We start from the raw sequence: 44,395 nt of genomic DNA, 5'->3' as shown, positions 1-44,395 counted from the left end.
GGTGTAGTGCCGGGGGGGGCGGCGGGGGCCCAGGCCGGGGTTGGCATCCCCCCCCCGGGGGGGGTGTTCATCCCTGGTGTGCGGCGGGCCGGGCGCCCCCCCCCCCCCCCGGGGGGGGGGCCCCGCGCCCCTTTTCCCGGGCGCGGACTGTGGGGCAGCTCTCTCCCCGCCCCCGCCCGAGTGTTCGTAGTGTGGAAAGGACGCCGACAGGTCCCCTTCACGGCGCGGGCTCCCCCGGTTCGGCACGATGAACGCAGGGGCGCCCCGCGGGCGGGCTGGGGTACCCATCACACACGAGGGGAGAGTGCGGCGCTCCGCCCGGCCGGGTGCCGGGACGCGCCGCCGAACGCATGAGTGAACCGAGCACGCTGAGCCGTGAGACCTCCGAGACCGGGACCGGGAGACGGCTCCAGGCCGTGCTGCTGGACATGGACGGCACCCTCATCGAGAGCGAGCACCTGTGGGGGGAGGCCGAGGCCGAGCTGGTCGCCGAGCTGGGCGGGGTGTGGACCGAGAGGGACCACGAGGCCAACGTCGGCAACGCCGCCGAGCCGGTGGGCCGCTACATCGTCGCCCTGACCGGAGCCGACCACCTCACCCCGCGCCAGGTGGCCGACCTGCTCTACGCGAAGTTCCGGACCAAGCTGGAGGGCGGGGCGCAGCTGCGCCCGGGGGCCAAGGAGCTGGTGGACATGCTGTCGCTGGCCGGTGTGCCCGTGGTCCTGGTGACCTCCACCGAACGGCAGCTCATCCAGGCGGCGATCGGCGGCATCGGCATCGACAGCTTCGACGACTCCGTGGCCGGTGACGAGGTCGAGGCCAACAAGCCGCACCCCGACCCCTACCTCAGGGCCGCCCGGCGCCTGGGCGTGGACCCCGAGCGCTGCGTCGCCTTCGAGGACTCGGCGGTGGGCGTGGCCTCGGCGGCCGACGCCGGGTGCGTCACGGTCGCCGTGCCCAACCACGTGGAGATCCCGCCGCGCGAGGGCGTGGTCTTCCGGGACAGCCTGGTGGGCGTGGACCTGGACTGGCTGGAGTCGCTGGTGGCCGACCGCTGACCGCCCGTCCTCCCCGGCCCGGGCCGGGGAGGACGGTCAGCGACGGGCCCGGAGCCCGCGCGCCGGGCCGCGACCCTGGCCGGTCCCGGGGGAGCGGAGGGCCGCGCCGCCGCCGGAGTGCCCCGTGCCCCCGCCCGGCCCGCCGGCACGCGGGTAACGTGGGAGAAGGGCCCCGGCACGGGCGCCGGATCGGGGGCAAGCCCTAAGGGATCGACCGGATGTGCGCTCCGGCGTCGGATGGGAGACTGGGCCCATGCCTGAGAACCTGACGTGGATGACCGGTGTGATCCTGGGAGGCGGCCTCACCCTCGTGGGGCTGGTGATCTCCTTCGTCGTGTGGCGCGCGAAGGGCGCCGCCCACGGCCTGCGCGGGGTGGCGTGGTCGCTGCTCCCGCTGGCCGCCGGTCTGATCGGGCTGATGAACGCCGTCTGGCAGTTCGTCATGAGCATCGTCGGCATCCTGGTGGGGCTGCTGTTCAACCCCGCCGTGTGGGCGGGCGTGGTCCTGGCGGGCCTGGCGGTGGTCCTCTACGTCGTCTCCGGCGTCATGGCGGCCCGGGGCGTGGGCACCCGGTCCGGGAGCGGGGCGTCCGAGGAGCCGAAGGCCGCGCGGGGCGGCGGACGGGCGGGCGCCGCGGGGGCGGCCGGGCCGGCGGCCGGCCAGGTGGGCGCGGCTCCGAAGAACCCGAAGAAGACGGCCGCCGACGACGACCTCGCCGACCTCGGCGACATCGAGGCCCTCCTGCGCAAGCGCGGCATCGAGTAGGGCCCCCTCCGCACCGGCCCCGCGTCCCCTTCCCCAGGGCGCGGGGCCGACTGCTGCGCCCGTTCCCGCCCCGATACCACGGACCGGTCGCCGGGCGGACCCGGGGTCGGACCCCGCCCCTGTGGCGGGCGGCCCGGTTCCGGTGACGGAGCGTGCGGATCCCCAGGTTCTCGGGGTGATGACGGCGCAGTAACGGCGAGGTTTCTGATCGCTCTGCGCGTTCGATCCGTCACTTTCCGAGGCATAGCACTTGCCATAGGACCCCGTTCCCGGGGCGGATGCGGACGGAAGCGGACGTATCGTTGGGGATCGCGTCAGTGCCACATCGCCCCAGCTCGCGGCCGGTCGTCGGATGAATGCGAACTCTGTCATCATTTGTTGTTATATACGTTTTTTGACAGTGTTTGTCACGATTTAGATACATGGCCAGGGATTGGACGATATGCGCTCAAAGGGCGAGTAGGTTTGTCGCTGTGTAACAGCCCGGGCGTGACGGTCCCCGGATGTGCCCAACTCCTCATGTGAAGCGGCGCACCCCGGCGGCCAGAGTCAGCGAAGGCGGGGCACCCACCCGCCGCGCGGACCAGCGCCCACGCCAGCCAGCGTCGAGAACCGGCCGGCCCCACCGTGAGACACCCGACGGGTCAACCCCCGGAGGTCTCACGTGTGGGATCTGCGCGTTCCCCTCGGCCAGAAGCGTATGAGTGGAGAGTGGTGGCCTGATGAGCGCGCCCTCGCATGTCCCTGAGTCGGCGGAGCAGTCCGACGCTGTGGACGTCGCAGTGACGGCCCCCGTGGGCCGCAGTGACGCGGGCAACCGGTCCCTCCGGCAGATCGCCTGGCAGCGGCTGCGCAAGGACAAGGTCGCGATGGTCTCCGGGATCGTCGTCGTACTGCTCATCCTGGCCGCGATCCTCGCGCCCCTCCTGGTCAAGTGGTTCGGGTACCCCCCCACCCAGTTCAACCAGGACCTGATCGAGCCCAACACGGGCCTGCCGATGAGGGACCCCGACAACCCGGACCCCTTCGACACCGACCCGTGGGGCGCCATCAGCGGCGACCACCTGCTGGGCGTCGAGCCCAAGACCGGCCGCGACCTGTTCAGCCGCATCCTCTACGGCGCCCAGATCTCCCTGCTGGTGGCCTTCCTCTCCACGCTGCTGTGCGTGGCCCTCGGAACCGTCCTCGGCATCATCGCGGGCTACAAGGGCGGCTGGGTCGACACCCTCATCAGCCGGGCGATGGACGTCTTCCTCGCCTTCCCGCTGATGCTCTTCGCCATCGCGCTCGTCGGCGTCATCCCCGACGGGGTCCTCGGACTCCAGGGCAACGGGCTCCGCGTCGGCGTCATCGTGTTCATCATCGGGTTCTTCAACTGGCCCTACATCGCGCGCATCGTCCGCGGACAGACGCTCTCGCTGCGCGAGCGCGAGTTCGTCGAGGCGGCCAGGAGCCTGGGAGCCAGCAACCGGCACATCCTCTTCCGGGAGATCCTGCCCAACCTGGTCACGCCGATCGTGGTCTACTCCACGCTGCTGATCCCGACCAACATCCTCTTCGAGGCGGCCCTGAGCTTCCTGGGGGTGGGCATCAACCCGCCCACCCCGAGCTGGGGAAAGATGCTCTCCGACGCGGTCCCCCTGGCCCAGTCCGCCCCGTACTACATCCTCTTCCCGGGCCTGGCCATCTTCATCACGGTCCTGGCGTTCAACCTCTTCGGCGACGGCCTCCGGGACGCCTTCGACCCCAAGACCTCCGACTGACCAAGGCCGGTGTGGCTGCCCCGCCCAGCCCACGCCATCCAAGGCACGGGTCCGACCACTGGTCGATCCCATCCCCACATCAGGTTCGCAAGAGAGGCAGTTCCTTGAGGAAACGCACCCTCGGATTCGTCGCGCTGGGCGCGGCCGCGTCCATCTTCCTTTCAGCTTGCGGCGGTGGTGGCTCCGAGGGCGGAGACACCCAGGCCAACGGCACCTACGACCAGGGCTCCACGGAGATCGTGAACCCGTCCGACCAGACCGGCGGCACCCTGCGCTACGCCATCTCCTCGGACTTCGACTCCACCGACCCGGGCGACACCTACTACGGGTTCAGCTGGAACTTCACCCGCTACTACGCCCGTACGCTTCTGGCGTTCACCCCGGCCCCGGCCAACGAGTCCACCGAGCTCACCACGGACATGGCCACCGGCATGCCCGAGTCCAACGACGACTTCACCGAGTGGACCGTCAAGATCCAGGAGGGCCTCAAGTACGAGGACGGCTCCGAGATCACCGCCCAGGACATCAAGTACGCGATCGCCCGCTCGAACTACAACGGCGGCGAGCTGCCCAACGGGCCGCGCTACTTCGAGGCGCACCTGGACCAGGAGCCGTTCAACGTCTTCGAGAGCGACGACCCGATGGCGGAGTTCACCTCCGTCGAGACGCCGGACGACTACACCCTGGTCTTCCACCTCAAGGACTCCTTCTCCGAGTTCCCGTACATCCTGACCCAGCCGCAGACCGCCCCGGTCCCGCTGGACAGCGACCGCGGCGCGCTCTACAAGGAGAACGTCGTCTCCTCCGGGCCGTACAAGTTCGACGGGGCCTACCAGCCCGGCGTCGCGCTCAACCTGACCCGCAACGAGCACTGGGACGGCGAGACCGACCCGATCCGCCCGGCCCTGCCGGACGAGATCACCGTCGAGATCGGCGTGGACCAGGACGAGATCGACCAGCGCCTGGTCAACGGCGAGATCGACGTCGACCTCTCCGGCACCGGCGTCGGCCCGGCCATGAAGAGCACGCTGCTCACCGACGAGGCGGCCCAGCCCAACCTGGACAACCCGCTCTCCGGCGCCCTGCGCTACGTCAACATCCACACCCCGGTCATCGAGGACGTCGCCTGCCGCCAGGCGATCATGTACGCGGCCGACCACGACAGCCTGCACCGCGCCTGGGGCGGTGAGAGCGGCGGCGACCTCGCCACCAACCTGCTCCCGCCGACCATCCCCGGCGCCGACCCGGAGTCGAACCTCTACCCGTCCACGGACAACAAGGGCGACCTGGAGGCCGCGCAGGCCAAGCTCGAGGAGTGCGGCGAGGACGAGGGCTTCTCGACCACCATCGCCGTCCGCGACGGCCGTCCCAACGACGTCGCCACCGCCGAGGCCCTGCAGGAGTCCCTGACGCGCGTCGGCATCCAGACCGACATCCAGACCTTCCCGGCCGAGGACTTCTTCGCCCAGTACGCCGGCTCGCAGGACTACGTCCGTGAGAACAACATCGGTCTGAGCGTCTCCGGCTGGATCCCCGACTGGGCCACCGGCTACGGCTTCGCCTCCAAGATCACCGACGGCGACGCCATCCAGGCGACCGGCAACTACAACACGTCCGAGCTCGACGACCCCGAGGTCAACGGCCTCTGGGACGACGCCCTCAAGACCGAGGACCCGGACGAGCGCGCCAACATCTACGCCCAGATCGACACCCTGGTCATGGAGCAGGCGGCCATCCTGCCCGTCGTCTTCGACCGCGCGATGTTCTACCGCTCGGACGAGCTGACCAACGTCTACTACACGTCGTCGTACGCCATGTACGACTTCATGGCCATCGGCGTGGACCGGGGCTAGAGCCCCAACCGGCCTGAACTAGTACGAGAAGGCAGGTGAACGCGGCGGGGGTCCCACGGCCCCGTGGGTACCCCCGCCGCCGACCGCGATGCTGAACTATATTCTTCGCCGCCTCGGAGCGGGGCTGCTGCTGCTCGCCGTCGTCACGGCGGTGACCTTCTGTATCTTCTACGTCCTGCCCCGGTGGGCGGGCGTGACCCCGCGCGGCATGGCCGCCATGTACGTGGGCAAGGCGCCCACGCCCGAGGCGCTCGACGCCACGGTGGCCCGGCTCGGCCTCGACCAGCCCATCGCCGTGCAGTTCTTCGACTTCGTGAAGTCGCTGCTCTTCGGTTCCGAGTACACCTTCGGTCGGGAGACCGTGGAGTGCGCGGCCCCCTGCCTCGGCTACTCCTTCACCACCAACAGCCCCGTGCTGCCCCAGCTGCTCGACCGCCTGCCGGTCACGATGTCGCTGGCCTTCGGCGCGGCCGTCATCTGGGTCATCGGCGGCGTGGCCGTCGGCGTCCTGTCCGCGGTCAAGAAGGGCAGCCTCTTCGACCGCCTGGCCATGGGGACCGCCCTCGTCGGCGTCTCCATGCCCGTGTACTTCACCGGCCTGCTGGCCCTGGCCTTCCTCGTCCACGAGTGGAACCTGTTCCCCGTCTCGCGGTACGTGCCGCTGGGGGAGGACCCCGTCGGCTGGTTCCAGGTCATGATCCTGCCCTGGGTGACGCTGGCGTTCCTGCACGCGGCCCAGTACGCGCGGCAGACCCGCGCGGGGATGCTGGAGACCCTGGGCGAGGACTACATCCGCACCGCCCGCGCCAAGGGGCTCAGCGAGCGCCGCGTGATCTTCAAGCACGCGCTGCGCCCGACCCTGACGCCCATCGTGACGATCTTCGGCCTGGACCTGGGCCTCGTCCTCGGCGGCGCGATCCTCACGGAGAAGGTGTTCTCCCTCAACGGCGTGGGCGCCTACGCCATCGACGCCATCATCGGCAAGGACCTGCCCGTGGTGCTCGGCGTGACCCTGCTGGGAGCCGTCTTCATCGTCATCTGCAACCTGATCGTCGACCTGCTGTACCCGATCGTCGACCCGCGGGTGCGGATCGCGAAGTAACGCGCGACAGCGTTCGACCAGACCAGCTCTAATGAAGGAATGTGACATGGCCTCGACCGAGCCCGTCGTCCGGGTGGACGACCTGCGGGTGGTGTTCCCGACCATGGACGGCGACGTCCAGGCGGTGAACGGGTTGTCCTTCGAGGTGCCCGCCGGCGGCGCCCTCGGCATCGTGGGCGAGTCCGGCTCGGGCAAGAGCGTGACGTCGCTGGCGCTGATGGGTCTGCACCGGGGGAGCCGGGCGCGGATCAGCGGGGCCATCGAGGTGGCGGGCAAGGACGTGGTGTCGGCGTCGGACAAGCAGTTGCGGCGGATGCGCGGCAACGACATCGCGATGGTGTTCCAGGACCCGATGCAGTCGCTGCACCCGCAGTACACGATCGGCAACCAGCTCGTCGAGGCCTACCGGATCCACAACCCCAAGGCCTCCAAGGCCGACGCGCTCAAGCGGGCGGTCGAGTCCCTGGACCGGGTGGGCATCCCCGACCCGGCCAAGCGGATCAACTCCTACCCGCACGAGTTCTCGGGCGGCATGCGCCAGCGCGTGGTCATCGCGATGGGGCTGATGTGCGATCCCAAGGTGCTGCTGGCGGACGAGCCGACCACGGCGCTGGACGTGACGGTGCAGGCGCGCATCCTGGACCTGCTGGACGAGCTGCGCCGCGATCTGAACATGGGTCTGATCCTGGTCTCCCACGACCTGGCCGTGGTGGCCGGGTCGGTGGACGAGGTCGTGGTCATGCGCCACGGCGTGGCCGTGGAGCGCGGCGACGTGCGCCGGGTCCTGTCCGCCCCCGAACACCCCTACACCCAGGGGCTCCTGGCCGCGGTGCCGCGCGTGGAGGTCTCCCGCGCCCAGCGGCGCGCCCAGGACCGCGCGGACCGGATCGAGAAGGAGCAGCGCGAGGGCGCGGTCACCGAGCCCGGCGAGTTCAAGGCCTTCGTCCCGCCCGTGAGCGGCGCCGGCGACAACGCCGGAGAGCCGCTGCTGCGGGTCGAGGACGTGGCGCAGCGGTTCAAGGTGCGCGGCGGCACGTGGGGCAAGGCCACGGACTTCTGGGCGGTCAAGGGGGTGTCCTTCGATCTGCGCCAGGGGGAGACGCTGGGGATCGTGGGGGAGTCGGGGTCGGGCAAGAGCACGCTGTCGCGGATGGTGATGCGTCTGCTGGAGCCCACCCGGGGCCGGGTGGAGTTCGAGGGGCGCGACATCACGCACATGTCGGAGCGGGCGCTGCGTCCGCTGCGCCGTGATGTGCAGATGGTGTTCCAGAACCCGTACTCCTCGCTCAACCCGCGTCTGACGGTGGGGGACGCGATCGGCACGGCGCTGCGGGTGCAGGGGGAGAAGGACGGCAAGAAGATCCGGCGGCAGGTGCAGGAGCTGTTGGAGCGGGTGGGGCTGGAGCCCAACCACTACAACCGGTTCCCGCACGCGTTCTCGGGCGGTCAGCGCCAGCGGATCGCGATCGCGCGGGCGCTGATCCTCAAGCCGAAGCTGATCATCTGCGACGAGCCGGTGTCGGCGCTGGACGTGTCGACGCAGGACCAGGTGCTGCGGCTGCTGTCGGAGCTGCAGGACGACTTCGGGTTGACGTACATCTTCGTGGCGCACGACCTGGCGGTGGTGCGCCAGGTCAGCGACCGCGTCGCCGTCATGCGCGCCGGCGAGGTCGTCGAGTCCGGTGACAGCGACTCGGTGTACGAGAACCCGCAGAGCGACTACACGCGCCAGCTGCTCACGGCGGCGCCCGTGCTGGACCCGGACGAGGCCCGCCGCCTGCGCGCGGAGCGCGTGGAGAAGCGCGCCAAGGGCGAGGCCGCCTGAGCCCGTCCCGGCAGGGACGGGCCGCCGGCGGGCGGAACGGCAGGACGCGGAGGCGCCGGGGGGGACCCCCCCCCGGCGCCTCCGCCGTTGCGGCTCACCCCCGCCCGGTGGCCGCCTCGGCGAACAGGTCCGCCATCTCGCGGGCGTAGGCCGCGTGCTCCTCCGTGGGGCGCAGCGCCACGGACCGCGGGGCGGAGCCGAGCGCGGCGAACAGGGCGTCGGTGAAGACCTCGGGGTCGAAGGGGCGGAACTCCCCGTGGCGCTGCCCCTCGGCGAGGAAGCCGACCAGCTCGGCCCGGCCCGCCTCGTTCCCCCGGGCGACGTGCTCCTGGAGCGCGGGCGGGAGCGCGGCGGAGAGCACCTCCCGGCGCGCGACCATCTCCTGGGGGTGGCTCGCGCAGTACGTGACGTGGCCGGTGACGATCCGGCGCAGGCCGTCCTCGAAGCCCTCCAGGGGCTCGGGTCCGCCTTCCATCGCGCGGTCCAGCCGGGCGTCGATGTGGCCGAGGACCTCTCTGATCAGGTTCTCCTTGGTCTTGAAGTGGTACGTGATCAGCCCCGGGCTGATCGAGGCCCGGGCGGCGATGCGCACGAAGGAGGCGCGTGAGTACCCCTCCTCGGCGATGGCGGCGATCGCCGCCGTGACGATCTGCCTGCGTCGGGCGTCCTCGATGAAGGACCGGTCCTCGTCCGTCCTGTCGACTGGTTGCATGTATAGAATCCTATATGCTCAACTAGGACCATGGCGAACACCGGGAGAGAGGAGCTCGGGGCCCGTGGAGAACGACCGCGTACCCGCCCTCCCCGGAGCGACGGCGCCCGTGGGCGCCTCGCTCACGCCGCGCCGGGACCGCGCCGTCCTGGTCCCGCGGGGCCGCGTCGGCGCGGTCGAACCCGGCCGCGCCGCCGACCTCCTCGCCGTGCGAGGGGATCCGCCGACCGACCCCGGCGCGCCGCGCCGGGTCGCGCCGGTACCGCGCGACGGGCGAGCCGTCGTCGACCGAACCCGAGAGAAGGCGTCATGAGCAGGGCCGAGCAGGCGACGAACCGACCGACCGTGGTCCGCGACGGGGCGGTGGCCCACGTGCTGCTGTGGACGTGCTTCCCCCTCCTCGGAACGGCGGCGGGCTGGGTCCTGTCCATGGTCCCCGGGTGGCTGGCGGCGCTCCCGGAGTGGGTCCACGCCCTTCCCGTGGTGCCGGGGCGCGAGCAGGTCGACCTCCTCGCCGGACTGGCCGGTCCCGTCCTCACCGCGGTCCTGGCCGCCGTCGGCCTGGGGGCCGGCGCACTGCTGGCGCTGCTGTCCTACGGCGACATGGTCGTGGTGGAGGTCGGCGACGGGGGCGTGCGGATCACCCGCGGGGGGAAGGGGGCGGAGGTCGGGCGCGACCGGGTCGGCACGGTCTTCCTGGACGGCAAGGACCTGGTCGTCCTCGCCCCGGACAGCGCCGAGGCCGCCCGGGAGCGCACCGACCACGGCGCCGGGCGGCTCCGCGCGGCCTTCGAGGCGCACGGCTACCGGTGGTGCGACGACGACCCGCACGCGGACGAGTTCCAGCGCTGGGTGGACGGGATGCCCGGCCTCGAGCAGCACGCGCAGGCGGTCCTGAGGGCGCGCCGGGCCGCGCTGGAGTCCGGGGACGCGGAGGACTGCGCGGAGCTGCGCGGCGAGCTCGCCCGGCTCGGCGTGGTCGTGCGCGAGGAGGGGAAACGGCAGTACTGGCGCCCGGTGCGGCGCGGAGCCGTGGAGGGGGGCTGACCCGCCCCTGACGGGGGCGGAGGGCGGCCGGAGCCGGCGGGCGCGGCCGGTCGCGCCCGCCGGGGCGTTTCAGGGGCGCGAACGCGGCGGAGTCCTCCCCCCTGTCCGGGGGGAGGGTCCCCCCTCCTGGCGCCGTGTCGTGCCCCGGGCTCCTGTCTCCCGGGGGTCGGTACGGTGCGGTGGCCCGGGGGCGGGCCCCTGCGCCGACCGGGCCCGCCCCTCCACCCCCTCGCCGAGACGGCGGCTCCCGCGCGGCCCGCGCGCGGGTGAGCCGATCCTGCGCCTGCAGTACGGACAGGGTCCGGAGACGATCACGGATGCTCCTCAGTCGTTGACCATGGCCAGGAACAGGACGCCGCAGAAGACGAAGAAGGCCGTGGTCGGCCATGACGAGAACCGGCCCTTGAAGTTGCGTGCGGTCACAGACGCCTCCGGGTGCCGAGGGAAGGGGAAGACGGAACCTGCGTACCACGCGCCGGTGACACTCCGCAGTTCTCCGCTACGAAAAGTCACAAACCGTCCTGTTCGTCGAGTGCGTCCCGCCGCAACGGGGTGGAAGGCCCCGCGCGCCGAGGCTCCCCTGGGCGGCGGGTCCGCCGCGCGTCCCCTCCCGCCGGCCGGTCGCTGTGAACCGACCGGACGATCCGGGAATGAAAACGGTTATCATTGGCTTATACGGCGTGAGAACCCGAGGAGTGATCCATGGCACGCAACGAGGTCCGCCCCATCATCAAGCTCAAGTCCACGGCGGGCACGGGCTACACCTACGTGACCCGCAAGAACCGGCGCAACACACCCGACCGGCTCACCCTGACCAAGTACGACCCCCGGGTCCGCCGCCACGTCGAGTTCCGCGAGGAGCGCTGACCCGGCCCGGCCGCCCGCACAGCCGCCGCGCCCCGGTCCCGACCGGGGCCGGCGCCGAGGACACCGCCAGGAGGCACGCATGAAACCCGGAATCCACCCCGCCTACGGGCCCGTCGTCTTCCGCGACCGCGCGGGGGACTTCTCCATCCTCACCAGGTCCACCGCCACCAGCGACAAGACCATCGAGTGGAGCGACGGCAACACCTACCCGCTGATCGACGTCGAGATCTCCAGCGCCAGCCACCCCTTCTACACCGGCAACGCCCGGGTGGTCGACACGGCAGGACGCGTGGAGCGCTTCCAGCGCCGCTACCAGCGCAAGGGCTGACGCCCGACCGCGGCGGGGCGAGCGCCCCGCCGCCCGACCCACCCCACGACGACGAGGACAGCGCCGATGGCCGTACCCAAGCGCAGGATGTCGCGCTCCAACACCCGCACGCGCCGCTCCCAGTGGAAGGCCGCCACCCCGGACCGGGTGCGCGTCACCCTGGGGGGACGCGAGCACCTGGTGCCGCGCAACCTCGTCCGCGCCTACCGGCGCGGGCTGCTCCCCCCGCCCGCCTGAGCGGGACGCGACGACCGCCGCCGCGCGCCGGGCCGCCCCCGGTGCGCGGCGGCGTCCGTGTTCAGACCACCCGGACGACGTGCTTGCCCCGCACGCCCCCGGCCTCCAGCGCCCGGTGCGCGGCGGCCACGTCCGAGAGCGGGTGCACCGTGTCCACCACGGGTCGCAGGGCGCCCTCCTCGACGTACCTGGTCAGGTCGGCGAACAGCGCGTGCCGCGGCTGGCCGCTGAAGAACCGCACCCGCCGCGGGCCGAACACGTACGAGGCCAGGACGTAGCCCACCATGGCCGCCGAGTCGAAGGACAGCCCGATCATGCGCCCGCCGGGCGCCAGCAGCCGCCGCAGGGCGGGCAGGTCCGAGCCCGCGCTGTCGACGATGACGTCGAACCTCCCCAGCTCGGCCAGGGGGGTCGCGGCGTAGTCGAAGGCCTCCTCGGCGCCGAGCTCACGGACCAGGTCCAGGTTGCGCGCGGACGCGAGTCCGGTGACGCGCCCGCCCATCGCCTTCGCGAGCTGCACCGTCGTGTTGCCCACGCCGCCGCTCGCCCCGCGCACGAGCACCCGCTCGCCGCTCCTGAGGCGGGCCTTGTCGCGCAGGGCGGTGATCGAGGTCGTGCCGACCGGCAGGGCCGCGGCCTCGACCAGGTCGACGCCCTCCGGCGCCAGGGACACCTGTCGGGTCGGCACCGCCACGTACTCCGCCGCGCTGCCGAACCCCATTCTCGGGAGCAGGCCCCACACGCGGTCGCCCACCCGGTAGCCGGTGGCGCCCGGCCCGGTCTCCGCGACCTCGCCGGTGAAGTCCATGCCGACCCTCTTGGGGAAGGAGCGGCCCGCCACCCAGCGGAGCCCGCCCGAGCGCAGCAGCAGTTCTCCGCCGTTCACACTGACGGCGTGGACCCGCACGAGCAGCTGCCCGGGGCCGGCGGTCGGTGCCGGGACCCGGCCCTCGTACAGGACCTCCGGGGGGCCGTACCCGTCGTACAGCGCCGCTCTCATCAGGTTCGCCGATCCCATGACCCACTCCTTCGGACGTGCGGAGGACACGCTCCCCGCATTATGTGGACAGGGTCGTCCGCTTTCTCTCCACGCTAGCGCGCTAAACGGACAGCCTCATCCGTTTGCCGTAAAGTGAGAGGCATGGCAGAGCGAACCTCTCGGATGGAGCCCGGCGGCGCCGCCCGCGCCGCGGAGAACCCGTCGGGGGCGGGCCCGCCCGCCGTGCGCGAACCCCCGATCGCGGGCCGGGCCCTGAGGTCCGACGCCCGGCACAACCGCCGGCGCATCCTGGAGGCCGCCCGGGCGGCGTTCGCCGAGCGCGGGATCGACGTGCCGATGGTCGCGATCGCGCGCCGGGCGGGGGTGGGGCCGGCGACCCTCTACCGCCGCTTCCCGACCAGGGAGGCCCTGGTCGCCGAGGTCTTCGCCGACGAGATGGCGGAGTGCGCCGGGCTGGTCGACGAGGCCCTCGCCGACCCCGACCCCTGGCGCGCCTTCTGCACGGTGCTCACGGAGGTGTGCGCCATGCAGGCGGCCGACAAGGGCTTCACCGAGGCCTTCCTCGCGGCCTTCCCTGACTCCGACGGCTTCGACGAGCGGCGCGTCCACGTCGAACACGGCCTGGACGAGCTGGTCCGCAGGGCCAAGGGGTCGGGACGGCTGCGCGCCGACTTCGCCCGGGAGGACCTCGTCCTGGTGCTCCTGGCCAACGGCGGCGTCGCCACGTCCGACCCGGAGACGACCCGGGCGGCCTCGAAGCGCCTGGTCGCCCACCTGCTCCGGTCCTTCGAGAGCGGGGGCGGCTCCGGGGAGCTGCCCCCGGCGCCCCCGATCGGACTGGGGCAGCTGTACCGGCTTCCCGGGGACTGACGCCGACCGGGGCGCACCCCGACCGGACGCAGGAAACGCCCCCGCCCCTGGCATCCGAATCCCCGGGAGTCGGGCAGGCTTGGACCCGTGACGACCCGAACCGCCCCGGACGCCCCCGCCCCGGACCCCAGCACCGCGCGCACACCGCGCAGACCCGTCGACCTCCTCCTGGGAACGGCAGGCCTGCTGCTGGTGGCGGCGATCATGCTCGCCGTCCGCGTGGCCACCGACAGCGGCGACGCGGCCGACCCCGACCGGCTCCGGGCGATCATGCCCTCCGGCCTGCTCCTGCTCGTCGCGGTGGGCGCGAACCTGGTGATCATCGTCCTGGTCTGCTACGTCGTCCTGCGCACCCTGTTCACGGGAAGGCCCGGGGACCTCGCGCGCGCCATGGCCTCGGGCGTCGCCGCCTACGTCCTCGCCTCCCTCATCAACGCCGTCCTGGCCACCCTGATCAGCCCCGGCCAGGTCCCCAACCCCCTCACCCCCGCCCCCGACGACGTCTTCACCGGCGCCACCCTCGGCTACGTGGCCGCGGTCCTCGCCTTCATCCGCACGATGCCCACGGGCCTGCCGCGCACCCGCTCCGTCCTGTGGGCGGGGAACACCGTCGTCGCGGTCTGCGCCCTCCTGGCCGGGGTCACCAGCCTGCTCGCCCTCGTGCTCACCGTCCTGGTCGGTCTGACCTGCGCCTTCCTCGCCCGTTACGCCATCGGCGCGGGCGCTCCCGCCCCGGCCGACGACCGGCGCCTGCGCGCCGAGCTGAAACGGTTCGGCATGACCGCGACCGCCGTCGCCCGGGCGGGCGAGGACCGGGAGGGCAACCCGCGCCACCTGGCCGAGCTCGACGACGGCGGCCGGGTCGAGGTCACCGTGCTCAGCTCCGAGAACACCTCCGGGTTCTGGCGGCGCCTGCGCGACCTGGTGTTCCTGCGCGGGCCGGTCGCCCCCCGGATGCTCTACGGCGTGCGCCGCCGGGCCGAGCACGCCGCGCTGATGAGCTACTCCGCCCGGAACGCCGGGGTCGCCGTCCCCCGGGTCCTGGGCGTGGGCGAACTCGGCCCCGGCACCGTCGTCCTCGTCCGCGAACTCCCCGACTCCCTGCCCCTGGAGGACCTGGACGACGACGCCCTCACCGACGACGTCCTCGACCTGTGCTGGAACGGGCTCGCAACCCTGCACCGCCACCGCATCGCCCACGGCGGGCTCAGCGGGGCCGCGGTCGGGGTCCTGGGGACCGCCCCGGAGAGGGCGGGGTTCACCGGCATCGACCGGGGCACGGTGGCCGCACCGCAGATGAGGATCTCCCTCGACCACGCCGCGATGGTCACCCTGCTGGCGATGAGGGTCGGCGCGGAGCGCGCGGTGGACTCTGCCGTGCGCTCCCTCGGGGTTCCCTCCACGGCGGCGATCCTGCCGTTCCTGCAACCGGCCGGCCTGCCCTACCCGCTGCGCGCCGGCCTGCGCGCGCACCGCGGGCTCCTGGGCCGGCTGCGCGAGCGCATGGCCGAGCTCGCCCCCGAGGCGCCCGCCGAACCGGCACGCCTGGAGCGCATGCGGCCCCGCACGATCGTCAGCGTCGTGGTCGCGACCGCCGTCGGACTGGTGCTCCTCTACCAGCTGACCGGGATCGACTTCAGCACCATCGGCCAGGCCGACCCGGTGTGGGCGGCCGTCGCCTTCGTCATGTCCACCGTGTGCATGGTCGCCGCGGCGATGATCCTGGTCGGGTTCGTGCCCGTCCCTCTGCCCTGGTGGCGCACGGTCATGGTCCAGTACGCGGCCTCGTTCGTGCGGATCGCCGCCCCGGCCGGGCTCGGGTCCATCGCGGTCAACACCCGCTTCGTCACCAGGGCGGGAGCCCCCGCCGCGCTGGCGCTGTCGGCCGTGGGCCTCACCCAGCTGGTCGGGTTCCTCGTCCACGTGCCGCTGCTGCTGGTGTGCGCCTACCTCACCGGCGCCTCGTACTGGACGGGCTTCACCCCCTCGCCGACCGTCGTGGGGATCAGCATCGCGGGGACCGCGGTGGTCGCCGTGGTCCTGCTGTCGCCCCGCATGCGCCGCGCGATCGCCTCCCGGACCCGCCCCTACCTGCGGGGGGTGCTGCCGCGGCTGCTGGACATGCTCCAGAGCCCGTCCTCCCTGCTCCTGGGCTTCGGGGGGACGCTGCTGCTGACGGTGGGGTTCGTGCTGTGCCTGTACGCCTCGGTGGCGGCCTTCACCGACCCGGGCACGCAGGTGAGCCTGGTCGCGGTCGCCGTGGTCTTCCTGGCGGGCAACGCGATCGGCTCGGCCGCGCCCACCCCGGGGGGCCTGGGCGCGGTCGAGGCGGCGCTGATCGGCGGGCTCACGGCCGTGGCGGGCGTGCCCGCGGCCGTGGCGCTGCCCGCGGTGCTGCTGTTCCGGCTGCTGACCTTCTGGTTCCCGGTGCTGCCGGGCTGGGCGGCCTTCAGCCACCTCCAGCGCCGTGAGGCGATCTGACCGGGCGGCGGCGGGCGCGCGCCCGGCCCCGCCGGGGGAGCGCGGTGGCCGACGGCGCTAACCTGGGAGGTCGGGGCCCGTGCGAGCGGGCGGCGCGCGACCCGCGGCCCCTCCCCGCCGGAAGGCGGAGCCCGTCGGCGGGGCGCCTGTCCCGGCGCGGGGGCGAGGGCGTCGAACCACCGCGGCCCCGGGCCCGGAGACGACCGGTCCGGGCAGGTCAGGCCAGTGATCCCATCATGTGCCGTTTGTCACTGGCGGGCGTCGGCGGGGGTAATCCTCAATTAAGATCGGGAAAATAGGAAATTCTGGTGGCGGGCCGGGTCCGTCCCGTTTCCTCCACCGCACCGCACCCGTGAGGATCCCCTTCATGCGCCGCACCGCCATCGCCGTCCCCGCCACCGCAGTACTCCTGGCGGTGGCCGCCTGTGGCGCCCCGTCCGAGAACGCCTCCGAAGCCGCCTCCGGCGAGGACACCCTCGTGGTCGGCGCGACGGCGGTCCCCGCCGGGGACATCCTGGAGTTCGTCGACGCGGAACTCGCGGCCGGGGCCGGGCTGGACCTGGAGATCGTCGAGTTCTCCGACTACATCGCCCCCAACGCGGCCCTCGACGAGGGGCAGCTGGACGCCAACCTCTACCAGCACGCCCCCTTCCTCGACGAGTTCAACGAGGGCAACGGCACCGACCTCGTCTCCGTCCAGGAGATCTACCTGCCCCCGCTGGGCCTCTACTCCAACGAGGTCGACGCGGTCGAGGACCTGGAGGACGGCGCCGAGGTCGCGCTGCCCAACGACCCGACCAACGAGTTCCGGGCGCTCCTGCTGCTGGAGGAGGGCGGCCTGATCACCCTGGCCGAGGGCGTCGACGAGGCCACCTTCTCGCTCTCCGACATCGAGGAGAACCCGAAGGACCTGGAGTTCCGCGAGGTCGAGGCCGCGCAGCTGCCCCGCTCGCTGGACGACGTGGACGCCGCGATCGTCAACAACAACTACGCCCAGGAGGCGGGCCTGGACTTCGAGGAGGACAGCATCCTTTTGGAGCAGGTCGAGGGCAACCCGTACGTGAACGTCCTCGCCGCCCGCGCCGACAACGCCGACGACCCCCGCGTGGCCACCCTCGTGGAGCTGCTGACCTCGCCGGAGACCGCGGCGTTCATCGAGGAGGAGTACGCCGGCAGCGTCATCCCCGTCACCGCCGGCTGACCCCGGCCTCCCGCGCGCCCCGTCCGGAGGCGCACCCGCACGGCCGCCCCACCGCACCGGTGGGGCGGCCGTGTGCCGTGCGGGCGGCCGACCGCGGTCGCCGACGGGTCCCCCTGAAAGCATCGGTTCCGGCCGAGGGTTCGGCCGCCGGGTCCGACCGCTCGAACCCGTGGCCGGATGGGGCCATCTCCCTCCGCGGCGGCCCCGCGAACGCCTACCGTGATGGGCCCCTACTTCGGAGGTCCTATGAGAGGCTGTCTCGTCTTCCTGGCGCTGGGCACCGCGGGCGGCATCGGTTACCCCCTGGTGGGGAGGGTGGCGGCCGGCGACCCGTCCGCCCTGCTCCCGCTCACCGCCCTGGCGGCGGTGACCGCGGCGCTGGTCCTGCTCACCCGCACGCGGTGGAAGGGGGCAGCGGGTGACGGCAGCACCTCCGTCGCCGTCGCTGCCGGCAGCGACGACGGGGCCGAGGACGACGGGGCCGGGGACGGCGGGAACGGCGGCCGGGAACCCGGTGGCGGCGGCAGCGTCCGGAACCGCGTGGCCAGGGCCGGGCTCGTCCTCTTCGTCGTCATGTTCCCGGTCCTGTTCCTCCTCGCGTCGGTCGAGGCGGCCTCCTGGCTCGCCCCCTACGCGATGGGCGCGGGCGGCGTCGGGTTCGCGCTCTCCCTCTTCGGAGACGGCGGCAGCACCGGCGGGGACGGCGGCGACGGCGGCGGCGAGTGACGGTGGCCGAGCCCGCACCGCACCTGCCCGCGCGAGCGACCCCGAAGCCGCGAGGGCGACCGGGCCGAGGGGACGGAGGCGGTGGTGGGCCGGCCGTTCGGGTCCGCGCGGAACCACCCCGCCCCGGGGAGGAGCCGACAGCGCGGCGGATCCGTGCTCCACGGCGGTTGAGTCTCAAGCCGCTCGAGACCCGATAGTGGCGGTATGCACGACAACGACCTGTACCCGATCGGGGACGCCGCGCGCCGGGCCGGCCTGAGCGTGAGCGCCGTCCGGTTCTACTCCGACGCCGGGGTCATCGCCCCCACACGCCTGACCGGGGCCGGCTACCGGCTCTACGACGTCCACGCCATCGCCCGGCTGGAGCTCGTCCGGACCCTGCGCGAGCTGGACGCCGGCCTGGAGGACATCCGCCGGGTGCTCGACGGCGAGAAGACCCTGCACGACCTCCTCACCGCCCACCTGGGGCTCGTCGAACGCCAGGAGCGCGGCCTGCGTGCGAAGCGGGCCGTTCTGAGGACCCTGGTCCGGCAGGAGGGGACCGCCGCCCAGGCGGCGCTCCTGCACAAACTCGTCTCGATGTCCGACGAGGAGCGCGAACGGCTCGTCGACGACTTCTGGAACGAGGTCGGCGCGGGCCTGGACGTGCCCCCGGTGTTCGTCGAGCGGTTGCGGCAGCTGCGGCCGCAACTGCCGGAGGACCCCTCCGCCGCCCAGCTCGAAGCCTGGATCGAGCTGGCCGACCTGGTCAGCGGCCGGGAGTTCCGCTCAGCGGTCCACGACTACCTCCAGGCCACCTACACGACCGAGCCGGGGAAGCTCTTCGCCGCCTCACCGGTGCAGGAGTTCATGTACGAGACGGGGGTGCCGATCATGGAGGACATTATCGCCGTCCACCGTTCCGGGGAGCCCGCGGACTCCCCCCGCGCCCAGGAGGCGGTCGTCCGCCTGGCCGACGCCGCCTCCGCGCTCGGCGGCGGTCAGGTCACCGCAGCGTCCCGGAACGGGATGGCCTCGTACTTCGCCGAACTCATCAGGCTGGAAGAGGAGGAGCCGCTGGAGGACCCCTGGTTCGACAGCACGCACGGCAGGTACATGAGCCTGGTGGCGGTGATCAACGGGGGACCGCCCGGAGGGGAGGAGGACCCGGTGCCCTGGCCCTGGATCATAGCCGCCCTGCGCGCGTCGGCCCCCGGGGACTGACCGGCGAGGACGCCCGCACCCGGGCCGCAGCGCCCGGTCGCCCCGCGGGGCGACGGCGCAAGCACCGTCGAGGAGAGGTGGGCCCCGGACGCGGAACGGTCCCGGTGCCCGTTCGTGCCCGTCTCCACGGCCGCGCGCACCGGTCTTCCGCGCCCGGTCGACCGCGGTGTGGGGCTCGTCCCGGCCGCCCGGGCAGCCCCGCTGCCGTCCTCCCGGGTCGGCGTCTCGAAGGACCCGGCCTTCCCCCAGAATCCGCACTCCCCGCAACTCCCCGAGATCCGGGGCGTTGCGGGGAGCGCCGGAACCCGCGGCACGGGGTCAGTCCGTGAGGGCGTCGGCGAAGAAGGCGAGCGAGCGGTCGACCTCTCCCAGCGAGGGGCCGCGGTTGAGGTGCCCGTGCGGCATTCCCGCCGCGAGGTAGGTCCTGTGCGCGACCCCCGACTCCTCCAGCTGCCGGGCGAGCAGTTCGCCGGAGGGCCGCAGGTCGTCGTACTCGGACAGCAGGATGCTGGTCGCCGGAAGTCCGGTCAGGTCCGCGGCCCCGGGCATCGCGTCGGCCGGGAGCCCGCCCACGCGGCCCACGTAGTTGCGCACCATGGCCTCGATCGACTCGGGGGTGAACCGCAGGACCGGCGGCAGGACCTCCATCCGGGCCGCGCCGTCCGCGTCCAGCGCCGGGGTCGGGAAGTGCACGAAGGGGTAGGCCAGCAGCACCGAGCGGGGGAGGGGGAGGCCCCGGTCGCGCAGCCGCAGCGCCGTGGACAGGGCGAGCGCGGAACCCGCGCTCGCCCCTCCGAGGGAGACGGCGCCGGCCTCCGCCCAGCCCGTCCCGGCGAGCCACGTCCACGCCGCGTACGCGTCGTCGACGGGGACCGGGTAGCGGACGCCGTTCACGGCGAGGCGGTAGCCGACGGAGACGACCAGGGCACGGGCGCGGGCGGCCAGCTCCGAGCCGACGGTGTGCGACTCCGGCATGTCCAGGTCCCCGGCCATGAACCCGCCGCCGTGCAGCCAGAGCAGCGCGCGGCCGCTCTGCTCTCGGGGCCGGTAGATCCGTACGGGGACCTCCCCGTGGGGGCCCGGGACGGTCCGGTCCTCGACCGAGACGTCGGGCATCCGCCACTCGGCGGGGTCGCGGTGGTACTCGGCGAAACACCGCGCCGCCTCGGGGTCCGACCGCGCCATGGCGCGGTCGCCGAGGCCTTCGAGGTGGTGCAGCCTGCCGGCGAGGTAGGGGTCGAGGGTCATGCCGTCTCCGGGTTCTCGGGTCGGTGCGTCCCCGGCGTGTTCCGCGGACCGCGGAGCGGCCGGACCGGGCACGCGGGGGACGGCGGTGTCCGTGGCGCACGCGGCAGCGGGGTGGGACGCGGTGATCCTGTCATACCTGGGGACGGGCGCCCCGAACCGCTCCGGGCGGTACGGCCGCTGCGAGTGCGGACCCCGGTCCGCCCCGCCGTCCGGAGCAGCCCGCCGCCGGCGGCACGGGAGACCCCCGACGGGCCGCCGGGCACGGACGAGCCCCGCCCGGGCTCCCCAACCCGGGCGGGGCTTCTCTCCTGTGATGGTCCGGTCAGCGGTTGGGCGGGGCCGAGCTCACCTCAGCCAGCGCGGAGTCCTCGTCGATCGCCCGGGCCAGGTCGCCCATGGTCACGATGCCCACGACTTCCGGCCCGTCGACGACGGGCAGGCGGCGCACGCTGGAGGTGCGCATGGCGTGGACGGCGTCCCGCAGGCTGCTCTGCCGCGGAACGGTCACGACCTCGGCGCTGCAGACCTGGCCGACCGTGACCCTGTCCGGGTCCCCCTCGTCGGCCACGCAGCGCACCACGATGTCCCGGTCGGTGAGCACCCCGCGGATCCTCCCGGAGTCGGTCACCACGACGTCGCCCACGTCCTCGTCCCGCATGATCCTGGCGGCCTGGCGCAGGGTCGTCTCCGGTGCGACCGTGTGAACGGTCTCGCTCATCACTGCGGCGATACTGTCCGCCATGGTCAGCTCCTCTCACGTTTGCCGGCCTCGCACAGGGCCCTAGCCGACTTCCCGACGCCTAAACGTTCCCGGCCCCCCTCCTCTCGTGTCACGGGTGCGGCCCCGACGCCCGGGAGGGCGCGGGCCGGGCGCTACCGGGTGCGGGACCGCAGGTGGGGGCCGGTTCGACGGTCGGCCTCTCCCCAGGGGCGGGGATGCACCGGACCCGTGGGCGGAGGCGGCCTCCGGCCCGTCGGGGCCGGCGCGTCCCGGGGAGCCGGGCGCCTCCGCGCTCAGGAACGGGAGGCCGAGGCGCCGACGGCCGCCCGTGCTCCGAAGGCGAAGCCCGCGGCCGCCAGCGCTCCGAGGGCCTCGACCGTCCCAGGGTCCTGGGCCGCGTCGGGGGTGACGGTGCGCAGCCCTCCCGGGCCGAGGGACGCCAGCGCCCTCGTCACGTCCGGGGACGGAGGGGACGCCGGAGCCCCGAGGGGGAACGGCGCGAACACGGCGAGGGCCGCGGCCACCGTCCACAGTTCGTGGAGCAGGCCGTAGCCCAGCGCCCCCTCCAGCGTGCGGCCCGTGGGGGAGTCCGCCCACCGGTCCAGCGCCCCGCACAGGTCCGCGTGCCCGACCCCCGCCTGCCGCAGCTCCTCCCGCATCAGGGCCATGTGGCTCTCGTAGCGGTGCGCCGCGGTGTCCCAGCGGATCGCCGCGGCGCGGGCACGGCGCCAGCTCACGAACGGCACCAGCCCGGGCGCGTGCAGGACGCCCCCGGCCACGGCCTCCCCGGGGCGCGCGAGCAGGGCGGACCGCCGGGCGCCCATCGCGTGGTCGTTGCCCACCAGGCTCGTGTCGCCGTCGTGCTGGACCAGGTTGGGCACCGTGACGAACGCGCTCCGCCCCTCGTCCTCCAGGAACCGGGCGACCACCTCGTCGTCGTGTTCGGCCGGATCGTGGGAGTCGATCGTCCTGACCAGGGCGGAGGCCGTCGCCGCGGGCAGTGCCAGGCCGACGGTGGGCACGAAGGCGTCGACGCATTCAGCGAGGCCGAACCCGCCCATCGACGCCCACCGCGCCATCGACCCCGTCCCCGACCCCCACTCGCAGAACAGGGCGACGGGAAGGTCCGGGTGGGCGGACAGGACCCGGGCCAGGGTGTCCGCCGTACCGGTCACCGGTACGGCGTCGTCCTGGAGCACCAGGTGGTGGGTGGCCTCCGGCGGTACCGCCGCCCAGGCGGCGCGTGCCGTCCGCAGGGTCGCCGGCGGTCCGTCCGGTTCCGGGTCGAGGACGACCCGGGGGGAGAGCTCCGGGAGGGAGGCCGCCAGGCGGTGGGCCGCCCGGGAGCGTTTCGGGTGCGCCATGATCGCGCAGGAGAGGTGGATGCCGGACATCGAGGGCCTCCGATGGGTGGAAGGAAGCACGTCCCCGGGCCCGGGGACGACGGTGTGGTCGTGGCACATCACGGTGGTCCGCTGCCGCGCGGTACACCCAGTACGGCGGGGCGCCGGCGCCGGCGCGGGGAGGACGCGGTCACCGCCCCGGCCGCCGGAACCCGCCGGGCCCCGGCGTCCCGGGGGACGGGTCCTGGCGGTACTGCTCGGCCTGCAGCCGGTACAGCTCCGAGTACAGCCCCCTCCTCGCCATCAGGTCGTCGTGGCTCCCGGACTCCGCGATCCGCCCGTCCGCCAGGACGAGGATCAGGTCGGCCGTGCGCACGGTCGAGAAGCGGTGGCTGACCAGGAGGGTGACGGCCCCGGTCCGCAGCCCCTTCGCCCTCGCGGTCCGCGCGTAGCCCTTGAAGAGCTGGTGCTCCGCCCGGGCGTCCAGTGCCGCGGTCGGTTCGTCGAGCATCAGCAGCAGCGGCTCCTCCCGCATCATCGTCCGGCCCAGCGCGAGCTTCTGCCACTGCCCGCCCGACAGCTGCACCCCGCCGGGCAGGCTGTGCCCCAGGGGAGTGTCCAATCCGGAGGGCAGGTCACCGACCACCGCCTCGGCCCCGGCCCGCCGCAGGGCGCCTCCGACCGCCTCCGCGTCCGCCAGGCGCGGCAGGTCCCCGACGCCGACGGTCTCCCCGGCGGTCAGCTCGAAGCGGGAGAAGTCCTGGAATCCCGCCGTGATCCTCGCGCGCCACCGCTCCGCCGGCAGGCGGCGCAGGTCGGTGCCGTCGATCTCGATCGTCCCCCCGGTGGGGAGGTAGAACCGGCTCAGCAGCTTGACCAGGGTGGACTTCCCGGCCCCGTTCTCGCCGACGACGGCCACCACGGACCCTGCGGGTATCCACAGGTCCACGCCGTCCAGGACCGCACCCTTCAGGCCCGGGTACCGGAAGGCGACCCCCCGGAAGCGGATGCCGCCGGACAACCGGGCAGGCACCTCGGCCGGCGGCTGCCCGCCCCGGTGCTCCCGGCGGCCGATCAGGGCTCTGACCCAGCGCAGGTCCGCCAGCGTCCGGGAGAGCCGGTGCAGCTCCTGGAGGAGCGCGACCACCCCGGACACCTGTTGGCTGACCTGGGCCGCGAGCACGACGGCCAGGACGACGTCGCCCACGGTGCGCTCCGCGGCGACGGCCTCCCGCACGACCAGCAGCGTGCCGGCGAGGTAGGCCGAGGCGAAGACCAGCTGGCCGGCGATGCGTACGAGGACGGCCCTGACCTCCCCGCCCCACAGCAGCCGGGTGGCGGCCCGCCAGTGCTCGGCGTGCCTGTCCCGGACGAAGTCGCGCATGCCCAGGACACGGAGTTCCTTGGCCGTCGCGGCGTCCCCGGTCAGCTCCAGCACGTGTTGTGCGCTCCGGGTGTGCGGCGCGGCCCGGCGCCGGCGCCCGCCCATCAGCGACTCGGCGTACCGGCCGGTCAGCAGGGGCGGCACGGCCGCCAGGGGGAGCAGCAGGAGCCAGGGGGTGAGCTCGACCAGGAGCACGACGGTGATCACCAGGCCGCACATGAGGCTCAGGCCCGACATCAGCGCGGTCATCCCGCTGGTGGAGACCCTGCTCAGCTCCTGGCGCAGGACCGTGATCCGGTCGGCGTACTCCGGGCGTTCGTGGTGCTCCAGCCCCTCGGAGCCGTTCGACAGGCCGATCAGCTCCCTGTCCAGCCGCAGGAAGGCCTTGTCGCCCAGCTCCAGGTACAGGACGTGGGCGAAGTGGGCGCCGACGAACGCGACGATCGTCAGCAGGCCCGCCAGGGCGCCCGTCCACCCGGCCCGGACCGCCTCGCCGGCCACGGCGGCGTCGGTGAGCGTCCCCAGGGCGAGCGCAGTGAGGGGCTGGGCCACCGCGGCGGCGAGCATCAGCGCCGCCGCTCCCAGCAACCGCGCCCGGTCGGCGGACCACGAGAGCCGGGTGAGCTCCCACACGGCCCGGAAGGTGTCCCTCATCGGGTCCCGCCCCCTCCCTCACCGCGGTCGGCGAGGTCGAACCGCTCGGCCTGGATCCGGAACATGCGCGCGTAGCGGCCCCCCAGGGCCATGAGCTCCTCGTGCGTGCCCTGTTCGACCACGCGCCCGCCCTCCACCACGACGATCCCGTCCGCCCGGCGGACACTGGAGAACCGGTGGCTGATCAGGACCGAGGTGACCCCCGCGGTCAACGCGACGAAGGAGTCGAAGAAGGCCGCCTCCGCGCGCACGTCCAGGGCCGAGGTCGGCTCGTCCAGGACCAGCAGCCTCGCGCCGGCGTCGAGGGCGTAGAGGGACCGGGCGATGGCGACGCGCTGCCACTGCCCGCCGGAGAGCTCCGCCCCGCCCTCGTACCGGCGGGAGAGCACGGTGTCGATCCCGCGCGGCAGGGCCTCCAGGGCGTCGAGGACGCCCGCGCGCCGCGCGGCGTCGCGCACCCCCTCCCGGTCGACCGGGAGGTGGACCGCCCCGCAGGCGATGTTGTCCGCGGCGGAGAACTCGTAGCGCACGAAGTCCTGGAACACGACGCTCACCTGCCGCCGCCACAGTGCGACCGGCATCCGGCGGACATCGCGTCCGTCCACCACGATGTCGCCCGCGTCGGGCTCGTGGAGCCGTGTGAGCAGTTTGACCAGCGTGGTCTTGCCGGCCCCGTTGACGCCGACGACGGCGGTGCACCGGCCGGGGGCCAGGGACAGGTCCAGGCCGTCGAGGACCGGCCCTCCCGCGCCGGGGTAGGAGAAGCGCACGGATCTCAGCTCCACCGACGCCGGCGCGGGGCCGGTGGCGGGTTCCTCCCCGGCGTCCGCGGCCTCCGGGGGCGGCGCCTGCCCCCCGGCCCGCGACATGCGCTCCTCCAGGGTGGCCAGGGACTGCCAGGCCCGCATGCCCAGGGACGTCTGGAGGTCGGCCTCCGGGTAGTCGGCGCCGCACGTCACCATCGCGGCGGTCGCCTGCAGCGCCAGCGCGAGCCCGGTGAGCGAGACGGTTCCCTGCGCGGCGCCGGAGGCGAGCAGGGCCAGGACGGAGCAGACCGCGAGCAGTCCCAGGGCGGTGTAGCCCAGGTACGGGACGAGGAACACCCGGCGCCTGGCCCGGGACACGCGGTCGTGCGCCCTCGTGTGCTCGTCGACGTAGCGGTCGGCGAACCAGGAGGTGAGCCCGAACACCCGGAGCTCCTTGGCGTCGCGGGCGCCCATGGCCACACCGCGCAGGTGGTTCGCGCGGCGCAGCACCGCGCCCACCCCGGTGTCGTACACCCGGGACAGCACCCTCAGGCCGCCGCGCTGGCCCGTCCGGAAGACCAGCACCGCCAGCAGGAGCGCCGCCGCCGTCGCCCAGGAGGCCACGACCCCCAGGAGGACGGCCAGGGCGACGAGGCGCACGTAGCGGGCCACGAGCGCCAGCATCCCGGCGCAAGCGCTGCCCGGGGTGTGCGCCCGGGCCTCGAACCAGCGGTTCACCTCGTCCAGGGAGTCGAGCACGGCCGGGTCCTCCAGCGGACCGATGCCGGTACTCCGCAGCGACGCCCGGATGAGGCGCTGCTGCAGGAGGCCGTCCATCCGCCGGGTCATCAGCTCGCCCAGCATCTGCTGCACGGGGGTGAGGAGGGTCTGGAGGGCGAAGAGCGCGGCGGCGGCCAGGAAGGTCCGCACGAGCGAGGACCATGCCTGCGACCCCACCCCCGCCGCCACCGCCGCGGGCACCTGGCCGATCACGACCGAGGTGGCCACGACGAACGCGACGGGCAGCAGGCCCAGGACCACGTTGACCAGGAGCAGTGCCGAGGCCAGGGCCGGGCCGGTCGAGGGGATCGCCCGGATGACGCGGACGCGGGCCAGGACGGCCTCCTCCCACCAGCGTTCCACGCCCGGACGCCGGTCCCGGGTTCCGGCCCGTGAGGACGTGCGGGAGGGGGGTGCGTGCTCTCGGTTCCCACTGCTCATGGGCGGCTCCAGGTCGGCATGCGGCACGGGCGTGGTCGGATCCGCGGGACGGCGCGCGTGGACGTGCGGGGGCGACGGGACGGCGAGGGGGAATCCGGTCGGTCCGGGGCCGGGCGGAAGGCGGCGAAGCCGTGCCCGCGGGAGGGGGCGCCGCGTCGGGTCGACGGGTGCGGGGGCCTGGTCGGGATGGCGTGCTCCTGCCCGTCGGATCTGCGGGGCGCGCGGCAGGTCTCTTCCGGCCGACGGCTCCAGATCGTAGGCCACGGCTCACCGTGTGTCCGGGGTCCGGCTCCGGTGGAGGACCGTGGTCGGGGCCCGTGCGGACCGGCCGGGCCCGCTTGACGTGGGAGCGCTTCCATCCCAGGGTGAACAGAAGAAACCCTGGCCACATCCGGCCAGGGGCAGGGCGTCCGGCCGCGGGGCCGGGGACCGGCGGCCGGACACCAGGGGTGGGGCGGGCGCCGTGTTCCCCGTGGTCGTCGCGTGACCGGGGCCCCGCACGCTCCGCCCCCGGCCGGCCAACCGCGCCGGCCGGCCCGCCCCCGCTGCCGACGGATCGTGCCCGGGCGGGGGGAGGATGGGCGGTGGCCGGAGGAGGAGCGGAGGGCGGATGGCGTTGCGGATTCTGTTGGTGAGCGGGATCAGACCCTGGGACCCCTTCGGCGGGGCCATGCGGACCAAGGTGATCGCCGGAGCCCTCGCCGGGCTCGGCACCGTCGACCTGCTGGTGCTGCCGCTCGACGGGAAGCACGAGGACCCGCCCGCGGACTCCGTCTTCGACCGCGTGCTCACCGTGCCGCAGGAGTTCTCCCCGATGGACGAGGAGAGGTCGCCGGCGCGCCGGGTCGCCGAGTTCCTCAGGGGCACCCTCGCCGCGCAGATCGGCAAGACGCGCAAGGCCGTCCTGGAGAAGGCGCCCGGCTGGTTGGCGGGTACCCGGTACGACCTCGTCTGGTACATGCGCGAACACGTCTGGCTGATGACCCGCGGCCTGGTCTCCGCGCCCTCCGTCATCGACGTGGACGACCTGAGGGACGTGCTGCTGGCCCGCTGGCTCTCCATCGGCAAGGCGGACCGGGGCATGGAGCTCACCCCGGTCCGCAGACTGGACACGCACCGGGTCATCGCGCGCTGGCGGCGTATCCACCGCCAGGCGGCGCGGGGCGCGGACGTGCTCGTCTACTCGGGACGGGGCGACCTCCTGCGCTCCGGCTTCCCGAACTCGCTCGTGGTCCCCAACACGTACACACCTCCCTTCGGGGACGGTGCGGACGGCGGGGCGCAAACGGCGCAGGAGAGGGACACGGGGAGGCCCACCCTCCTCTTCCAGGGGGTCCTGTCCTACGGTCCCAACGCCGACGCGGCCGCATGGCTGGTGGAGGGGATCGCGCCCCTGGTCCGTGAGAGGTTCCCGGACCTGCGCGTGCTGCTCGCCGGCCAGTCCTCGCCGCGCATCGACGAACTCGGCCGGTCCCCGGGGGTCGAGGTCACGGGCACCGTCCCCAGCATGGCGCCCTGCCTCCGCCAGGCGGATCTGGTGGTCGCGCCCCTGCGCGTGGCCGGTGGCACGCGCATCAAGATCCTGGAGGCCTTCGCGCACCGGGTGCCGGTGGTCTCCACCACCGTGGGAGCGGAGGGGCTGGAGGTCCGGGCCGGCGAGCACTGCGGGATCGCCGACACCACGGAGGCGATGGCCGACGAGTGCGTGCGGCTGCTCTCCGACCGTGCCGCCGCCCGTGCCATGGCCGACCGCGCCCACGGACTCTGGGACTCCTCCCACCGCCCGGAGAGGGCTGCCGAGCAGGTGGCCCGGGCGGTCGACAGGGCCCTGTCCGGGGGGCGCTGACGGCGGGGGCGCGGCTCCGGTCCCGGGGGATCCGCCCCGGCGGCGCGGATCCCCCGGAGTCCCGGGACGAGCGGACCGCCGGGCCCCACCCGGGGCGGATCCGCCCCGCGCGCCTGCGTGTGCCGGCCCCGGGACTCGCCCAGCATGGTCCCCATGAACGCATTGGCTCTCGTGTGCAGCCTCAAACCGTCGCCCGCCCCGTCGAGCAGCGAACTGATGGCGCGGCAGGTTCTCGACGCCCTGGCCGACCACGGCGTCGCCGGGGACCTCGTCAGGGTCGTGGACCACGACGTCCGCCCCGGCGTGGAGACCGACATGGGGCCGGGCGACGCCTGGCCGGACATCCGGCGGCGCATCCTGGCCGCGGACATCCTCGTGGTGTCGACGCCGACGTGGGTCGGCCACATGTCCAGCGTCGCCCAGCGGGTCCTGGAGCGGCTCGACGCCGAACTGGGCGAGACCGACGAGCAGGGGCGGCCGTCCATGTTCGGCAAGGTCGCCGTGACGGCGGTCGTCGGCAACGAGGACGGCGCGCACAAGATCACCGCGGACCTGTTCCAGGCCCTGGGGGACACGGGTTTCACCATCCCGGCCCAGGGCGGCACCTACTGGAACAACGAGGCCATGAACCCCAAGGACTACAAGGACCTGGAGCAGACCCCGGAGGCGGTCGCCTCCACGACGGCCACCCTGGCCCGCAACGCGGCCCACCTGGCACGGATCCTGAGCGAGAACCCCTACCCCGCGCCCTGACGCGGACCGGGGGGCGGCACCGTGCGCCACGGGCCCGGCCCCTCCCCGGGCACGGGGGACGGCGCGGGGACGCCGAGCACGGCGGCGCAGGCGGCCAGCACCTCCTCCACACCGATGGACTCCAGGCCCGGGTCGAGGTGCTCGGAGTGGGGGTCCCCGCGGCGCCCCGCCCACAGGCAGCGGTGGGAGTCCCGGTCGACGAGCGGCCCCCACAGCTCCGGGGAGACCGGACCGAAGAGGCGGACCGACGGGGTCGCGTAGGCGGTCGCCAGGTGCCCGACGCCCGTGTCCCCGCACACGAGCAGCCCGGCCCCGGCCACCAGCCGCGCCAGCCCGACGAGACCGGTGCGGCCGGCCAGGACCGACCCGGGGCCGAGCCCCGCCTCCGCCGCCACCGCCTCCGCGCGGGAGCGCTCCTGCCGCGAACCCGTCACCACCACCCGCCGTCCGGAGCCGGCCAGGCGCCGGGCGACCCGCGCGAAACGGTCCACGGGCCAGCGGCGGGACGGCGCCGCCGCCCCCGGGTGCACGATCACCGTGTCCGGTCGGCACACCGTCGGCACGGGGCGGGGCCACCGCAGATCGGTGGGGTCGGCGGCCGTCCCGTGCTCCCGCAGGAGACGGCACCAGACCTCCGCGTCGTGGACGCCGGACGGCCAGGCGGGGCCTTCCCGGCCGGCTGCCGTGCGGCGCCCGAAGGCCCACAACACACGCGGTGAGAGGGCGGCCAGGGCGGTCGTGCTCTCGGGGCCGCGCCCGTGCAGGTTCACCGCCAGGTCCGGCGGGGACGCGGAGCCCCGGTCGGGCACGGCCAGAGGCCGCGTCGGCAGGACCTCCCATGACAGCCCGGCCAGGTCGAGCAGGTCGCGGTACCACGGCGGGCCGGCCAGAACACGGCGCCAGGAGGGGGCGGTCCGCTCCAGCGCGCGGAGCGCGGGCACGGCGGTGGCGAAGTCGCCCAGGCCGAGCGCCCTCAGCGCCAGCAGCACGGGGCCGCGCCCGTCCGCCTTCTCCCGCCCGGGCGGGGGCCCGTTCACCGGGGGCCGCCCGGACGGGGGAGCGCGCGGCGCCGGCCGGGAGCGGGTCCCCGCTCCACGCGCGGGGCCCGCCCGCAGACGCCCCCGCGGGGCTGCCCGTCGACCCTCCCGCCCATGGGTCCCACCACGGCCCCGCCTCCTCACGTCCGCGCACCCGTGCCGTCCGACCTGCACCGCCACTAACCCGTCGGCGCGAGAACAAACATGGCGGACCGGAGGCGCTGTGCCCGCGCGGTTGCGGAGCCGACCGGGCGCGGAACCGCTCCGGGGCCATGTTTACCGGTGACCGCCTTCGGTAGTCGGAAGGGTGCGTTCGCCATCACACCCCAGTCTCGGAGGGAGCGGTCGCATGCGCATTCTCGGGGTCAACGCCGTGTTCCACGACCCGGCCGCCGCGCTCGTCGTGGACGGGCGGACCGTCGCCGCCGCGGAGGAGGAGAGGTTCTCACGGCGCAAGCACGGCAAGGAGGCCGTCCCCTTCTCCGCCTGGGAGCTGCCGTCGGCGTCGATGCGGTGGTGCCTGGAGCGGGCGGGCCTGCGCCCCGCCGACCTGGACGCGGTCTCCTACTCCTACGACCCGGCCCTGGCCGACCCCTCCGGGCCGGGCCAGGACGTGGCCTGGGAGCAGCTGCGGCTGTTCTACGTCGAACGCGCGCCCCACTTCCTGGCCTCGGAGCTGCCCGGCCTGGACCCGGCGAAGGTGGTGTACGTCCCCCACCACGTGGCCCACGCCGCCTCCGCCGGGCTCGCCGCCCCGCCCGGGGCGGGGGGCGGGGACTGCGCGGTGTTCGTGGCGGACGGCCGGGGCGAGGCGACCTCGCACCTGGCCGGCGCCTACACGGACGGGCGCCTGGAGGTCCTGGCGCGCCAGCCCCTGCCGGAGTCCCTCGGACTGGTCTACGAGGAACTCACCGAGCACCTGGGGTTCCACCGCTCCAGTGACGAGTACAAGGTCATGGCCCTGGCCTCCTACGGTTCGCCGACCATGCTCGACCGCGTGCGCGAACGCATCGGCTACGAGGGGGAGGGGCTGGTCCGGGCGTCGGGCGTGGACTGGAAGTCCCTCACCGAGCCCTGCCGGAAGGGCGAGCGACCCACCCGGGAGCACGCGGACCTGGCCGCGAGCGTCCAGGCCGCCATGGAGGAGGCGCTGCTCGGCGTCCTCGGCTGGCTGCACCTGCGGACGGGGAAGAGGCACCTGACCATGGCCGGGGGCGTCGCGCTCAACTGTGTCGCCAACAGCCGCATCGCCGCCGAAGGGCCCTTCGACAGCGTGTGGGTCCAGCCCGCCGCCGGGGACGCGGGCACCGCCCTGGGCGGGGCGATGCACCTGGCCTCGCTGGAGGGCGAGGCGGTCGAGCCCATGCCCGGGGCCGAACTGGGCCGCTCCTGGGACGAGGAGGAGCTGCGGGCCCTGCTCGACGAGGCCGACGTCGAGTTCGAGCGCCCCGCCGACCTCGCCGACGCCGTCGCCGCGGAACTGGACGCCGACGCCCTGGTCGCCTGGTTCCAGGGAGGGTCGGAGTACGGCCCGCGGGCCCTGGGCCACCGGTCCCTGCTCGCCAACCCGCTCAACGCCGGCAACCTCGAACGGCTCAACAACGTCAAGGGGCGCGAGCAGTTCCGGCCCGTGGCGCCCATGGTGGCCGAGCACAGGGCGGGGGAGATCTTCTCCGGAGGCCCCCTGCCGAGCCCCTACATGCTCTTCGTCCACGAGGTGGAGCCCTCCTGGCGCGAGCGCCTGCCGGCGGTGGTCCACGTGGACGGCACAGCCAGGGTCCAGACGGTCTCGCCCGGGGACGACCCGCTCACCGCGCGGCTGCTGGACCGCTTCGAGGAGCGCAGCGGCCTCCCCGTCCTGGTCAACACGAGCCTCAACACGGCGGGGCGGCCCATGGTCGACTCGCCGCGCGACGCCTTGGAGTGCTTCGGGTCGGCGCCGGTGGACATCCTCGCGATCGGTCCCTTCCTGGTGCGCCGCCACGCCCGGGCGGGTCAGCGGTGAGCGGCCCCGGGTACGCGGTCGTCATCCCCACGGTGGGCCGCCCCAGCCTCGCCCGGGTGCTGGAGGTCCTCCTCGACGCGCCGCCGGAGGCGGCGCCGGAGGACATCGTCGTGGCCGACGACCGGGGACCGGGGTCCGACGGCCCGCTCCCGGGAGCCGACCACGCCCGCGTGCGCGTCCTGCGCACGGGCGGCGGCGGTCCCGCGGCGGCCCGGCAGGCCGGGTGGCACTCCTGCCGCAGCGAGTGGATCGCCTTCCTGGACGACGACGTCGCGCCGCCCGCCGACTGGCCGGCCCGGCTGCGCTCCGATCTGGCCGCACTTCCCGCGGAGGTCGCCGGGAGCCAGGGCCGGATCACCGTGCCGAGGCCGGAGGGACGGGCGCCCACGGACGCGGAGCGCGCCACCGTCGCCCTGGAGGACGCCCGCTGGATCACGGCGGACATGGCCTACCGCAGGAGCGCCCTGGAGGCGGTCGGCGGGTTCGACACGCGTTTCCCGCGCGCCTACAGGGAGGACACGGATCTGGCCCTGCGGATGATCGACGCCGGGTTCGCCCTGGTCGGCGGCGACCGGGAGTGCGTCCACCCCCTGCGGGAGGGGGAGCGCAGGCTCAGCCTCATCGCCCAGCGCGGCAACGCCGACAACGCCCTGATGCGCCGCGTCCACGGCCCGGGCTGGCGGCGCCGGACCGGTGAGCACCCCGGAGGACTGCGCGCCCACGCGGTGACCACGGGCGTGCTCCTCGCCGCGGTCCTGTCCTGGCTGACCGGTCGCCGTGCCGCCGCGGGCGTGCTCGGAGCGGCCTGGACGACCCGCACCGCCCTGTTCGCCCTGCGCCGCCTGGCCCCCGGCCCGTGGACGGCGGAGGAGATCGCCGACATGGCCCTGACGAGCGCGCTGGTGCCGCCGCTGGCCTGCTGGCACCGCCTCACCGGCGAGGTCCGCCACGCCGGCGCGGGGCCGGGACCGGCGGTCCGTGCCGTCCTGTTCGACCGGGACGGGACGCTGGTCGAGGACGTCCCCTACAACGGGGACCCCGACAAGGTGCGGCCCATGCCCACCGCCGCCCGCGCCGTCGCCCTCGCCCGCCGGGCCGGGCTCGCCGTCGGCGTGGTCAGCAACCAGTCCGGCGTCGCCCGGGGGCTGCTCTCCGCCGAGCAGGTGGAGGCGGTCAACCGGCGCGTGGACGAACTGCTGGGACCGTTCGACCTGTGGAGGGTGTGCCCGCACGGCGAGGACGACGGCTGCCGCTGCCGCAAGCCCGAACCCGGCATGGTCCTCTCGGCCGCCGCCGAGCTGGGCGTCCTCCCCTGCCAGTGCTCCCTGGTCGGCGACATCGGCGCCGACACCGACGCGGCGTCGGCCGCGGGGGCGCGCGGCATCCTCGTCCCCACCGCGAAGACGCGGGAGGACGAGACGGAGGCCGCCGCGGAGACCGCCCCCGACCTGGAGTCGGCCGTCCTCCGACTCCTGGCGGGGGCACACCGGTGAGCGGCCGGAGCGTGCTCGTGGCACGCCTGGACAGCATGGGCGACGTCCTGCTGTCGGGGCCGGCCGTGCGTGCCGTCGCGCGAGGGGGCCGCGAGGTCGTCTACCTCGCCGGTCCGCGCGGCGCCGACACGGCCGCGCTGCTTCCCGGCGTGGACCGCGTCCTGACCTGGTGCGCGCCCTGGATCGCCGCCGACCCGCCGCCGGTCGACGCGGAGGACGTCGCCCGCCTGGTCCGGCGGATCGCCGACCTCGACGTGGCCGAGGCCGTCGTCCTGACGTCCTTCCACCAGTCGCCGCTGCCGCTGGCGCTCCTGCTGCGGATGGCGGGGGTCCCCCGTGTCTGCGCGACGAGCGAGGACTACCCGGGCAGCCTGCTCGACGTCCGCCACCGCGTCGGCCACGGCGGACCCGAGGCGCAGAGGATGCTCTCCCTGGCCCGGGCGGCGGGGTTCCCCCCGTCCCCGGAGGACCGCGGACTCCTCGCGGTGCGGCGGCCGCTGCCCGACACGCGCCGCCTGACGGGGCCGGACGGCTACGCGGTGGTGCACGTCGGAGCGGACGCGCCCTCACGGGAGATACCGTCCGCGCTGGCCGCCAAGACCGTCGCGGCCCTGGCCGGGCACGGCCACCGGGTCCTGGTCACGGGCGGCGCGGGGGAGGCCGGGCGGGCGGAGGAGGTCGCGGGCCCCGGCGGCCTGAGCCTGGCCGGCCGCACCACCGTGGCGGAACTGGCCGACGTGCTCGACCGCGCCTCCGTCCTGGTCGCGGGCAACACGGGCCCCGCCCACCTCGCCGCCGCGGTGGGCACGCCCGTCGTCTCGCTCTTCTCCCCGGTCGTCCCCGCCTCGGCCTGGGCGCCGCACGGCCCGCGGGTCCGCGTCCTGGGGGACCAGGGGGAGGCCTGCGCGGGGACGCGGGCCCGCGTGTGCCCCGTGCCCGGGCACCCCTGTCTGACCTCGGTCACGGCCGACGAGGTCCTGGCCGCCGTGGAGGACCTGCTCGCGGAAGGAGAAGGGTGATGACCGTAGACGAGCACCTCTCCCGTCGCGCCCCGGCCGGGGCGGACGAGGGGGTCCGCGTCCCGCAGAGGACGCTCCGCGTGCTGATGTGGCACGTCCACGGGTCGTGGACGACGGCCTTCCTGCGCGGGGGCCACACCTGCCTGCTTCCCGTGACGCCCGACCGGGGCCCCGACGGGCGCGGGCGGGCCCGCACGTGGGACTGGCCCTCCAACGCCGTGGAACTGCCCTGGGGCGAGGTCCGGGGCTCCGAACCGGACCTGGTCGTGCTCCAGCGACCCCACGAGGTCGAGCTCGCGGCGCGGCTGCTGGGACGCCCCATCGGCAGGGGGCTGCCCGCCGTCTACGTCGAGCACAACACCCCGCGCGACGACGTGCCGGTCAGCCGGCACCCGCTCGCGGACCGCGACGACATCCCGGTCGTGCACGTCACCCGCTTCAACGACCTGTTCTGGGACTGCGGCCGCGCACCCACCAGGGTGGTCGAGCACGGGGTCCCGGACCCGGGCCACCGCTACACCGGCGAGGTCCCGCGGGCGGGGGTGGTGCTCAACGAGCCCCTGCGCCGCTGGCGCTTCACCGGGACCGACCTGCTACCGAGGATCGCGGAGGCCGCGCCCCTGGACCTGTACGGCATGGGCGTGGCGGACGTGCCCGAACGCCTGGGGCTCCCGGAGTCGCGGCTCCGGGCCCACGAGGACCTGCCCCAGTCCGCCATGCACGGTCAGCTCGCGCGGCGCCGCGCCTACGCGCACCCGCTGCGGTGGACCTCGCTGGGGCTCTCCCTCATCGAGGCCATGATGCTCGGCCTCCCCGTGGTGGCCCTCGGCACCACCGAGGCGTACGAGGCGGTGCCGCCCGGGGCGGGGGTCGTCTCGACCGACACCGGAGTGCTCGCGGAGGCCCTGCGCGCGTTCAACGGGGACCGCGCCCTGGCCGCCCGCACCGGTGCGGCGGCCCGCGGGGCCGCTCTGGACCGCTACGGGCTCACACGGTTCCTCGACGACTGGGAACGCGTGCTACAGGAGGTGACGTCATGAGGATCGCCATGGTCTCGGAACACGCCAGCCCGCTGGCGGCGATCAGCGGAGAGGACGCCGGGGGCCAGAACGTGCACGTGGCCGAGCTCGCCACGGCGCTCGCCGCACGCGGTCACGAGGTCGTCGTCCACACGCGCCGCACCGACGGCGGGCTCCCGGACACCGTCCCGCTGGGCCCGGGGGTGTACGTGACGCACCTGCGCGCGGGGCCGGCCGGCCCGATCAGCAAGGACGAGCTGCCCCGGTACATGCCCGAGTTCGCCCGGAACCTCCGGGCGCGTTGGCGGACCGACCGGCCCGACGTCGTGCACGCCCACTTCTGGATGAGCGGGTTCGCCGCGCTGCGGGCCGCCCACGGCCTCGGCGTCCCCGTCCTGGAGACGTTCCACGCCCTGGGCACCGTCAAGCGCCGCCACCAGGGCGCGGCCGACACCAGCCCCGGGGAGCGGATACCGACCGAGCGCGCGGTGGCCCACCGGTGCGACCTGGTCGTGGCCACCTCCACCGACGAGCGGGAGGAGCTCGGCGGGTGGGGGGTCCGGCCGGAGCGCGTGGAGGTCGTCCCCTGCGGGGTCGACACGGAGCGCTTCACCCCCCGGGGGGCCGGGCGCGCCGCGCGGTGACGGGCCGCGGCTGCTGAGCCTGGGGCGCCTGGTCCAGCGCAAGGGCGTCGAGACGGTGGTCCGCGCCCTGGCCGAGGTCCCCGGCGCCGAACTGGTGATCGCGGGCGGCGCGGACGCCGAACGGCTGTGGACCCAGCCCGAGGCCGTCCGGTTGCGCATGGTCGCCGAGCGGATGGGCGTCGCCGACCGCGTCCGCTTCCTGGGGTGCGTCCCCCGGGAGGAGGTTCCCGCGCTGCTCAGGTCGGCCGACGTCGCCGTCAACGTGCCCTGGTACGAGCCCTTCGGGATCTCCACCGTCGAGGCGATGTCCTGCGGCGTCCCGGTGGTCGCCTCCCGTGTGGGCGGGCACACGGACACGGTCGACCACGGCCGGACGGGGCTCCTGGTGCCTCCGAGGTCCCCCGGGAGGCTGGCCGCCGCGGTGCGGTGGGTGCTGTCGGACGACGCGGCCAGGGCGGCCCTCGCGGAGGCCGCCGCCGAGCGGGCCCGCGAACGGTACTCGTGGCAGGAGGTCGCCCGGCGCACCGAGGAGTGCTACCTGGGGGCCGTCGCACGGAGGCGGACGGCGGTGCCGGCGCCGAGGGCGGCCGACACCGCACCGGTCGGGACCACGGCACTGGGAGGCGAGAAGTGATGCACACGCACCTGAGGCAGTTGAGCGCGGTCCTGGACCGCACGGACGCGGCCCGCGTCGAGGCGTGGGGGCGCCGGGCGGCCCGCGCGCTGCGCGACGGGCAGCGCCTGTTCGCCTGCGGCAACGGCGGCAGCGCGGCGGAGGCGCAGCACCTGACCGCCGAGCTGACGGGGCGCTTCGAGGACGAGCGGGCCCCGCTGTCGGCCATCGCCCTGCACGCGGAGACCTCCAGCGTCACCGCGATCGCCAACGACTACGGCTACCGGCAGGTCTACGCCCGCCAGCTGCGCGCGCACGCCCGTCCGGGAGACCTCCTGGTCTGCCTCTCCACCAGCGGCGACAGCGAGAACGTCGTCGCCGCCGCCAAGGCGGCGCGGGAGCTCGGCGTCGTCCCCTGGTCGCTGACCGGCCCCGGGCCCAGCGCCCTGGAGGCGCTCAGCGACGAGACGGTGGCGGTGCCCGCGCCGAGCACCTCGACCGTGCAGGAGGTGCACCTGGCGCTGGTCCACGTGTTCTGCGCGTCCGTGGACGCGGAGTTCCGCGTGGCCGGGCACACCGTGTTCGTCCCGGAGGGGAGGGCGGCCACGTGAGCCCCGCCACCGGGCCCGTGGTCGTGGTCGGGGACGCCCTCCTGGACGTCGACCTGAGGGGCTCCTCCGGACGCGACTGCCCCGACGCGCCCGCGCCGGTGCTGGAGGGGGTCGCCGCCTGGCACCGCCCGGGCGGCGCCGCCCTGGCCGCGACGCGGGTCCGCGACCACGGCCGCGACGCCGTCCTGCTGACACCGGTGGGCCGCGACGCCGCCGCCGGCGACCTGGCCGCGCTCCTGGGCGACGGCGTCACCCTGCTCGGGCTGCCGCTGATGGGGCGCACGCCCACCAAGACGCGGGTCCGGGCCGACGGCCGCACCGTGGCCAGGATCGACGAGGGCTGCGACGGCGTGGAGGAGGCCGCGTCCGCCCGGACGGTGGCACGGGCGCTGGAGGGGGCCTCCGCGGTGCTGGTGGCGGACTACGGCCACGGGTTCACCCGCCAGGGCGCGGTGCGCGCGGCCCTGGCCGCGTGCGCGGAGCGCGTCCCGCTGGTGTGGGACCCGCACCCGCGCGGGGCCGAGCCGCTGGCGGGGGCGCACCTGGTCACGCCCAACGCGGCCGAGGCGGGGGCCTCCGAGACCACGGGAGGGGACGCGCTGCGCAGGGCCGGGGAACTGGCCCGGAGGTGGGGGGCGCGTGCCGTCGCGGTCACCCTGGGGGAGCACGGAGCGGCCTGGGCCGGGGGCGACGGGCCCGGCGCCCTCGTACCCGGCGCGCCGGTGCGCGAGCCGTCCGACACCTGCGGAGCCGGGGACGCCTTCGCCGCCGCGTGCGCCGCCGCCCTCGCCGCCGGGGCCGGTACCGGGGACGCGGTACGGGAGGCCGTCCTGGCCGCGTCGGCCTTCGTCGCCGGGGGCGGGGCCTCCTCCTGCGCGGTGCCCGCCGGAGGTCAGGGGGCGCCGCTGCGGGGGCAGACCGCCCCCGGACCGGGGAGCGCGCACCGCGGCGGCGGGGGCGTCGTGGCCACCGGCGGCTGCTTCGACGTCCTGCACGCGGGCCACGTCGACCTTCTGCACCGGGCCCGCGCACTCGGGGACCGGCTCGTCGTCCTGCTCAACAGCGACTCCTCCGTGCGGCGCCTCAAGGGCGCGGGGCGGCCGGTCGTCGGTGAGCGCGACCGCGCCAGGGTCCTGTCGGCGCTCGACTGCGTGGACGAGGTGGTCGTGTTCTCCGAGAGCACCCCGCTGCGGGCCCTGGAGCGGCTGCGGCCCGACACCTGGGTCAAAGGAGGGGACTACGAGGTGGAGGACCTGCCGGAGACACCCCTGGTGAGGGGGCTCGGCGGGGAGGTGGTCACGGTCCCGCTCGTGCCGGGGCACTCCACGACGGAGCTGATCACCCGTATACGCGGAGGCGGCCGCGACGGCGCCGCCGTCCGCTGACGCGGCCCGCCGCGACGGACCGCGCCACGGCCCGGCAGGGCGAGGACGGAACACCCACGAGGAAGGAAAGGGATCAGGAGATGCGTCCACTGGGAAACACCCTCATCACCGGAGGAGCGTCCGGCCTGGGAGCCGCGACGGCCGAGGCCGTGGCCGCCGAGGGCGGCCGGCCGATCGTCCTCGACAGGCAGCACCCCGGCAACGACCTGCCCTTCGAGCAGGTCGACCTGGCCGACCGCGAGGGCGTCGAACGCGCCGTCCACCGCGTCGCCGTCCAGCACGGCAGCATCGACGCACTGGTCAACGCGGCCGGGACCGACGCCTGCGGCACCCTCCTCGACGTGTCGGCCGAGGACTGGGAACGCGTCGTCCAGGTCAACCTGATCGGCACCGCCTCCGTGACCAGGGCGGCCCTGCCGCACCTGCGCGCCTCCCGGGGGACGGTGGTCAACTGCGCCTCCACGCTGGGGTTGCGCGCCCTCAGCGACGCCACCGCCTACTGCGCCTCCAAGTTCGGGGTCGTGGGCTTCACGAGGGCGCTGGCCGCCGAGCTCGCCGGACAGGTGGGGGTGACCCTCCTGGTGCCCGGAGGCATGAGCACGTCCTTTTTCGACGACCGCCCCGACCAGTACAAGCCGGGGCCGGACGCCAAGCTCAACGCCCCGGAGGACGTGGCCCGGACGGTGCTGTTCGCGCTCCGCCAGCCACACGGCTGCGAGGTCCGCGAGATGGTCGTGTGCTCCTCCGAGGAGTCCTCGTGGCCCTAGGACGCGTCCCGCGGACCGTTCCGGTCCCGCGCCGGCCCGCGCCGGCGCCGGGCCGACCGGGGGAGCCCCCGGACCGCGCCCCGCGGACCTTCCCGGGACCGCGCCGGACGTCCGCCCAGAGGGCGTACCGCCGTCGACCGGGTGCGGCGGGCGCCGCCGGACCGGCCGCCAGGACCCGGGAGCAGTGACCGGCCCCCGCCGCGCATGACGGCGGGGCCGAACCTTCGAGGAGGTGGGCAGCAGTGCGAGAGCCCGTATCGACAAAGACGGCCCTGGTCACCGGTGGAGCCGGATTCCTCGGTTCCCATCTGTGCGACCGGTTGCTGGAGAGGGGGACACGCGTGGTGTGCCTCGACAACTTCGCCACAGGACGCGCGGAGAACGTGGAGCACCTGGCCGGGCATCCCTGGTTCGAGTTGACGGAGGCGGACCTGACGGAGCCGTTCGACCTCGGCACACCCGTCGACACGGTCTTCCACCTGGCCTCGGCGGCCTCGCCGCCCGACTACCTGAGCATGCCGGTGGAGACACTGGAGGTGGGGAGCCTGGGCACCCGCAACGCCCTGGCGGTGGCGCGGGAGCACGGAGCACGACTGGTCCTGGCCTCCACCAGCGAGGTCTACGGCGATCCGCTGGAGCATCCGCAGCGCGAGACCTACTGGGGCAACGTCAACCCCGTGGGTCCGCGCAGCGTGTACGACGAGGCCAAGCGCTACGCCGAGTCCCTGACGATGGCCCACCACCGGGCCTACGGGGCCGACGTGGGCATCGCGCGGATCTTCAACTGCTACGGGCCGCGCATGCGCCCCGACGACGGGCGCATGGTGCCGACCTTCGTGAACCAGGCGCTGGAGGGGCGCCCGCTGACCGTCGCCGGGGACGGGCACCAGACGAGGTCGCTGTGCTACGTGGACGACACGGTGCGCGGCCTGATCGCCCTCGCCGAGAGCGACGCCACGGGGCCCGTCAACATCGGCAGCGACGAGGAGCTGACCGTCGGGTCCCTGGCCCTCGCCGTCCTGAACCTCACGGGAGCACGGTCCCGGATCACCTTCGTCGACCGCCCCGAGGACGACCCGCACTACAGGCGCCCCGACATCCGGCTGGCCGGCGACCTGCTGGGGTGGCGTCCCCTTGTGCGGCTGGACGAGGGGCTCAGACGCACCATCGCCTACTTCCTGGACCAGGACGTCCGCGTGGCGGGCTGGGTCGAGCGGGTGATGCCCGTCAACGAGACGGACCGGGCGAGGTGAACGGCGATGGGCGACACCGAAGGGGGGCGGGTCACCGTCGTGGTGGCCACCCGCAACCGGGTCGACGAACTCCGGCGCACGCTGCGCCGCCTGGAGGAGCTGGACCCGCGGCCCGCAGTGGTGGTCGTGGACAACGCCTCCACCGACGGCACGGCCGAGGCCGTCGGTTCCGCCTTCCCCGACGTCCTGCTCGTCAGGAGACCGCGCAACACGGGGTGCGTCGCCCGCAACACGGGCGTCCTGTACGCGGACACGCCCTATGTGGCCTTCTGCGACGACGACTCCTGGTGGGCCCCGGGAGCGCTGGAGCGGGCCGCCGATGCGCTCGACGCCCATCCCCGCCTGGCACTCGTCGCGGCCTCGGTGGTGGTGGGGGAGGAGGAGCGGCCGGACCCGGTCAACCACGACCTGCGGCGGAGCCCGCTCCCGTGGTCCGAGGCGCTGCCGGGACCCAGGATCCTGGGTTTCCTGGCCTGCGCCGCCGTGGTCCGGCGCAGCGCCTTCGAGGAGGTCGGCGGTTTCGACGCGCTCCTGTTCTTCGGAGGGGAGGAGGCGCTGCTGGCCCAGGACCTGGCGGCGGCCGACTGGGAGCTGTGCCACCTCCGGGACGTGCTCGTCCACCACCACCCCTCGGCGGCCCGTCCGCCGGGGGTGTGGCGCAGGGCCCTGGAGGAGCGCAACGCGCTGCTGACCGTCTGGCTGCGCCGCAGCCCGGGGACCGTGCTGGCCCGGACCGCACGCCTGGCGGCGCGTTCGCTGCGCGACCCCGCCTGCCGCCGGGGGCTGGTCGGCGCCGTGGCGCGGCTGCCCTCCGCGGTGAGGCGGCGGCGACCGCTGCCGGTCCGCGTGGAACGCGACCTGGCCCTGCTGGAGCGGGCGTGACGGGCGGGGGAAGGCCCCGGACCGGGGTGGTGGTCATCACGCACAACCGGCGCGACACCCTGCTCCACACCCTCCGGCGCCTGGAGGAGCTGGAGCCGAGGCCGCCCGTCGTGGTCGTCGACAACGCCTCCGCCGACGGGACCCCGGACGCCGTCGCCCGGGAGCACCCGTGGGCGGTGCTCGTCCGGGCCCGGGTGAACCTGGGCGGGGTGGGGCGCAACATCGGGGTGGAGGCCCTGGACACGCCCTACGTGGCGTTCTGCGACGACGACACGTGGTGGGAGCCGGGCTCGCTGGAGCGCGCCTCGGACCTTCTGGACGCGCACCCGGGGCTGGGCTCGGTGACCGCGCGCATCCTGGTCGAACCCGGGGGGAGGGAGGACCCCATCACGGCCGAGCTCCGCGACTCGCCGGTCCCGGCGCCCGCCTGGCTCCCGGGACCGGCGCTCCTGGGCGTCCTCGCCGGCGCCACGGTCTTCCGTACCACCGCGTTCCGGCGGGCCGGGGGCTTCTCACGGCGGTTGTGGCTGGGAGGCGAGGAGGAGCTCCTGGCGCTGGACATGGCCGCGGACGGGTGGTGGATGTGCTGGGACGAGGGCATGGTCGTCCACCACGCCGCCTCACCGGTGCGCGACCCCTCCGCACGCCGCCGGCTGGGGCTGCGCAACACGCTGTGGACGGCGTGGTTGCGCCGCCCCGCCGGCGGAGCCCTGCTCCACACGTGGTGGGTGCTCCGGTCTGCCCCGTTCGACGTCTCGACCCTGCGGGCGGTCCTGGCGGCGGCGGGGGGAGCGGGATGGGTCGCCCGGGAGCGGAAGGTGCTGCCCGCCGAGGTCGAGAGCGGGCTCCGGCTGCTCCAGGGCCCGCGCAGCCGCTCCCGGGCCCGCCGCTACGTCGGGTGAGGCAACCGTGGCGCGGGCCGGAGGCGGGCGCGCCTCCGCCGGGGGTTGCGCGGAAGGGGGCCGTCCGGGGGCGGCCCCCTCGGACCGTGCCCTCAGCCCGGCCCCCGGGGCAGGGTCCCGCCGAGGAGATCGTCGACGTGCTCGAACTCGTCGAGCAGGCGCCGTGTCTCGATGAGGAACACCCCGTAGGGCCGGGTCGGGTCCCCCAGCGGCGGGGGCCGGTCGCCGCCGTCCGCGCAGACGCCCTCCAGGGCGGACTCGTGCCGCCGGACGCCCTCGACCGCCTCGTGGAACCGCTCCGCGTGCGCACGCGTGCGCAAACCGTCCGACCCCTCCAGCACGAGCAGGGCCGAGGCGACGGACTGCACGAGCTCGCCGCACCGCACCAGGAACTCCCGGTGGGGGTCGGCGCGATCGTCCTTCTGCCACCGGTCCAGGGCCCTCGCCAGGGACTCGACCTGTCTGACCGCCCTCTCCAGGCTGTCGGCGAGCTGCTCGTAGAACTGCGGCCGGGGCGCCGGGCGCCCCCGTCGGCCCAGGGCCCGGCGCGGGTTGTAGTACACGCTCTCCCGCGCGGTCCCGACGGCCAGCCGGGCCTGCCGGACGGCCGGTTCGAGCGCGTCGGCCCGCTGCCTCCACCACGCGGTCGTGGACTCGTCGGTCCGCCCGTCCAGCAGGCCCCGGCTCATGTCCGCGCACAGGTGGCGCAAGGAGCCGGCCAGGGTCTGCAGGGCGGACTCGGCGCTGCGGAACCGCAGGGGCGGGAACACGAGGAGGTTGACGGCCACGCCGATCGCGCTCCCCACGAGGACCAGCAGCACGATCTGGCCGAGCTGGGAGAGCCGTTCCACCGTTCCCGGGGCGGACACGTACGTGGCGAAGGCGAAGAACGCGGCGGTGGCGACCTGGGTCCCGTGCCGGCCGAGGGCGCGCCACTGCCCCACGCCCAGGGCGACGAGCGCCACGAGGACGAACGTGAGGATGTCCGGCCCCGCCGTCAGCGCGGACACGGCCTGGAGGGCGACCCCCAGGACGATGGCGCCGACGAAGCGCAGGGACTGCACGACGGACTGGTAGACGGTCACCTGCACCATCAGCACCGCGGAGAACGGGGCGAACGCCGGGCTCGTCGCCGCCATGAGGTGGTGGGCGACGACCCACGCCAGGGTGGCGGCGAGGGCGCCCTTCGCGACCAGGGCCAGGGTGTGCCGCTCGTAGCTCCCCGAGGCCACGGCCCTGGTCAGCCATACCCGGACACGTGCGCACCGGTCCGTCCCGGAGGCTGTCGGCCCCCCTGGATCCCCCGGACCCGCCTCCGTGCGCGGCCTCCCCGCGAGCCGCTTCGGGCAGTCTCCTCGCACATCCTCCCCCTCGGTTCGTACGGAACGGCCGCCGCCGCGTCGGGCGCTGCGGGGACCGGGCCCGCGGGGCACGGGGGCCTCCCGGTTCTTCCGGAGGCAGGGCGGGCGGGGGAGCGCGCACCGGTCGCGTCGTCCGGCCTCCGGCCCCGGCGCGCCCGGGGGCGATCGTGCGTGTAGCTGCCCCGGAGGGAGCCGCCGAAACGGCCGGGGCGTGTGCGACGCCTCATCGTCGTCGGAACGGGTGTGCCCCGTCCACCGGTGGCGGTAAGGGAGGAGGGGTTCGGCGGGACGTGTTCCGGAAGGCGGCCGGAACTCCCACGGATCCGGGCCCTTCGGCCCGGGGGGCGGGGGGGGGGGGGGGGGGGGGGGGGCGGCCCGGGGCGCCCCCCCCCCCCGCGGCGCGGGGGGGGGGGGGGGGGGGGGGGGGGGGGGGGCCGGACACGGCGGCG

36 protein-coding genes and 1 pseudogene are annotated in these 44,395 nt (G+C 74.7%); 28 read left to right on the top strand and 9 right to left on the bottom strand.

Going from position 1 to position 44,395, the window contains the following annotated elements; all coding sequences use genetic code 11:
• Positions 1-350: 350 nt before the first annotated feature.
• The 6 genes from ACIRPH_RS11325 (at position 351) to ACIRPH_RS11300 (ending at position 8,367) form a co-directional block, all read left to right on the top strand.
• Positions 351-1,058, top strand: a complete 708-nt coding sequence (locus ACIRPH_RS11325; RefSeq protein WP_402912564.1) for an HAD family hydrolase — start codon at positions 351-353, stop codon at positions 1,056-1,058.
• A gap of 253 nt (positions 1,059-1,311) precedes the next feature.
• A complete protein-coding gene (locus ACIRPH_RS11320) occupies positions 1,312-1,824 on the top strand; it encodes a cellulose synthase (protein WP_402912561.1) in 513 nt (170 codons plus the stop codon).
• Positions 1,825-2,546: 722 nt separating this feature from the next.
• Positions 2,547-3,587 carry an ABC transporter permease gene (locus ACIRPH_RS11315; protein ID WP_402912559.1) on the top strand — a complete coding sequence of 347 codons (1,041 nt, stop codon included), beginning with the start codon at positions 2,547-2,549 and terminating at the stop codon, positions 3,585-3,587.
• A gap of 104 nt (positions 3,588-3,691) precedes the next feature.
• Positions 3,692-5,440, top strand: coding sequence for an ABC transporter substrate-binding protein (locus tag ACIRPH_RS11310; protein WP_402912556.1), 1,749 nt, complete (start codon positions 3,692-3,694; stop codon positions 5,438-5,440).
• A gap of 88 nt (positions 5,441-5,528) precedes the next feature.
• A complete protein-coding gene (locus tag ACIRPH_RS11305) occupies positions 5,529-6,542 on the top strand; it encodes an ABC transporter permease (protein ID WP_267945247.1) in 1,014 nt (337 codons plus the stop codon).
• Positions 6,543-6,588: 46 nt separating this feature from the next.
• The gene (locus ACIRPH_RS11300; RefSeq protein WP_402912553.1) at positions 6,589-8,367 is read left to right on the top strand and encodes an ABC transporter ATP-binding protein; all 1,779 of its coding nucleotides are present in this window, start codon (positions 6,589-6,591) and stop codon (positions 8,365-8,367) included.
• Positions 8,368-8,461: 94 nt separating this feature from the next.
• On the opposite strand, the gene ACIRPH_RS11295 is transcribed toward ACIRPH_RS11300, so the two are convergent.
• Positions 8,462-9,079, bottom strand: a complete 618-nt coding sequence (locus tag ACIRPH_RS11295) for a TetR/AcrR family transcriptional regulator (RefSeq protein WP_402912550.1) — start codon at positions 9,077-9,079, stop codon at positions 8,462-8,464.
• Positions 9,080-9,388: 309 nt separating this feature from the next.
• Between ACIRPH_RS11295 and ACIRPH_RS11290 the strand changes: the two genes are divergently transcribed.
• The 4 genes from ACIRPH_RS11290 to rpmF all read left to right on the top strand — a co-directional run bounded on the left by ACIRPH_RS11290 (position 9,389) and on the right by rpmF (position 11,558).
• Positions 9,389-10,126, top strand: a complete 738-nt coding sequence (locus ACIRPH_RS11290; RefSeq protein ID WP_402912548.1) for a hypothetical protein — start codon at positions 9,389-9,391, stop codon at positions 10,124-10,126.
• A gap of 702 nt (positions 10,127-10,828) precedes the next feature.
• Positions 10,829-10,993, top strand: coding sequence for a 50S ribosomal protein L33 (rpmG, locus tag ACIRPH_RS11285; protein ID WP_402912545.1), 165 nt, complete (start codon positions 10,829-10,831; stop codon positions 10,991-10,993).
• 79 nt (positions 10,994-11,072) lie between these two features.
• Positions 11,073-11,321: a type B 50S ribosomal protein L31 gene (locus tag ACIRPH_RS11280; RefSeq protein ID WP_267945241.1), complete on the top strand. Its 249-nt coding sequence runs from the start codon at positions 11,073-11,075 to the stop codon at positions 11,319-11,321.
• Positions 11,322-11,387: 66 nt separating this feature from the next.
• Positions 11,388-11,558 carry a 50S ribosomal protein L32 gene (gene rpmF / locus ACIRPH_RS11275; protein ID WP_402912541.1) on the top strand — a complete coding sequence of 57 codons (171 nt, stop codon included), beginning with the start codon at positions 11,388-11,390 and terminating at the stop codon, positions 11,556-11,558.
• A gap of 61 nt (positions 11,559-11,619) precedes the next feature.
• On the opposite strand, the gene ACIRPH_RS11270 is transcribed toward rpmF, so the two are convergent.
• Complete coding sequence (locus ACIRPH_RS11270; protein WP_402912538.1) at positions 11,620-12,576, bottom strand: NAD(P)-dependent alcohol dehydrogenase; 957 nt, start codon at positions 12,574-12,576, stop codon at positions 11,620-11,622.
• 123 nt (positions 12,577-12,699) lie between these two features.
• On the opposite strand from ACIRPH_RS11270, the gene ACIRPH_RS11265 reads away from it, so the two are divergent.
• The 5 genes from ACIRPH_RS11265 to ACIRPH_RS11245 all read left to right on the top strand — a co-directional run bounded on the left by ACIRPH_RS11265 (position 12,700) and on the right by ACIRPH_RS11245 (position 19,039).
• Complete coding sequence (locus tag ACIRPH_RS11265; protein ID WP_402912535.1) at positions 12,700-13,428, top strand: TetR/AcrR family transcriptional regulator; 729 nt, start codon at positions 12,700-12,702, stop codon at positions 13,426-13,428.
• An 87-nt stretch (positions 13,429-13,515) separates the two neighbouring features.
• Positions 13,516-15,909, top strand: coding sequence for a flippase-like domain-containing protein (locus tag ACIRPH_RS11260; RefSeq protein WP_402912532.1), 2,394 nt, complete (start codon positions 13,516-13,518; stop codon positions 15,907-15,909).
• A 367-nt stretch (positions 15,910-16,276) separates the two neighbouring features.
• Positions 16,277-17,110: a MetQ/NlpA family ABC transporter substrate-binding protein gene (locus ACIRPH_RS11255; protein WP_402912529.1), complete on the top strand. Its 834-nt coding sequence runs from the start codon at positions 16,277-16,279 to the stop codon at positions 17,108-17,110.
• A gap of 246 nt (positions 17,111-17,356) precedes the next feature.
• A complete protein-coding gene (locus tag ACIRPH_RS11250) occupies positions 17,357-17,836 on the top strand; it encodes a hypothetical protein (RefSeq protein ID WP_402912527.1) in 480 nt (159 codons plus the stop codon).
• A 204-nt stretch (positions 17,837-18,040) separates the two neighbouring features.
• Positions 18,041-19,039: a MerR family transcriptional regulator gene (locus ACIRPH_RS11245; protein ID WP_402912525.1), complete on the top strand. Its 999-nt coding sequence runs from the start codon at positions 18,041-18,043 to the stop codon at positions 19,037-19,039.
• Positions 19,040-19,357: 318 nt separating this feature from the next.
• Here the strand turns inward: ACIRPH_RS11245 and ACIRPH_RS11240 are convergent, their stop codons facing one another.
• The 5 genes from ACIRPH_RS11240 to ACIRPH_RS11220 all read right to left on the bottom strand — a co-directional run bounded on the left by ACIRPH_RS11240 (position 19,358) and on the right by ACIRPH_RS11220 (position 26,278).
• Entirely contained in the window at positions 19,358-20,287 is a 930-nt protein-coding gene (locus ACIRPH_RS11240) for an alpha/beta hydrolase fold domain-containing protein (protein ID WP_402912523.1), read from the bottom strand.
• Positions 20,288-20,609: 322 nt separating this feature from the next.
• Positions 20,610-21,029, bottom strand: coding sequence for a CBS domain-containing protein (locus ACIRPH_RS11235; RefSeq protein WP_402912520.1), 420 nt, complete (start codon positions 21,027-21,029; stop codon positions 20,610-20,612).
• Between the two features lie 272 nt (positions 21,030-21,301).
• Entirely contained in the window at positions 21,302-22,402 is a 1,101-nt protein-coding gene (locus ACIRPH_RS11230) for a hypothetical protein (protein ID WP_402912517.1), read from the bottom strand.
• A gap of 139 nt (positions 22,403-22,541) precedes the next feature.
• Positions 22,542-24,389 (bottom strand): ABC transporter ATP-binding protein, encoded by a 1,848-nt coding sequence (locus ACIRPH_RS11225; RefSeq protein ID WP_402912515.1) that lies wholly within the window; start codon positions 24,387-24,389, stop codon positions 22,542-22,544.
• Positions 24,386-26,278 carry an ABC transporter ATP-binding protein gene (locus tag ACIRPH_RS11220; RefSeq protein ID WP_402912513.1) on the bottom strand — a complete coding sequence of 631 codons (1,893 nt, stop codon included), beginning with the start codon at positions 26,276-26,278 and terminating at the stop codon, positions 24,386-24,388. Before ACIRPH_RS11220 ends, ACIRPH_RS11225 begins: the two co-directional genes overlap by 4 nt.
• Positions 26,279-26,966: 688 nt before the next feature.
• On the opposite strand from ACIRPH_RS11220, the gene ACIRPH_RS11215 reads away from it, so the two are divergent.
• Positions 26,967-28,202, top strand: coding sequence for a glycosyltransferase (locus tag ACIRPH_RS11215; RefSeq protein WP_402912511.1), 1,236 nt, complete (start codon positions 26,967-26,969; stop codon positions 28,200-28,202).
• Positions 28,203-28,355: 153 nt separating this feature from the next.
• Entirely contained in the window at positions 28,356-28,955 is a 600-nt protein-coding gene (locus ACIRPH_RS11210) for a flavodoxin family protein (protein WP_402912508.1), read from the top strand.
• Here ACIRPH_RS11210 and ACIRPH_RS11205 read toward each other — a convergent pair.
• Complete coding sequence (locus ACIRPH_RS11205) at positions 28,940-29,992, bottom strand: glycosyltransferase family 9 protein (protein ID WP_402912506.1); 1,053 nt, start codon at positions 29,990-29,992, stop codon at positions 28,940-28,942. The two genes, ACIRPH_RS11210 and ACIRPH_RS11205, sit on opposite strands and share 16 nt — an antisense overlap.
• Positions 29,993-30,341: 349 nt before the next feature.
• Here ACIRPH_RS11205 and ACIRPH_RS11200 point away from each other — a divergent pair, with 349 nt between their 5' ends.
• The 11 genes and pseudogenes from ACIRPH_RS11200 to ACIRPH_RS11150 all read left to right on the top strand — a co-directional run bounded on the left by ACIRPH_RS11200 (position 30,342) and on the right by ACIRPH_RS11150 (position 42,585).
• Positions 30,342-31,997: a carbamoyltransferase gene (locus tag ACIRPH_RS11200; protein ID WP_402912504.1), complete on the top strand. Its 1,656-nt coding sequence runs from the start codon at positions 30,342-30,344 to the stop codon at positions 31,995-31,997.
• Complete coding sequence (locus ACIRPH_RS11195) at positions 31,994-33,490, top strand: HAD-IIIA family hydrolase (RefSeq protein ID WP_402912501.1); 1,497 nt, start codon at positions 31,994-31,996, stop codon at positions 33,488-33,490. The genes ACIRPH_RS11200 and ACIRPH_RS11195 overlap by 4 nt, the downstream gene beginning before the upstream one ends.
• Positions 33,487-34,509, top strand: a complete 1,023-nt coding sequence (locus ACIRPH_RS11190) for a glycosyltransferase family 9 protein (RefSeq protein WP_402912498.1) — start codon at positions 33,487-33,489, stop codon at positions 34,507-34,509. The genes ACIRPH_RS11195 and ACIRPH_RS11190 overlap by 4 nt, the downstream gene beginning before the upstream one ends.
• The gene (locus ACIRPH_RS11185) at positions 34,509-35,549 is read left to right on the top strand and encodes a glycosyltransferase (protein ID WP_402912495.1); all 1,041 of its coding nucleotides are present in this window, start codon (positions 34,509-34,511) and stop codon (positions 35,547-35,549) included. Before ACIRPH_RS11190 ends, ACIRPH_RS11185 begins: the two co-directional genes overlap by 1 nt.
• Positions 35,546-36,806, top strand: a pseudogene (locus ACIRPH_RS11180) (glycosyltransferase). Before ACIRPH_RS11185 ends, ACIRPH_RS11180 begins: the two are co-directional and overlap by 4 nt.
• Complete coding sequence (locus ACIRPH_RS11175) at positions 36,806-37,396, top strand: SIS domain-containing protein (RefSeq protein ID WP_402912493.1); 591 nt, start codon at positions 36,806-36,808, stop codon at positions 37,394-37,396. The pseudogene ACIRPH_RS11180 and the gene ACIRPH_RS11175 overlap by 1 nt, the downstream one beginning before the upstream one ends.
• Entirely contained in the window at positions 37,393-38,781 is a 1,389-nt protein-coding gene (locus ACIRPH_RS11170; protein ID WP_402912490.1) for a PfkB family carbohydrate kinase, read from the top strand. Before ACIRPH_RS11175 ends, ACIRPH_RS11170 begins: the two co-directional genes overlap by 4 nt.
• An 80-nt stretch (positions 38,782-38,861) precedes the next feature.
• On the top strand, positions 38,862-39,548 hold the full coding sequence (locus ACIRPH_RS11165) for an SDR family oxidoreductase (RefSeq protein ID WP_402912487.1): 687 nt from the start codon (positions 38,862-38,864) through the stop codon (positions 39,546-39,548).
• A 242-nt stretch (positions 39,549-39,790) separates the two neighbouring features.
• Positions 39,791-40,801 carry a UDP-glucuronic acid decarboxylase family protein gene (locus ACIRPH_RS11160; protein WP_402912484.1) on the top strand — a complete coding sequence of 337 codons (1,011 nt, stop codon included), beginning with the start codon at positions 39,791-39,793 and terminating at the stop codon, positions 40,799-40,801.
• 6 nt (positions 40,802-40,807) lie between these two features.
• A complete protein-coding gene (locus ACIRPH_RS11155; protein WP_402912481.1) occupies positions 40,808-41,683 on the top strand; it encodes a glycosyltransferase family 2 protein in 876 nt (291 codons plus the stop codon).
• Positions 41,680-42,585 carry a glycosyltransferase family 2 protein gene (locus tag ACIRPH_RS11150; protein ID WP_402912478.1) on the top strand — a complete coding sequence of 302 codons (906 nt, stop codon included), beginning with the start codon at positions 41,680-41,682 and terminating at the stop codon, positions 42,583-42,585. Before ACIRPH_RS11155 ends, ACIRPH_RS11150 begins: the two co-directional genes overlap by 4 nt.
• 92 nt (positions 42,586-42,677) lie before the next feature.
• Here ACIRPH_RS11150 and ACIRPH_RS11145 read toward each other — a convergent pair whose 3' ends face one another.
• Entirely contained in the window at positions 42,678-43,817 is a 1,140-nt protein-coding gene (locus ACIRPH_RS11145; protein WP_402912475.1) for an aromatic acid exporter family protein, read from the bottom strand.
• Positions 43,818-44,395 lie beyond the last annotated feature (578 nt).

Source organism: Nocardiopsis sp. NPDC101807, from assembly GCF_044766605.1.
GTDB lineage: Bacteria > Actinomycetota > Actinomycetes > Streptosporangiales > Streptosporangiaceae > Nocardiopsis > Nocardiopsis tropica.
Note: the sequence above shows the minus strand (reverse complement) of the source record. Positions and strands in the feature narration are given on the sequence as shown.

What these genes read in the sequence shown, in the direction of transcription:
- rpmG (WP_402912545.1), top strand. Translation starts at nt 10,829, where the DNA reads ATGGCACGCAACGAGGTCCGCCCCATCATCAAGCTCAAGTCCACGGCG.
- rpmF (WP_402912541.1), top strand. Translation starts at nt 11,388, where the DNA reads ATGGCCGTACCCAAGCGCAGGATGTCGCGCTCCAACACCCGCACGCGC.
- ACIRPH_RS11255 (WP_402912529.1), top strand. Translation starts at nt 16,277, where the DNA reads ATGCGCCGCACCGCCATCGCCGTCCCCGCCACCGCAGTACTCCTGGCG.
- ACIRPH_RS11250 (WP_402912527.1), top strand. Translation starts at nt 17,357, where the DNA reads ATGAGAGGCTGTCTCGTCTTCCTGGCGCTGGGCACCGCGGGCGGCATC.
- ACIRPH_RS11175 (WP_402912493.1), top strand. Translation starts at nt 36,806, where the DNA reads ATGCACACGCACCTGAGGCAGTTGAGCGCGGTCCTGGACCGCACGGAC.
- ACIRPH_RS11245 (WP_402912525.1), top strand. Translation starts at nt 18,041, where the DNA reads ATGCACGACAACGACCTGTACCCGATCGGGGACGCCGCGCGCCGGGCC.
- ACIRPH_RS11295 (WP_402912550.1), bottom strand. Translation starts at nt 9,079, where the DNA reads ATGCAACCAGTCGACAGGACGGACGAGGACCGGTCCTTCATCGAGGAC.
- ACIRPH_RS11230 (WP_402912517.1), bottom strand. Translation starts at nt 22,402, where the DNA reads ATGTCCGGCATCCACCTCTCCTGCGCGATCATGGCGCACCCGAAACGC.
- ACIRPH_RS11270 (WP_402912538.1), bottom strand. Translation starts at nt 12,576, where the DNA reads ATGGGATCGGCGAACCTGATGAGAGCGGCGCTGTACGACGGGTACGGC.
- ACIRPH_RS11315 (WP_402912559.1), top strand. Translation starts at nt 2,547, where the DNA reads ATGAGCGCGCCCTCGCATGTCCCTGAGTCGGCGGAGCAGTCCGACGCT.
- ACIRPH_RS11235 (WP_402912520.1), bottom strand. Translation starts at nt 21,029, where the DNA reads ATGGCGGACAGTATCGCCGCAGTGATGAGCGAGACCGTTCACACGGTC.
- ACIRPH_RS11215 (WP_402912511.1), top strand. Translation starts at nt 26,967, where the DNA reads ATGGCGTTGCGGATTCTGTTGGTGAGCGGGATCAGACCCTGGGACCCC.
- ACIRPH_RS11200 (WP_402912504.1), top strand. Translation starts at nt 30,342, where the DNA reads ATGCGCATTCTCGGGGTCAACGCCGTGTTCCACGACCCGGCCGCCGCG.
- ACIRPH_RS11290 (WP_402912548.1), top strand. Translation starts at nt 9,389, where the DNA reads ATGAGCAGGGCCGAGCAGGCGACGAACCGACCGACCGTGGTCCGCGAC.
- ACIRPH_RS11240 (WP_402912523.1), bottom strand. Translation starts at nt 20,287, where the DNA reads ATGACCCTCGACCCCTACCTCGCCGGCAGGCTGCACCACCTCGAAGGC.
- ACIRPH_RS11265 (WP_402912535.1), top strand. Translation starts at nt 12,700, where the DNA reads ATGGCAGAGCGAACCTCTCGGATGGAGCCCGGCGGCGCCGCCCGCGCC.
- ACIRPH_RS11185 (WP_402912495.1), top strand. Translation starts at nt 34,509, where the DNA reads ATGACCGTAGACGAGCACCTCTCCCGTCGCGCCCCGGCCGGGGCGGAC.
- ACIRPH_RS11320 (WP_402912561.1), top strand. Translation starts at nt 1,312, where the DNA reads ATGCCTGAGAACCTGACGTGGATGACCGGTGTGATCCTGGGAGGCGGC.
- ACIRPH_RS11305 (WP_267945247.1), top strand. Translation starts at nt 5,529, where the DNA reads ATGCTGAACTATATTCTTCGCCGCCTCGGAGCGGGGCTGCTGCTGCTC.
- ACIRPH_RS11155 (WP_402912481.1), top strand. Translation starts at nt 40,808, where the DNA reads ATGGGCGACACCGAAGGGGGGCGGGTCACCGTCGTGGTGGCCACCCGC.
- ACIRPH_RS11210 (WP_402912508.1), top strand. Translation starts at nt 28,356, where the DNA reads ATGAACGCATTGGCTCTCGTGTGCAGCCTCAAACCGTCGCCCGCCCCG.
- ACIRPH_RS11325 (WP_402912564.1), top strand. Translation starts at nt 351, where the DNA reads ATGAGTGAACCGAGCACGCTGAGCCGTGAGACCTCCGAGACCGGGACC.
- ACIRPH_RS11225 (WP_402912515.1), bottom strand. Translation starts at nt 24,389, where the DNA reads ATGAGGGACACCTTCCGGGCCGTGTGGGAGCTCACCCGGCTCTCGTGG.
- ACIRPH_RS11300 (WP_402912553.1), top strand. Translation starts at nt 6,589, where the DNA reads ATGGCCTCGACCGAGCCCGTCGTCCGGGTGGACGACCTGCGGGTGGTG.
- ACIRPH_RS11280 (WP_267945241.1), top strand. Translation starts at nt 11,073, where the DNA reads ATGAAACCCGGAATCCACCCCGCCTACGGGCCCGTCGTCTTCCGCGAC.
- ACIRPH_RS11165 (WP_402912487.1), top strand. Translation starts at nt 38,862, where the DNA reads ATGCGTCCACTGGGAAACACCCTCATCACCGGAGGAGCGTCCGGCCTG.